This window comes from Ochrobactrum sp. PL_is483, from assembly GCF_055816855.1.
The window spans coordinates 732,618-788,474 of the sequence record NZ_JBVPGS010000040.1; the positions used below are offsets into that span (position 1 = coordinate 732,618).

General features: G+C 58.2%; 53 protein-coding genes, 1 tRNA gene and 1 pseudogene (2 of these 55 running past the window's edge). 29 read left to right on the forward strand and 26 right to left on the reverse strand.

Annotation, left to right across the window (positions count from 1 at the left end; genetic code table 11):
- Window positions 1–634, forward strand: partial view of a tripartite tricarboxylate transporter permease gene (locus AC0TNJ_RS21800; RefSeq protein WP_122001976.1) — the final stretch only. It extends 911 nt beyond the left edge of the window; the window shows 634 of its 1,545 coding nt (coding positions 912–1,545); its start codon lies beyond the left edge, outside the window; its stop codon occupies window positions 632–634.
- A gap of 203 nt (window positions 635–837) precedes the next feature.
- Here AC0TNJ_RS21800 and AC0TNJ_RS21805 read toward each other — a convergent pair whose 3' ends face one another.
- Window positions 838–996: a hypothetical protein gene (locus AC0TNJ_RS21805; protein ID WP_162997333.1), complete on the reverse strand. Its 159-nt coding sequence runs from the start codon at window positions 994–996 to the stop codon at window positions 838–840.
- Window positions 997–1,188: 192 nt separating this feature from the next.
- On the opposite strand from AC0TNJ_RS21805, the gene AC0TNJ_RS21810 reads away from it, so the two are divergent.
- Both AC0TNJ_RS21810 and AC0TNJ_RS21815 read left to right on the forward strand, forming a co-directional pair.
- On the forward strand, window positions 1,189–1,428 hold the full coding sequence (locus tag AC0TNJ_RS21810; RefSeq protein ID WP_122001978.1) for an HP1242/YdcH family protein: 240 nt from the start codon (window positions 1,189–1,191) through the stop codon (window positions 1,426–1,428).
- A gap of 216 nt (window positions 1,429–1,644) precedes the next feature.
- Complete coding sequence (locus AC0TNJ_RS21815; protein ID WP_473772369.1) at window positions 1,645–2,820, forward strand: alpha/beta hydrolase family protein; 1,176 nt, start codon at window positions 1,645–1,647, stop codon at window positions 2,818–2,820.
- Between the two features lie 95 nt (window positions 2,821–2,915).
- On the opposite strand, the gene AC0TNJ_RS21820 is transcribed toward AC0TNJ_RS21815, so the two are convergent.
- The 4 genes from AC0TNJ_RS21820 to AC0TNJ_RS21835 form a co-directional block, all read right to left on the reverse strand.
- Window positions 2,916–3,431: an MgtC/SapB family protein gene (locus AC0TNJ_RS21820; protein ID WP_473772370.1), complete on the reverse strand. Its 516-nt coding sequence runs from the start codon at window positions 3,429–3,431 to the stop codon at window positions 2,916–2,918.
- A gap of 579 nt (window positions 3,432–4,010) precedes the next feature.
- Entirely contained in the window at window positions 4,011–7,061 is a 3,051-nt protein-coding gene (locus AC0TNJ_RS21825) for an autotransporter domain-containing protein (RefSeq protein ID WP_473772371.1), read from the reverse strand.
- Window positions 7,062–7,195: 134 nt separating this feature from the next.
- Window positions 7,196–7,546, reverse strand: a complete 351-nt coding sequence (locus AC0TNJ_RS21830) for a hypothetical protein (protein WP_473772372.1) — start codon at window positions 7,544–7,546, stop codon at window positions 7,196–7,198.
- Between the two features lie 269 nt (window positions 7,547–7,815).
- Window positions 7,816–7,892, reverse strand: a tRNA-His gene (locus AC0TNJ_RS21835).
- Window positions 7,893–8,244: 352 nt separating this feature from the next.
- Here AC0TNJ_RS21835 and pdhS point away from each other — a divergent pair.
- The 3 genes and pseudogenes from pdhS to AC0TNJ_RS21850 all read left to right on the forward strand — a co-directional run.
- Window positions 8,245–11,370, forward strand: coding sequence for a cell-division control histidine kinase PdhS (gene pdhS / locus AC0TNJ_RS21840; protein ID WP_473772373.1), 3,126 nt, complete (start codon window positions 8,245–8,247; stop codon window positions 11,368–11,370).
- Between the two features lie 445 nt (window positions 11,371–11,815).
- Window positions 11,816–13,762 (forward strand): AsmA family protein, encoded by a 1,947-nt coding sequence (locus AC0TNJ_RS21845; RefSeq protein ID WP_473772374.1) that lies wholly within the window; start codon window positions 11,816–11,818, stop codon window positions 13,760–13,762.
- Window positions 13,763–14,085: 323 nt separating this feature from the next.
- Window positions 14,086–14,808 (forward strand): annotated as a pseudogene (locus tag AC0TNJ_RS21850) (acyltransferase family protein); the annotation flags it as partial.
- 215 nt (window positions 14,809–15,023) lie between these two features.
- On the opposite strand, the gene AC0TNJ_RS21855 reads toward AC0TNJ_RS21850, so the two are convergent.
- The 5 genes from AC0TNJ_RS21855 to AC0TNJ_RS21875 form a co-directional block, all read right to left on the reverse strand.
- Entirely contained in the window at window positions 15,024–15,845 is an 822-nt protein-coding gene (locus AC0TNJ_RS21855) for an ABC transporter permease (RefSeq protein ID WP_151660882.1), read from the reverse strand.
- 3 nt (window positions 15,846–15,848) lie between these two features.
- Window positions 15,849–16,760 (reverse strand): ABC transporter permease subunit, encoded by a 912-nt coding sequence (locus AC0TNJ_RS21860; protein WP_473772375.1) that lies wholly within the window; start codon window positions 16,758–16,760, stop codon window positions 15,849–15,851.
- 13 nt (window positions 16,761–16,773) lie between these two features.
- Window positions 16,774–17,919: an ABC transporter ATP-binding protein gene (locus tag AC0TNJ_RS21865; protein WP_473768342.1), complete on the reverse strand. Its 1,146-nt coding sequence runs from the start codon at window positions 17,917–17,919 to the stop codon at window positions 16,774–16,776.
- Between the two features lie 137 nt (window positions 17,920–18,056).
- A complete protein-coding gene (locus tag AC0TNJ_RS21870; RefSeq protein ID WP_473772376.1) occupies window positions 18,057–19,160 on the reverse strand; it encodes a polyamine ABC transporter substrate-binding protein in 1,104 nt (367 codons plus the stop codon).
- 195 nt (window positions 19,161–19,355) lie between these two features.
- Window positions 19,356–20,768, reverse strand: a complete 1,413-nt coding sequence (locus tag AC0TNJ_RS21875) for a helix-turn-helix domain-containing protein (protein ID WP_473772377.1) — start codon at window positions 20,766–20,768, stop codon at window positions 19,356–19,358.
- A 235-nt stretch (window positions 20,769–21,003) separates the two neighbouring features.
- Between AC0TNJ_RS21875 and aceA the strand changes: the two genes are divergently transcribed.
- From aceA to AC0TNJ_RS21910, 7 genes are all read left to right on the forward strand, one after another.
- Window positions 21,004–22,293 (forward strand): isocitrate lyase, encoded by a 1,290-nt coding sequence (aceA, locus tag AC0TNJ_RS21880; protein ID WP_473772378.1) that lies wholly within the window; start codon window positions 21,004–21,006, stop codon window positions 22,291–22,293.
- Window positions 22,294–22,324: 31 nt separating this feature from the next.
- On the forward strand, window positions 22,325–22,564 hold the full coding sequence (locus tag AC0TNJ_RS21885; protein WP_100650836.1) for an SMc00767 family acetate metabolism repressor: 240 nt from the start codon (window positions 22,325–22,327) through the stop codon (window positions 22,562–22,564).
- Window positions 22,561–22,689, forward strand: a complete 129-nt coding sequence (locus tag AC0TNJ_RS21890; RefSeq protein WP_473772379.1) for a hypothetical protein — start codon at window positions 22,561–22,563, stop codon at window positions 22,687–22,689. Before AC0TNJ_RS21885 ends, AC0TNJ_RS21890 begins: the two co-directional genes overlap by 4 nt.
- A 393-nt stretch (window positions 22,690–23,082) precedes the next feature.
- Entirely contained in the window at window positions 23,083–23,499 is a 417-nt protein-coding gene (locus tag AC0TNJ_RS21895; RefSeq protein ID WP_473772380.1) for a DUF2267 domain-containing protein, read from the forward strand.
- A 132-nt stretch (window positions 23,500–23,631) separates the two neighbouring features.
- A complete protein-coding gene (locus AC0TNJ_RS21900; RefSeq protein ID WP_122001996.1) occupies window positions 23,632–25,062 on the forward strand; it encodes a glutamine synthetase family protein in 1,431 nt (476 codons plus the stop codon).
- A gap of 62 nt (window positions 25,063–25,124) precedes the next feature.
- Window positions 25,125–25,487 (forward strand): four helix bundle protein, encoded by a 363-nt coding sequence (locus AC0TNJ_RS21905; protein WP_473772433.1) that lies wholly within the window; start codon window positions 25,125–25,127, stop codon window positions 25,485–25,487.
- Window positions 25,488–25,537: 50 nt separating this feature from the next.
- The gene (locus AC0TNJ_RS21910) at window positions 25,538–26,824 is read left to right on the forward strand and encodes an NAD(P)/FAD-dependent oxidoreductase (protein ID WP_473772381.1); all 1,287 of its coding nucleotides are present in this window, start codon (window positions 25,538–25,540) and stop codon (window positions 26,822–26,824) included.
- A 76-nt stretch (window positions 26,825–26,900) separates the two neighbouring features.
- On the opposite strand, the gene AC0TNJ_RS21915 is transcribed toward AC0TNJ_RS21910, so the two are convergent.
- Window positions 26,901–27,722, reverse strand: coding sequence for a Hint domain-containing protein (locus tag AC0TNJ_RS21915; protein ID WP_473772382.1), 822 nt, complete (start codon window positions 27,720–27,722; stop codon window positions 26,901–26,903).
- 369 nt (window positions 27,723–28,091) lie between these two features.
- Between AC0TNJ_RS21915 and dmeF the strand changes: the two genes are divergently transcribed.
- From dmeF to AC0TNJ_RS21930, 3 genes are all read left to right on the forward strand, one after another.
- A complete protein-coding gene (gene dmeF, locus AC0TNJ_RS21920) occupies window positions 28,092–29,033 on the forward strand; it encodes a CDF family Co(II)/Ni(II) efflux transporter DmeF (protein ID WP_473772383.1) in 942 nt (313 codons plus the stop codon).
- Window positions 29,034–29,056: 23 nt separating this feature from the next.
- Window positions 29,057–29,332: a metal/formaldehyde-sensitive transcriptional repressor gene (locus AC0TNJ_RS21925; protein ID WP_021587391.1), complete on the forward strand. Its 276-nt coding sequence runs from the start codon at window positions 29,057–29,059 to the stop codon at window positions 29,330–29,332.
- Window positions 29,333–29,521: 189 nt separating this feature from the next.
- Window positions 29,522–30,340 (forward strand): prephenate dehydrogenase/arogenate dehydrogenase family protein, encoded by an 819-nt coding sequence (locus tag AC0TNJ_RS21930; protein ID WP_473772384.1) that lies wholly within the window; start codon window positions 29,522–29,524, stop codon window positions 30,338–30,340.
- Here the strand turns inward: AC0TNJ_RS21930 and AC0TNJ_RS21935 are convergent.
- Window positions 30,312–30,770, reverse strand: coding sequence for an Lrp/AsnC family transcriptional regulator (locus tag AC0TNJ_RS21935; RefSeq protein WP_006473061.1), 459 nt, complete (start codon window positions 30,768–30,770; stop codon window positions 30,312–30,314). The genes AC0TNJ_RS21930 and AC0TNJ_RS21935 overlap by 29 nt on opposite strands.
- 270 nt (window positions 30,771–31,040) lie before the next feature.
- Here AC0TNJ_RS21935 and AC0TNJ_RS21940 point away from each other — a divergent pair, with 270 nt between their 5' ends.
- The 3 genes from AC0TNJ_RS21940 (at window position 31,041) to AC0TNJ_RS21950 (ending at window position 32,952) form a co-directional block, all read left to right on the forward strand.
- Window positions 31,041–31,781: an AzlC family ABC transporter permease gene (locus tag AC0TNJ_RS21940; RefSeq protein ID WP_122002002.1), complete on the forward strand. Its 741-nt coding sequence runs from the start codon at window positions 31,041–31,043 to the stop codon at window positions 31,779–31,781.
- The gene (locus AC0TNJ_RS21945; RefSeq protein ID WP_010659133.1) at window positions 31,778–32,077 is read left to right on the forward strand and encodes an AzlD family protein; all 300 of its coding nucleotides are present in this window, start codon (window positions 31,778–31,780) and stop codon (window positions 32,075–32,077) included. Before AC0TNJ_RS21940 ends, AC0TNJ_RS21945 begins: the two co-directional genes overlap by 4 nt.
- Before the next feature lie 221 nt (window positions 32,078–32,298).
- Window positions 32,299–32,952 carry a heme-binding beta-barrel domain-containing protein gene (locus tag AC0TNJ_RS21950; RefSeq protein WP_122002003.1) on the forward strand — a complete coding sequence of 218 codons (654 nt, stop codon included), beginning with the start codon at window positions 32,299–32,301 and terminating at the stop codon, window positions 32,950–32,952.
- A gap of 145 nt (window positions 32,953–33,097) precedes the next feature.
- Here the strand turns inward: AC0TNJ_RS21950 and AC0TNJ_RS21955 are convergent, their stop codons facing one another.
- From AC0TNJ_RS21955 to gcvA, 3 genes are all read right to left on the reverse strand, one after another.
- Entirely contained in the window at window positions 33,098–33,958 is an 861-nt protein-coding gene (locus AC0TNJ_RS21955; RefSeq protein WP_473772385.1) for a sigma-70 family RNA polymerase sigma factor, read from the reverse strand.
- On the reverse strand, window positions 33,958–34,428 hold the full coding sequence (locus tag AC0TNJ_RS21960; protein WP_473772386.1) for a carboxymuconolactone decarboxylase family protein: 471 nt from the start codon (window positions 34,426–34,428) through the stop codon (window positions 33,958–33,960). The genes AC0TNJ_RS21955 and AC0TNJ_RS21960 overlap by 1 nt, the downstream gene beginning before the upstream one ends.
- Window positions 34,429–34,546: 118 nt before the next feature.
- Complete coding sequence (gene gcvA, locus AC0TNJ_RS21965) at window positions 34,547–35,434, reverse strand: transcriptional regulator GcvA (protein WP_122002005.1); 888 nt, start codon at window positions 35,432–35,434, stop codon at window positions 34,547–34,549.
- 130 nt (window positions 35,435–35,564) lie between these two features.
- On the opposite strand from gcvA, the gene AC0TNJ_RS21970 reads away from it, so the two are divergent.
- The gene (locus AC0TNJ_RS21970; protein ID WP_473772387.1) at window positions 35,565–35,783 is read left to right on the forward strand and encodes a hypothetical protein; all 219 of its coding nucleotides are present in this window, start codon (window positions 35,565–35,567) and stop codon (window positions 35,781–35,783) included.
- A 5-nt stretch (window positions 35,784–35,788) separates the two neighbouring features.
- Here AC0TNJ_RS21970 and AC0TNJ_RS21975 read toward each other — a convergent pair whose 3' ends face one another.
- Window positions 35,789–36,454, reverse strand: a complete 666-nt coding sequence (locus AC0TNJ_RS21975) for a GntR family transcriptional regulator (RefSeq protein WP_473772388.1) — start codon at window positions 36,452–36,454, stop codon at window positions 35,789–35,791.
- Window positions 36,455–36,572: 118 nt separating this feature from the next.
- Between AC0TNJ_RS21975 and AC0TNJ_RS21980 the strand changes: the two genes are divergently transcribed.
- Window positions 36,573–37,829 carry a multidrug efflux MFS transporter gene (locus AC0TNJ_RS21980; RefSeq protein WP_473772389.1) on the forward strand — a complete coding sequence of 419 codons (1,257 nt, stop codon included), beginning with the start codon at window positions 36,573–36,575 and terminating at the stop codon, window positions 37,827–37,829.
- A 44-nt stretch (window positions 37,830–37,873) separates the two neighbouring features.
- Window positions 37,874–38,524: an HD domain-containing protein gene (locus AC0TNJ_RS21985; protein WP_473772390.1), complete on the forward strand. Its 651-nt coding sequence runs from the start codon at window positions 37,874–37,876 to the stop codon at window positions 38,522–38,524.
- Window positions 38,525–38,786: 262 nt separating this feature from the next.
- On the opposite strand, the gene AC0TNJ_RS21990 is transcribed toward AC0TNJ_RS21985, so the two are convergent.
- Window positions 38,787–39,536, reverse strand: coding sequence for an SDR family oxidoreductase (locus AC0TNJ_RS21990; protein WP_473772391.1), 750 nt, complete (start codon window positions 39,534–39,536; stop codon window positions 38,787–38,789).
- Between the two features lie 267 nt (window positions 39,537–39,803).
- Between AC0TNJ_RS21990 and zwf the strand changes: the two genes are divergently transcribed.
- The 3 genes from zwf (at window position 39,804) to edd (ending at window position 43,924) form a co-directional block, all read left to right on the forward strand.
- Window positions 39,804–41,279: a glucose-6-phosphate dehydrogenase gene (gene zwf / locus AC0TNJ_RS21995; protein ID WP_122002011.1), complete on the forward strand. Its 1,476-nt coding sequence runs from the start codon at window positions 39,804–39,806 to the stop codon at window positions 41,277–41,279.
- Between the two features lie 23 nt (window positions 41,280–41,302).
- The gene (pgl, locus tag AC0TNJ_RS22000) at window positions 41,303–42,001 is read left to right on the forward strand and encodes a 6-phosphogluconolactonase (protein WP_122002012.1); all 699 of its coding nucleotides are present in this window, start codon (window positions 41,303–41,305) and stop codon (window positions 41,999–42,001) included.
- 99 nt (window positions 42,002–42,100) lie between these two features.
- On the forward strand, window positions 42,101–43,924 hold the full coding sequence (gene edd, locus AC0TNJ_RS22005; protein WP_473772392.1) for a phosphogluconate dehydratase: 1,824 nt from the start codon (window positions 42,101–42,103) through the stop codon (window positions 43,922–43,924).
- A 103-nt stretch (window positions 43,925–44,027) separates the two neighbouring features.
- Here edd and folD read toward each other — a convergent pair whose 3' ends face one another.
- Together folD and AC0TNJ_RS22015 are read right to left on the reverse strand one after the other, a co-directional pair.
- Window positions 44,028–44,927, reverse strand: a complete 900-nt coding sequence (folD, locus tag AC0TNJ_RS22010) for a bifunctional methylenetetrahydrofolate dehydrogenase/methenyltetrahydrofolate cyclohydrolase FolD (RefSeq protein ID WP_122002014.1) — start codon at window positions 44,925–44,927, stop codon at window positions 44,028–44,030.
- A gap of 148 nt (window positions 44,928–45,075) precedes the next feature.
- A complete protein-coding gene (locus tag AC0TNJ_RS22015) occupies window positions 45,076–46,749 on the reverse strand; it encodes a Wzz/FepE/Etk N-terminal domain-containing protein (RefSeq protein WP_473772393.1) in 1,674 nt (557 codons plus the stop codon).
- A gap of 117 nt (window positions 46,750–46,866) precedes the next feature.
- Between AC0TNJ_RS22015 and AC0TNJ_RS22020 the strand changes: the two genes are divergently transcribed.
- A complete protein-coding gene (locus tag AC0TNJ_RS22020) occupies window positions 46,867–47,463 on the forward strand; it encodes an HD domain-containing protein (RefSeq protein WP_473768323.1) in 597 nt (198 codons plus the stop codon).
- Window positions 47,464–47,600: 137 nt separating this feature from the next.
- On the opposite strand, the gene AC0TNJ_RS22025 is transcribed toward AC0TNJ_RS22020, so the two are convergent.
- Window positions 47,601–48,203: a hypothetical protein gene (locus tag AC0TNJ_RS22025; RefSeq protein WP_122002017.1), complete on the reverse strand. Its 603-nt coding sequence runs from the start codon at window positions 48,201–48,203 to the stop codon at window positions 47,601–47,603.
- 167 nt (window positions 48,204–48,370) lie between these two features.
- Here AC0TNJ_RS22025 and proC point away from each other — a divergent pair, with 167 nt between their 5' ends.
- A complete protein-coding gene (gene proC, locus AC0TNJ_RS22030) occupies window positions 48,371–49,186 on the forward strand; it encodes a pyrroline-5-carboxylate reductase (RefSeq protein WP_473772434.1) in 816 nt (271 codons plus the stop codon).
- Here proC and AC0TNJ_RS22035 read toward each other — a convergent pair.
- The 5 genes from AC0TNJ_RS22035 to AC0TNJ_RS22055 are packed head-to-tail and all read right to left on the reverse strand — an operon-like array spanning window position 49,183 to window position 54,130.
- Complete coding sequence (locus AC0TNJ_RS22035; RefSeq protein WP_473772394.1) at window positions 49,183–49,926, reverse strand: ATP-binding cassette domain-containing protein; 744 nt, start codon at window positions 49,924–49,926, stop codon at window positions 49,183–49,185. The genes proC and AC0TNJ_RS22035 overlap by 4 nt on opposite strands.
- Entirely contained in the window at window positions 49,919–50,674 is a 756-nt protein-coding gene (locus AC0TNJ_RS22040; RefSeq protein ID WP_473772395.1) for an ABC transporter ATP-binding protein, read from the reverse strand. The genes AC0TNJ_RS22035 and AC0TNJ_RS22040 overlap by 8 nt, the downstream gene beginning before the upstream one ends.
- Entirely contained in the window at window positions 50,671–51,501 is an 831-nt protein-coding gene (locus AC0TNJ_RS22045; protein WP_473772396.1) for an ABC transporter permease, read from the reverse strand. The genes AC0TNJ_RS22040 and AC0TNJ_RS22045 overlap by 4 nt, the downstream gene beginning before the upstream one ends.
- Complete coding sequence (locus tag AC0TNJ_RS22050) at window positions 51,498–52,499, reverse strand: ABC transporter permease (RefSeq protein WP_473772397.1); 1,002 nt, start codon at window positions 52,497–52,499, stop codon at window positions 51,498–51,500. Before AC0TNJ_RS22050 ends, AC0TNJ_RS22045 begins: the two co-directional genes overlap by 4 nt.
- Window positions 52,500–52,516: 17 nt before the next feature.
- The gene (locus tag AC0TNJ_RS22055) at window positions 52,517–54,130 is read right to left on the reverse strand and encodes an ABC transporter substrate-binding protein (protein ID WP_473772398.1); all 1,614 of its coding nucleotides are present in this window, start codon (window positions 54,128–54,130) and stop codon (window positions 52,517–52,519) included.
- 499 nt (window positions 54,131–54,629) lie between these two features.
- Here AC0TNJ_RS22055 and AC0TNJ_RS22060 point away from each other — a divergent pair, with 499 nt between their 5' ends.
- A complete protein-coding gene (locus AC0TNJ_RS22060) occupies window positions 54,630–54,974 on the forward strand; it encodes a BRA0787 family protein (protein ID WP_473772399.1) in 345 nt (114 codons plus the stop codon).
- 69 nt (window positions 54,975–55,043) lie between these two features.
- On the opposite strand, the gene AC0TNJ_RS22065 is transcribed toward AC0TNJ_RS22060, so the two are convergent.
- Complete coding sequence (locus AC0TNJ_RS22065) at window positions 55,044–55,466, reverse strand: tellurite resistance TerB family protein (RefSeq protein ID WP_006470576.1); 423 nt, start codon at window positions 55,464–55,466, stop codon at window positions 55,044–55,046.
- A 200-nt stretch (window positions 55,467–55,666) separates the two neighbouring features.
- On the opposite strand from AC0TNJ_RS22065, the gene AC0TNJ_RS22070 reads away from it, so the two are divergent.
- On the forward strand, window positions 55,667–55,857 hold the 5' end (the start) of the coding sequence (locus AC0TNJ_RS22070) for a lysine--tRNA ligase (RefSeq protein ID WP_473768318.1). 1,465 nt of this gene lie beyond the right edge of the window; the window shows 191 of its 1,656 coding nt (coding positions 1–191); the start codon lies at window positions 55,667–55,669; the stop codon falls past the right edge of the window.

Here is a 55,857-nt window from a genome sequence, read left to right on the forward strand (position 1 = left end):
GGAAGCGGCCAATAACGCCTCGGCAGCCGGAACCCTCGTGCCGCTTCTGACGCTCGGCCTGCCTACCACTGCGACGGCGGCAATCATGCTTGCCGGTTTCCAGCAGTTCGGCCTGCAACCCGGCCCTCTTCTCTTCGTGACCAATGCCACGCTGGTGTGGGGCCTGGTGGCAAGCCTTCTCGTCGCCAACCTGATGCTGCTGGTTCTCAACCTGCCGCTGATCGGCCTGTGGGTGAAGATGCTCACGATCCCGCGGCACTGGCTCTATGCAGGCATTCTGGTTTTCGCCACTCTTGGAACCATCGGCGCGAATGCCTCCACCTCGATGCTGTTCGGCCTGCCGGTGTCGTTCGAGCTTGGCCTGCTTCTGGCATTCGGCGTGCTGGGCTATGTGCTGCGGCGCTTCTCATATCCCATCGCGCCGGTGGTGGTTGGCCTCATCCTCGGACCGATGGCCGAGAAAAGCCTGCGTCAGGCGTTGCAGATCAGCCAGGGCAACCCGATGGCTCTGGTGCATTCCTGGGTATCGATTGTGCTGATCGCCCTGGCGATTGCCGCCGTCGTCGTGCCGATGATCATGCGCCAGCGCGGCAAGGGCGAATTGCTGAGCCAGATGGCGACGGATGAGGACTAGAGCATTTTCGAGCCAAAAGTGCGGAGCGCCTACGCGGAGAAATCAGTCTGATTTCTGATCCCGCTTCGATGCGTAGGATAATGGGACGAAACAAATAGTTGGAGCGGTTCCAATGATTCCGTTTTAACCGGAACCGCTCTAAACGACAAAAGCCCGGCATTGCCGGGCTTTTTACTCATATACACATACGCTTACTTGATTGCTCAACCCTGAATACGACGGAACTGATCGACGTCGATGCCAAGCGTCTCAAGGTCCTGGGCAGCAGGCTTCTGACCGGCGCGCACGGCAGCAGAAACGCGAACGGCACTACCCAATTGCGCGAACGCACGACCGAAACGATTATTGAAACGGGTAAACATTTTTCTCTCCATCACGGACACTTCCTTGGTCCGCACCCATGAAATGGTGATGGGTCCTGTGACTGAGAAGACCGGCCTTTGCATGCCAGCCATGCAGTTTCGGCATGCTCCTTTCCGCGCAACTTGATTGCGATCAATGCTGTTCGCACGCGGGCTTGCGAAGCTCCCCTCAACCAAGGAAGGAGCCACGGAATGTCGAATACCCCCCACACGCTTGGAGAAGAGTTTCCCGGCCAGCTCGATGCCATTCATGCCTTGAAGGCGAAGGATGCGCATTTTGCCCGCATTCTGGAAGAGTATGATTCCGTCAATGACCGCATCCACCGCGCGGAAACGAAAATAGCGCCGGTGAGCCAGGAAGAGGAAACGAACCTGCGCAAACAGCGCCTCGCCTTGAAGGATAGCATCGCCGAGGCACTTGCCGCGGCTTGATCTTCTATCCCCTCCCACAAGGTTGGGACATAAACGAATGGCGAGAAAAAGCGGCTCCGAAATTATCGGGGTCGCTTTATTATTTTATCACGAATACAGCAATTGCCTAAGAAAAGATAAGCTGCTACCAAATCAAAAAAACAATACTAAACAATATATTAGCAAATGGGAAAGTATCAAGTGAAGACCAGATATGCTGTATTTATTGCATCCGCAATGGCATTTTCATATTGTAATTTAGCTGCGGCGCAAAAACTGGAAGGTTTCGATCTCTCGCTGGCGAAAGTGTCGCCATTTCCTGTAACGGCGTTTTATGAAACGCCGGAAAATTTCTCCTCTTTGCCGGTTGGCAGCATTATTCGTCAGGAACCGATCGAAGCTCCGGCTGGCGCATCGGCCTGGCGTGTGCTCTACGTTTCGGAACGCTGGGATGGAACGCACGTTCCGGCAAGCGGCCTGGTCATTGCGCCGAAGCAGACGGACAGCACCACGCCTCATCCGGTCGTGTCCTGGCTGCATGGCACCACCGGGGTGGCGCGCGGCTGCGCTCCCTCGCTTGCGCCAAATCCGGTTCAGGAATTTGTGCAACGCGGCGAGTATGTCATCGATATCGGCATTCCATATCTTCAGGACTGGCTTGCAAAGGGATATGCGATCGTCGCGCCGGACTATGCCGGGCTTGGTTCCGACGCTGTTCACCGTTATCTCGCGGGCGTGGATTCGGCGCGTGACGTCCATAATCTGCTGCGTGCGGCGCGTTCCATCAGCGAAGCGAATATCGGCAAGGACGTCTCACTGGTCGGCTGGTCCCAGGGTGGGGCTGCCGCGCTGTTCGCGGGCGAAATCGCCACAACTTACGCACCCGAGAATAAAATTCGCTCGCTCGTAGCCCTGGCTCCCGCTTCGACTATTCTGAGGCCGGACGCCGCGATAAATGCCTTCTTCAAGGCCAAGGTGCCCTACACGCTGCTTGTCGGGCAAAGCTACATCGACGCCTACAATCTCGACAAAACTCTTTTTACCGCCGAAGGCCAGAAACTTCTCAAGGCCGCGCAGTCAACCTGCGTGGTGGGTGTTCTGGGCGCACTGGCGCAAAGCAAAGACCCTGCGGTCACCGATAATATTACGGATCATAAGGACTGGGTCGAAGCCCTGAAACGCAACAATGCCGGTTCCGCAAAAATCGACGCGCCTGTTTCGATTTTCCAGGGGCTCGACGACACCATCGTTCCGCCGAGCGATACGCAGGATTATGCTGATCGGGTCAAGGCATTGGGAATGGACGTTTCCATCACGTGGGTTGCACATGCCGGTCATCGTGATCTTTTCGGTAGGAAAAAAGACGAGATCGTCGAGAAAGTGGTTGAAGGCTTCAAAGCCACAAGCAACTGAACGCGAAATTCTGTGAAGTTGAACCAGTTCGGGATCATTCGACATGGAATGATCCCGTTTCCATTGTAATGCCGTCCCACCGCCGCGGCGGCGGCTCAGGAGGACTGGTCCTCGTTTTTGTGCTCAACCTTGCTGTTGTCCGGGCCGACCGCGCCTTCCATCTTACCCACCACGATCAGGACCGTAACGGCAATAAGCGTCGCCAGCAGCGCGATGTGCCAGAGGCCGAGACCACTGGCGAGCCCTACCGATGCGGCAAGCCACATGCCCGCCCCGGTGGTGATGCCGGTTATTTTTCCGCGCGCAACGATGATGAAACCAGCCGCCAGGAAGGCGACGCCGCTGGTGATCGCCTCCACAAGCCGCGAAGGATCCATCCGGATATTCTGATCGTTGAAGACCGGCACATTGACCAGTTCCAGCGACACAATTGTGAAGGTGGCTGAAGCGAGACAGACCAGCATATGGGTCTTCAACCCGGCAGGCCGCCTGCGCCATTCCCGTTCGAGACCAATGATGGAGCCGAGCAGCGTCGCCAGCAGCATCCGCGCCAGAACCACCGGCAAACTGATTACATTGTCGTGCGTGAATTCAGCCCAGAATTGTTCCATGCTTCATAACGGCAACCATGATTTTTGGTTCCACCGTAAGACAAATGTAGCAAATACTCTAAAATTCTATCGCCATTACACAAAACAAACATAACTCATATACACTATTGTAATATATAATTTATTCACCTCAAAATATACCAAGACATTGATCGCCAGATTTCTGTATGTATATCTCCGTATGACTTCAATATCCACCAAGAAGTAATTAAAATGAAATGGAAAATACCGGTTACTGTTTATATTAATGATACATTTTACAGTATATTCGATACTCATGAGGCAGAGAAATTCTTCTCGGCATCGAAACCTCTTCCTCACTCACTGCATACGCTTCTCTTCACAATGAACGACACGCGAAATGAAGAAACTACTCCCGAATATCGCTGAACGACAGACGGGTTGGAACCTGCTGCAAACCCACAATCTCGTGTGAGGTAAAATGCACTGCCGTTGAGGCTCTTGGCCTTACTGTTCTTCCCGCTATGGCCCTATTGCATCGAAGCGCCCCGAACAAAAAGCGGAGCCGAAACCCCGCTTTCTAGCCGTCAGCACCCGCCGCTAGCCTACTGCCAAGAACTAGAACTTAGCACCGACCCGCAGCGCAAAAGCATGGTCTCTCGCGCTAGATTCGCCAAAGCTGGTTTGGTATTCAATACCGGTGGACCATGCATTCTTAAAAGTGAAATCCAGAGACAGACCGACGTTTCCGCTATCACTGCTTTCGCCTTCGATCTCTAGCGCATAAGGAAGCCCGCCAAGTGCACTGTAACCCATTGCGGTCCGGCTCGCCCCCTGGAAATCATGCGCATATTCTGCCCGCACACCCGGCGTCAGACGGCCCCATGTGTAGTCGATGGAATAATTGGCGCGTAAACCGAGCACACCAGTCACTGTGTCAACGGTTTGGTCGCCATAGGTGAGCCGGTAAATACTGCCGCCCTCTTCGGCATAGCCATCAAGCCAGGAGCGCGACATTTCCAGCCGGCCATAAGGTGAGACAAGCCATGTTTCCTGACGAAATTCGTAAGCTGCCGTCAGCGACCCGAACAGTTGACTGCCGTTGCGTTTTCCATCGGTCAAACTGCCGTCTGTCGTGATGAAACGGGTAGAGTCAAAATCCAGAACGCTGCCGCCCATCAACGCGTCAATAAAGAAATTGTCGATAGGTTTGAAGCTGCCATAGACAGCGGCACTATAAGCATTGGCCCGGCTTTCCGTACCATTGTCGCCGATGTCTGTTCGATCCCGTCCATAGCCGACACCGAAACCGGCCACCAGCCGTTCCGAAAGCCGATAGTCGATACCGCCGCTCACACCGACAAGCGTAAAGTCCAGATCGAGTTTGCCGCTATCACGCTCACCAAAATTGACGAAGCCGCTGCTCCAAAAAGCGAATGGTCCAGTATCAGGGTCAAAAACTGGTGCGGGCTCTTCCTGCCCCTCCAGGCCAATCGCCTTGCCCGGAAAAGCTTTGCGCTTTTCGGGGGCATAACCGAGAGCCGCATCGGGCGTTGCAAACGCGGACGGAGACGGGTCAGACGATGCCGAGTTGAACGCCTTCCCGCCGAGCCTCACGCCTAAACTGGACTTTCTCCGGTCACCTTCATCGTGCAATTGCTCAAGTCGATTTTGAAAATTCCGCGTTTGAACTTGCGCAAAGCGTCTTGCGGCGCTTGTTTGAGCATTCAACAGGCCAATCACTTCAGGATCAAGCGTCGGGTCGGGAAAGGCCAGCGCTGCACGTCTGACAACAACCGTGTATGTGCGGTGGGCTCCGCTGGGCGCGGTCACAACAATAGACACCGTGTTCGAACCAATCGCCAGCCCTATAGGATTGCTTGAAGTTCCCGACGCAACGCTGCCACCGGCAACGGTTACCCGCGCCGCCGGTTCTGAAGCCAGGGGGGTTAGGGATATGCTCTCGATCGTGTTTTCGACGTCCACAGAATAGTTGAGCGTCTCTTTATCAAACGATGGGTCTAGTGACCCGACGCTCGGAGCCAGACTAGCAAGTGTTGCATCCGCCGAAGCGGTTCGCGTGACAATTACCGTATAGCTACGTGTCGTTCCATTTTGCGCAGTGACGACAACTGTCAGAACCGCATTGCCGACACCCAATTGGAATTTCCTGCTTGCGCTACCTGACGTAACCGCTGCTCCGTTGACCGTAATGGTTGCTGTCGGATCAGCAGAAGTGGGCGTCAACTGCAAAGTCGATGTTTCGGTCGGAACCGATAACCTAAAAGTCGTTGCGCTTGGTGAAAACGCCGGATTCAGGCTCCCAGCGCTCGGAACAAGGCCCGCCAGATCGGCATTGCCGGACTGAGCGCGGATGACATTCACTGTATAGCTCTTCGTGGTGGCCCCATCCTGCGCGGTTACAATCGCGGTGACCGTGTTGCTCCCCACCACCAATGGAATTGCCGCACTGGACGTTCCATTGGTCGTTGGAGACCCGTTGACAACAACTGTTGCGTTGACATCCGCAAGCGATGGTATGAACGAAATGTTCTCGACATCGCTTGCGACATTCACCGTGTATGAGCTCGTGTTTGGAGCAAAGACAGGCTCTAAAACGCCTGCGCTGGGGATGAGGTTCTGCAAGTCTGCGTTTGGAGTAGGATTAAGTGTAAGGTTCAGTGCGTTGGAACTGAGGTTCCCATTTCCTGCCAGATTAGTGGCAGATCCAGCTCGTATCCGTACTACGGATACGCCAAACCCTGACATTGTAACGACAAAAGTATAGGTAGTATTGTCGACGGTAGCCAGCGAGTGGGCTGCAGCGCCGACGGTTCCGATGTTAGTGAATTCAATATCAGCTAACGTGAAGCCCGTCACTGGCTCGGAAAATCTGGCCGTGACTGTTTTCACCGTCTCGTAAGGTGTTGAGGAAGTTGAAATTGCAACCGAGGGGCTTGCAGTATTGACCAATATTCCAGAGGTCGCGCCAACGTTATTGAGAGTTAACGCCGCTGAATCACTCGTGCTGTTAGTGATAGACCCGCCGTTGGTCGTCATTGCGCCAATGGCAATCCCGTTCAAATCCATGTCACCGGGCTGAACAGTATAGGAAAACGTGAGGGTGTATGTACCACTACCGTTCACATATGCTGCTGGCTTGGCGTCAGAGCCGACAATAACCGACAACAAAGGTGTACCGGTGACAAATACGGGTTGATCGAAATTCACCGAAAAACTCAGCGTTGAGCCGACGGTGTAATAGCCACTAGCCGGAACAGCAACTGACGATACTTTCGGCACGGCTGCCGAAATCGTGAAATGAACCGGGCTTTCGGAGTACTCATGCGGAGCGTTGACATCCGTGGCCCGGAAGTAAAAAATATCGTTTCCGGTAAATTCTGCAGCAGGTGTATAAGTAAAAATTCCGTCGGGGTTAAGCGTAACAGTTCCATTGGCGGGAACGGTCACCAAACGGAACCAAGCCGTAGCCCCTGCGGCCGTCAATTTTCCGGAAATTGAATTATTCTTTGAACCACTGAAGTATTGCGGTGAAGTCACTGGAGCGGCATTGGCGGTTACTAGGGAGAAAAGCACACCCAGTATTCCAAGAAAGGAAATCAGACACCGACGCCATTTAAAAATGCCAGCTTCACAAATTGCCCCCATTGCCCTTACTTCCCCCTCTTCGCCCTAGCGAATAGCTATTTTTTTATTCTCACTAAATTAGATTTGCGACAAGAGGGTTACCGGTTGCAAAGAAATAAAAAGTATAGGGAACAGCGGATTTCCCTAAACCGCCCTCACAAACGTTGTCGTCTTTCGCTGTATCGGATCACCGCACCTTTCGGCAGTAACCCGACCAGCTTGCGCGGCAGGATCACGCCGTAATTCAAAGTGCCTTCCGGCCTGAATTTCGGATCAGCCGGTGCCCGTCGGTTGCGACAGCAACCAATCCTCCATCGATGACATGCAGATAGCGCGTCCTCAGGCATCGCAAGCAGCAGATCGGCCGACACATAGGATATGCCGATAGCGTCGGCTCGCTTAATGGCAGCATCGTAAAAGGCCCGAGCCTTATCGCCGTCAGCCCCAGCCTTCAACATGGCCCACAATGCTTGATCCGCCGACTCGTACTCATTGCGCTTTGTCACCGCTCGAGCGAGATCGTTTGTTTTTAGGCTTATGCGGATTGTGGGAGCGCGGCGAACGTACTGATAAACGACGTCACGATCTTTTAAACAACGATGAGGATCTGATTTAAAGCGATACCCAGCCATGACGGGAGGGGAGCACGCTTTGTATCGCATTTTGTTGCACAGCATGTAGCACAAAACGGTACATCAAGGATCAAACCGGCAGGCTAAACACCCGACAGCCGATTGACATTATTTAACAATTTTAAACTGTTGGCTGAAAGCAATGGTACGGTCGGTTGGAGTTGAACCAACGACCTCAGGAGCCACAATCCTGCGCTCTAACCAACTGAGCTACGACCGCGTACCTTTGTGTCGGCTGCGTGACGCTCTGGCGTCGCCGACAGGGGGTCACATACGGAGAATCGATCCATATTGCAAGTGATTATAACGCTCTTTTTTGAGAAATTCCCAATTGCGGGTTTCTATATCAAATCCTGCTCATAAAGGTCACGGGCTGGTAACCATTTCAGATGACCGGCTGTGCATAACCCGGATATTGGCTTGGGCCTGTAAAATTGCCTTTCCCGCATTAACTAATGAAACAGAAAATGCGGCCCATACCCAATGGCAATGTGGACCCGCGCCCAGAAGAGGCTTATTAACAGGACGTTAACAAGCACTGCGGGCGGTCGAAAGAACAGGTAAGGACTGGTATGTCAGGATCATACCCCTTCATCGATATTGCCGCGCTGGATTCTATCCGCGAAGGCTTTGCAAAGGGCGATGCGCAGCTCGTGCTGACGCACGATCTTTTGACGGTGCTTTGGGTCAACGGCCCCGGCGCGAAGCTTTTCGGCTTCGACCGCGTGGAAGACATGATCGGCGGCGGGCTTGATCTGCCCGTGGCCACACGCCGGCAGATCGCCTCGTCAAATGCCGATACCGATGGCGAAGCCCGCACTGTTTCCGTTCGCCTCGGCGGCGGTTTGCGTTCCGACCTCACCCGGTTCAGCATTTCGCGCATCACGCTTCCCGATGGCGTATCCGGGCTGCTGTTGACCGCCAATGGCACGGATGCAAAGGCCGAAACCGTGATTTCCGGCCTCAGCGACGACAGCACCCATATTGCCCTGATCGACGCGCACAACAGAGTGATCGCCGCAAGCCCACATTTTTCCGCGCTCGACATTTCCTCCGCCACGCTGGAAGACCTTATCATCGAGGCCGGGGATGCGCCTGACCGTATCGTCAAGCGCCGCATCCGTACCGGAAAGCACTCCGCACCTGGAGCGATCGCACGGCTCACCGATACGCCGCCCATGCATCTTCTTTGCATCGTCGGCGATGCCCCCGCCGCAGCCCAGCCGGCCCCGGATGCGCTGCCGGGCAAGGCCGAGGAAATTCTGGAAGAGATGCTTCCCGAGCCTGCCGAGCCCGTGACGGCCGAAGCGGTTGTGGAAGAAGTTTCGACGGAACAGCCCAAGCCCACGGGGTTCGTGTTCGACCAGGACGGGCCGCTGGCGCGTTTCATCTGGAAAGTGGGTCCGGACGGCACGTTCAGCGAAGTGTCGCCAGACCTTGCCGCAACGATCGGGCCCAATGCAGCCGATGTCGTTGGACGGCGGTTCGCCGATGTCGCGAATGTCTTCGGCTTCGACCCGGACGGCAGCATCGCGGCCCTGCTCGACAAGCGCGATACGTGGTCGGGAAAACGGTTGATGTGGCCAGTCGAAGGAACGGACCTGCGCGTGCCGGTCGAGCTCGCCGCCCTGCCCGTCTATTCCCGCGACCGGGAATTCACCGGTTTCCGTGGCTTCGGCGTCGTGCGCCCGGCTGAAGCCGAGCAAGACCCGGAAAAAATCGGGCTGGTGCTCGCGGGCGGCATTCCGCAGCCGCGCAAGCCCGTCAGCGAGACTGTTGAAACGGCGGCGCCTGTCGAAGACGACGATGTTCTGGCGCTCTCCGAAGAAGTCGCCAATGACGATAGCCCTGTCGCAACGCAGCCCCAACCGCCGCTCGATATCGCGCCGACACCGGGACGCCGCGAATCCGACAAGGTCATCAGCCTGTTGAACGCCTGCGCACAGGAAAAAGTGGCAGCGGATCAGGCAAGAATGCTGAAGGACCGGGAGCGCGAAGAGCGCCCGGAAGGCGGGCTGACCAAAACCGAGCGCAATGCATTTCGCGAGATCGCCGACCGTCTGCGCAAGCAGGGGCTTGCAAGTTCACGTGCCGAAAGCGAAGCGAGCGCGATAGCGGAAGAGGCTGTTGCCGAAGCCCCGAAGCCGGTCGAGCCTGCCGTGGAAGAAGCGGCACTTCCGGCCCCCACGGCAATCCCTGCCGATGAAACCGCCCTGCTGGCCAACCTGCCGGTGCCGGTCATCATTCATTCGGGCGACCATATTCACTATGTCAATCAGGCTCTGCTTGATCTCACCGGCTATGAATCGCTTGACGATATTCGCGATGCTGGCGGCGTCGATGTGCTGTTCAACAGCGAAAGCGACGACGGCGAAACGCGACAGGGCATGGTGCTGCGCCGCGCCGATGGCAGCGAAGGACCGGTCGATGCGCATCTCAATGCCATTGCCTGGCGCGACGGTCGCGCGCTCATGCTGAGCCTGATGCCGGTCTCCGCAGCACCGGCCCCGGTCGAAGCGCCGGTCGCCATCGATGCGGATGACGAAAAGCAAGCACTGGTGGATCATGTCGAGGAACTGAAAACCATTCTCGACACGGCGACGGACGGTGTTGTCCTCATCGACCCTGAAGGCCGTATCCGTTCCATGAACCATTCGGCCTCGGCGCTGTTCGGCTATGAACATGACGAGACGGAAGGCAAGTTTTTCTCGATGCTGTTTGCCATCGAAAGCCAGCGCGCCGCCATGGACTATCTGCACGGACTTTCCGGCAATGGGGTGCTGAGTGTCCTCAATGATGGGCGGGAAGTGATTGGCCGGGAAGCCAAGGGCGGATTCATTCCGCTGTTCATGACGATCGGCAAACTGCCGCATACGCGTGGTTTCTGTGCCGTCCTGCGCGACATCACGCAATGGAAGCGCACCGAGGAAGAGCTGACCAATGCGCGCAAGGAAGCTGAACGCGCATCGAGCCAGAAGACCGAATTTCTGGCGCGCATCAGCCACGAAATCCGCACGCCGCTCAATGCCATCATCGGCTTTTCCGAACTGATGGCCGACGAGAAGTTCGGGCCCATCGGCAATGATCGCTACCGGGATTACCTGCGCGACATCAACCGTTCCGGCAATCATGTGCTGGCACTCGTCAACGACCTGCTCGACATTTCGAAGATCGAAGCGGGCGGGCTGGACATGCAGTTCGAAGCGGTGTCGCTCAACGATGCGATTGCCGAAGCGATCGCGCTGATGCAGCCGCAGGCCAATCGCGAGCGTGTCATCATCCGTTCCAGCTTCCAGTCCAACCTGCCCGACATCGTCGCCGATACGCGTTCGATCAAGCAGGTTGCGCTGAACCTTCTGTCCAACGCGGTGCGCTTCACCGCGCCGGGCGGACAGGTGATCGTGTCGACAAGCTATGAAATGAACGGCGATGTCGTGATGCGGGTGCGCGATACCGGCATCGGCATGACCAAATCCGAGGTTGAGCAGGCGCTGAAGCCGTTCCGGCAGGTCAACGCGCTGGAGCGCCGCAAGGCGGAAAGCGCAAGAGACTGGCGCAGCGAAGGCACCGGCTTGGGCCTGCCGCTGACCAAAGCCATGGTGGAAGCCAACCGCGCGCAATTCGCCATCGATTCCACTCCGGGACAAGGAACTGTGGTGGAGATCGCCTTCCCGCCCACCCGCGTTCTGGCTGATTGATCCGCATTCCCAACGATCAAAAAACCTCCCCTTCGCGGGAGGTTTTTTTATGAGCTTGCGTGAGCCAAAAAAAAGCGCCGGACGAACCGGCGCTATCAGAATCTCAGAGACAAAAAGACACAAAAGCAATTCGCAAGGGAGCACCGGAAACGGCAGCTCGATCATCACTCAGGTGTTGCATCCCTTATCGCGTGAAGCCGGTTAACGATGCCTTAAATTCCCGGTTCAGAATTTACGCATCGGTAGCAACTGTAAAATCAGGGTTAATTTCCGTGCGACAATTGATTAACCATTCGGCGTTTCCCGCCCGTTTCACTCGGCGAAGCAAACCAAAGCGAACTCTATCTCTTTGTTTTCGCCGCATTTATGCAGCATCCCATTTTTCCATTTGACTGAAAAATACTCTAGTTTACACCGTAACCTTGTTTCACTGATTGGATGGTTGATGCGCTGGCCCCGATTTATGCGCCTCATAATTGCGCTCGTCATTCTCTGCGCTGCGGCTGTAGCAACCTTGCTGGCCGTGGTGCCTTTCATCGTCTCCACCGATGCCATCCGCGTCCGGGTGGCGCAGGAAATCAGCGCCTGGACCGGCTATAGTGTTGAACTCAGGCAAGCGCCTCGCCTGAAAGTTTTTCCTGTTCTGCGCGCCTCCCTGAACGGCGTGACGCTTAGCAAGCTCACCGATCAGGGACAGAAGCCGCTCATGAGCGCAGACCGCATCGATGTGGAACTTTCGCCGCTCGACGCCATCATGGGGCACATCTCGTTTTCCGAAACGCAGATTGTCCGTCCGCACGTCAACCTCGACGGGCCAGTTTCGAATTTTTCGCAGCTCCTCGACGCCATCGCCAATTCCAACGGGCGGCTTGGCACGGCGATCCGCGCGCAGCGCGCATTGCAGCAAAGCGGTTCCGGCGATAATGCGCAGGCCGCACAACAGGCATCGCAGCCCTTTGGCCGCGTCGTGGTGCGCGATGGAACGATTGCGTTCAACCGTCCGGGCAGCGAGCCGGAAGTTACCAGCGACGAGCAGATAACCAATGTCAACGCCACATTGGAATGGCCGCGCACATCGAGCGCGGCAACGCTGAAAGGCAGCGCCAGATGGCGTGACGAGACGTCCCAATTCAGCCTGACGGCCGCGCAGGCCTTGCCGCTTCTGGCGGGCGGCACATCGGATGTGACCGCGAGCCTGACCGCCAATCCGTTGAGCATCACGTTTCAGGGCAAGGCGAATATTTCCAAGGATCGCTTTTTCGAAGGCGCCCTGACCGCCAAAACCCCGTCGCTCAGCGGCGCTGTGCGTTGGCTTAGCCTCCCGCCTGTTGCTGGCAGTGCCGAAATCGGCGCGTTTTCGCTGGAATCCACCATCACCGCGACACCGAAACGGCTGAAATTCGCGGATGTGGAAATGACTGCCAATGACAGCCCGGCCAAGGGCGTGATCGAAATCGGTCTGGAGCAGGCGCAACCGGCGGTGACCGGCACGCTGGCTTTCGACCGGCTGGACCTGCGGCGCCTGTTTTCAGCCTTCATTCCGCTCCCCGACAGCGCCGCTCGTTCGCCGAGCGAGCGTGACAATGCCGACCGGGAACTGGTCGACACGAGTTTCATCGACCGCGCCGAAGTCGATCTGCGGCTTTCCGCGCAGAACGCCACGGCGGGGCCGGTCAATATGACAGGCGTAGCCGCCGCCGTGCAGATACGCGGTGGCCGCGCCATTTTCGACATCGGCGACGCCAAGGCCTTCAACGGGATCATGCAGGCCAATGTGCAGATTGTACGCGATCTGAAAAGTGCGAGCGGCGAGTTGCGCTTCAACGCCAGCGATATCGACAGTTCGCAGTTCTTTGCGGCCTTGGGCTTCGACAAGCCCTTCATCACCGGCAAGGGCAATGTTTCCCTGTCCATGAAAGGCCCGGCCAATCGCTGGTCCGGCCTTCTGACAAACGCGCAGGGCAATGTCTCCATCCAGCTCAACAACGGTCAGATGCAAGGTTTTGCCGTACAGGATTTTCTTGCCAAAGCGCAGAGCCAGCGTTTTTTCGCTCTCGAGCGGAAAGACAATGTCGCGCTTGCCTTCAATCGGCTGGATGTGAAGGCAAATCTGTCCGATGGCGTGGCCACGCTTGAAAATGCAAAGCTCGACACGTCCGACGGCACGCTGACGCTGGCAGGCATCGTGCCTTTCGTGGATCGCAGTCTGGCGCTGAGCGGCGAGGTCGTCTTCCCGAACGGCCAGCCACAACAGCAGCAGGAAAGCGGCACCGATGGCCAGAACGGCCAGCCGCCTGCAGAAGCCCCACCCGCAAAGCCGCCGCTCAACTTCTTCGTCGGCGGCTCGTGGGACAGGCCCTTCATCTCACCATCCTCAGGAACGGGGCAATAGTCCGGCTTCCTCGCAATGCAGGGGCGCCCTACGCCTTTCGGCGATGGACGCCATCCGAAGGCCCGAATTGACCGAAGGGCGCAGGGTCCGCAAAGTTGGCTCCCTCACAGGAGCAAGGGAACCGCGGTCGTGCCGATACACACCCAGCCGGGACGCTATCCCGAACTCGATGCGTTACGCGGACTGGCAGCGACCGTCGTTTTGATGCGGCATTTCTTGAACGTATGGCCCTATGACGCCATGGGGCCATATTTTTCATTCTGCTGCGATCGCCGTTGCGGTTCTTTTTTGCCGCTCATGAAGCAGTCCTGCTCTTTTTCCTGTTGAGTGGCTTCGTTCTCACGCTGCCTTTCTTGCACCACGCGCCATCCTATCCAGCCTATCTTATCCGGCGCACCTGCCGCATATACCTGCCCTATCTCGTTGCGCTTTCGCTCGCACTTGCCGGCGCCCTGTTTCTGAACGGGCCGATCCCGGAACTGAGCAACTGGTTCAATCTCACATGGACCACGCCGGTGACGCCGCAAACGATTGCGCAACATCTGTTGTTCATCGGCGCCTACCCCAATGGCGAAGTGAATACGGCTTTCTGGTCTCTGGTTTACGAGATGCGGATATCGATCATATTTCCGTTGCTCTTCGCTCTCACCATCGCTTTGCGGCCGAGAGCGGCGATTGTGGTGGCTTTCGGGCTTTCCATTCTCGCAAATGGTCTTCGGTCCGATCCCTATACGGGCGGCTGGTGGATTACCGTGCATTTTGCGAGCTTCTTCCTGCTGGGCAGCCTGATGGCGCAGAACCTGCCTACCATTCAGGGCTTCTACCGGCAGCTCTCAAACCGGATGGCGATCGCGATCAATGTCCTGGCTCTGCTGCTTGTCACCTATGGAGCCGGGCCGCCCATGCTGAAAAGCTGGCTTGGAGACCTGACGGACTGGGCCACGATCACAGGGCTGGTGTGGATCATGGTGCTTGCGGTTTCCAGCGATACGCTGCGTCGCTTCCTGCTGCTGCCCCTGCCGCAATTTCTTGGCCGCATTTCCTACAGCCTCTATCTCGTCCATGCGACCGTGCTTTTTGCGCTCGTGCACCTGCTTTACGGGCATGGCGCTGATCGCGCTGCTGCCGACCTATATGATCCTGAGCGTCGGCATCGCCACGCTGATGCATCGCTATGTCGAGTTGCCAACCATGGCGCGGGGCAAGCTTCTGGCGGCGCGGTTTGCCTACTGACCGGAAATGGCCAGCAGGCAAATCCCCTTTACCCGAGGCGGAATGCCGCCTGCTCATCGCGGCGGCGCTGCACTTCGCGGCGCTTGTTGACGATGGATGCGACGATGACGCCGGTGGTGACCAGCGCGATCAGGATCGTACAGATCGCGTTGATTTCCGGTGTTACACCCCGCCGCATCTGGCTGTAGATTTTCATCGGCAAGGTGCTTGCGCTCGGGCCGGAGGCGAAGCTTGCGATCACCAGATCGTCGAGCGAAAGCGTGAAAGCCAGCATCCAGCCGGAAACCACGGCGGGAAGGATCACCGGCAACGTCACCTTCATGAAAGTCGTGACCGGCGGCGCGCCAAGGTCCATGGCCGCCTCCTCCAGCGAGCGGTCGAAGCTCACCAGACGCGACTGCACGACGACTGCCACGAAACACATGGCAAAGGTGATATGGGCAAGGACAATCGTCCAGAAGCCTCGGTCGAAATTCATCGCCACGAACAACAGCAGCAGCGAAAGGCCTGTGATGACATCGGGCATGACCAGCGGCGCATAGACCATGCCCGAAAACAGGATGCGTCCGCGAAAACGCGTATAGCGCGTCAGCGCCAGCGCGGCGAGCGTGCCGAGCACGGTTGCGATGGTCGCTGAAAGAAACGCGATGCGCAGCGTTATCCATGCTGCCGCCATCAGCGATTCATTATCCAGAAGCCCCCGATACCATTTGGTGGAAAAGCCGGCCCAGACAGTCACCAATTGCGATTCATTAAACGAAAAGATCACAAGGATAACGATCGGCAGATACAGGAATGCAAAGCCGAGCACGACAGACGCAATATTGAAACGCGACCAATTGCTATTCATGGTCTATTTCCCCTTTTCCTGCGCACGTGCCTGAACTTGCTGGAATATGACGATCGGAATGATCAGGATGACCAGAAGGACGACGGCCACCGCAGACGCCACGGCCCAGTCACGGTTGGAGAAGAATTCGTTCCAGATCGTCTTGCCGATCATGAGCGTTTCCGACCCACCTAGCACATCCGGGATCACAAATTCGCCGATGGCAGGAATGAACACCAGGAAGCAGCCCGCCAGCACACCCGCCAGCGACAGCGGGAAGGTAATTTTCCAGAAGGCGGAAAATGGTGTGCAGCCCAGATCCTGCGCCGCCTCGATCAGCGAATAGTCCATCTTTTCCAGCGACGAATAGATCGGCAACACCATGAAAGGCAGATAGGAGTAGACGATACCGATAAAGACAGCCGTATCCGTATTCAGGATAGTGAGCGGCGCATCGATAATATTCAGCCACATCAAAAACTGGTTGAGCAGTCCTTCCGGCTTCAAAATGCCGATCCACGCATAGACGCGGATCAGGAACGATGTCCAGAACGGCAGGATCACCATCATCAAAAGCGTCGGGCGGATCGTCGTCGGCGCACGCGCAATGCCGTAGGCCATCGGATAGGCCACCAGCAATGTCAGGAAGGTTGAAATCGCCGCGATGCGGACACTCGACAGATAGGCCTTGTAATAGAGCGGATCATCGAGCAGCCAGAGATAATTGTCGAAGGACAGCTGTTTGATCTTCGCCCAGTTCGCGGCAAACCCCTCAGCGATCCCAAAGGTTGGAACATAAGGCGGGATCGACATCGCGACCTGCGACAGCGAAATCTTGAAGACGATGAAGAACGGGACGAGGAAGAATACCAGCAGCCAGAGATACGGCACTGCGATGACAAGGCGGCTGGCGATGGAAGCAATCAGCTTCTGCATGGTCTTGCCCTCCTCAGGCCGTCAGCACCAGACCGGCATCGGTATCGAACGAAACCCAGACACGCTCGTCATAGGTGAGCGGGTTTTCCGTCTTGCGCACGGCGTTGAGGCTGGCGGCCTTGATGGTGCGGCCATTGTCGAGCCGCACATGAAACACCGTCATGTCGCCGAAATAGGCGATATCCCAAAGCTCGCCTTCCACCGCATTGACTGACGCGTCCTCCGGCTTTTCGCGGGTGATGCGTGTCTTTTCCGGGCGCACCGCATACCAGACCTTCTGGCCGGGCGTCAGCTCTTCGCGGGTCTCGGTCTGAATGTGGAAGCCGAATTTTTCCGTAGCTATCTCGGCCTCGCCATTGACGGCTTTCACGACTTCGCCTTCGATGATGTTCACATTGCCGATGAAGTCGGCCACGAATTTGGAGCGCGGCGCCTCATAGACCTCGGCTGGCGTCGCCACCTGCTTGATGCGTCCCTTGTCCATCACCGCGATACGGTCGGACATGGTCATGGCTTCTTCCTGATCGTGGGTGACGACCATGAAGGTCATGCCGAGCTTGACCTGCAAATCCATCAGCTCGAACTGGGTTTCCTCGCGCAGCTTCTTGTCCAGCGCGCCAAGCGGTTCGTCCAGCAGCAGCACCTTCGGGCGCTTGGCGACAGAGCGGGCAAGCGCCACGCGCTGGCGCTGGCCGCCGGAAAGCTGATGCGGCTTGCGCTTGCCATATTGCTCAAGCTTCACGAGCTTCAGCATTTCGGCCACGCGCGCATCGATTTCCGATTTCGCCATGCCGTCCTGTTTCAGACCGAAGGCGATATTCTTCTCCACCGTCATATGCGGAAACAGCGCATATGACTGGAACATCATGTTGACCGGGCGCTTGTAGGGCGGGATTCCGCGCATGTCCTGACCGTCGAGCGTGATCCGACCCGATGTCGGCTCCTCGAAGCCCGCCAGCATGCGCATCAGCGTGGTCTTGCCGCAACCCGAAGCGCCAAGCAGCGCGAAGAACTCGCGATTGAAAACATTCAGCGACAGATCATCGACGGCGGTGAAGTCGCCGAAAATCTTCGTCACGTTTTCAAATGAAATGAAGGGCTTGGCCGCCGGGTCATTCCAAGGCGCAAACTTGCGGCGAAAACTGCCAAAAGATTCCATTCCGTTCCCCTATAAGCCTGCCGGAACCTGACCGCAGGCCGAAGCCCGCATGCATATGCTGTTACAAGATAGAAAGCGGCTCCCTGATGAACAGTGAGCCGCTCTTTACGATTTCACCGGGCCTACCCCAGCGGGCGTTATTGACCCGTGACGATCTTGGTCCAGGCGCGGGTCACCACGCGCTGGGTCTTGGTGTCATAAGGCTTCGGCACGAAGAGTTTCTTCATGACTTCCTCGGTCGGATAGATTTCCGGATCGTCAAGGATTTCCTTTTCGATGAACTCCTGCGAAGCCTTGTTGCCATTGGCATAGAACACATAGTTCGAAGCCTTGGCGGCCACTTCCGGGCGCATCATGTAGTTCATGAATTCAAGCGCTTCCGGCACATGCTTGGCGTCTGCCGGGATCGCCATCTGGTCGAACCACATCAGCGCGCCTTCCTTCGGGATCGAATAGCCGATCTCGACGCCCTGCTTTGCCTTTTCGGCACGGTCGCGGGCCTGGAAGATATCACCCGAATAGCCGACAGCCATGCAGATATCGCCATTGGCCAGTGCGTTGATATATTCCGACGAGTGGAACTTGCGAATATTCGGGCGGATCTTCAGATAGAGGTCCTGCGCCTTCTGCAAGTCGTCAGGCGATGGGGAATTCGGGTCGAGACCCAGATAGTTCAATGCCGGGCGCAGCATTTCGCTGGCGGAATCGAGCAGGTAGATGCCGCAATCCTTCAACTTGGCCGACTGTTCCGGATCGAAAAGAACGGCCCATGAATCGATGGTGTCGGTGCCGAGCGCTTCCTTGATCTTGGCCTTGTTGTAGCCGATGCCGGTCGTGCCCCACATGTAGTTCACGGAATATTCGTTGCCCGGATCGTAGGTTGCCGCGCGGGTCGAAATTTCGTCCCACATGTTCTTGAGGTTCGGCAGCTTGTCCTTGTCGAGCTTCAGGAACACGCCTGCCGGAATCTGGCGGCCAAGAAATTCGCCCGACGGCACCACGAGGTCATAGCCGCTGCCGCCAGCCAGAAGCTTCGTTTCCAGAATTTCGTTGGAGTCGTAAACGTCGTAGACGACCTTGATCCCGGTTTCCTTGGTGAAGTCCTTGAGGATGGTGTCGTCGATATAATCCGACCAGTTATAGATATTGACCACCCGCTCCTGCGCGCCAGCGGAAAATGCGGCAGCCGCGACCAGACCCGTTGCGACAGTCGTTGCCAGAAGGAAGGATTTGATCCCCATCATTTGCTCCAATCTGCACAATAAATTCCGGTGCAGGTTCAAGGTGGATATACCGTTTCTTTATTGCACTTTTTTAGATTGCACAGCATTCGTCAACAGGGTCGTGACGGGACGAACATAAAAATTGCTTCTCGGAAGCTCCCGAGGAGCGATGGACCACGCCATGTGCAGGCCAGAAACCGAAATATCGCGCCCCTACTGGAAATCGAAGGCCGACAACCCCGCCACCATCTCGTCCAGCCCGAGCGGGCGCGTCAACGGCGGTTCGGCGCGGGTGATGCAGCCTTGCCGTTCACATAGGCGACAGGCCGGGCCGGTTTCGGTATTGCCCGCCTTAGACAGTGGGGCGCCGTAAACCGTGTCAGCCCCCGCCTCCAGCGCGCAGCCAAGCAGCAGCGCCGTGCGGCGCGGACGCTCGCTGAACGCACCCTGTGGCCCTTCCAGCGTGCGAGCGATGGTGAGGAAAGCCGACCCATCCGGCAATTCCACCGGCTCGACCAGCACCTGACCGGCCTGCGCAAAAGCCGCATAAACCGGCAGTTTCGGGCATTGCCCGCCGAAACGAACCGGAAAGCCTTCCGCACCTGCAACACGCAGCCGGTTGCCCGCATGGTCGATTTCCATCACGAAGAAGGGCAGCGCGCTTGCGCCCTGCCGCTGCAAGGTCGTGAGCCGGTTTGCCGCCTGCTGGAAAGAAACACCGAAACGCGTGCGCAGCACATCGACATCGTAACGCGCCCGCACCGCCGCATCACGAAACTGGCGATAGGGCATCATCAACGCCTGCGCCGCATAGCGCGCCAGTTCGAACCGGGCGATGCGCTTCGCCTCACCTGATGACAGTTTCAGCCCTTCCGTTTCCGCGCCAATCACCACCTGCATGCGGACAAGCGCTGCCTCCATGGCCATTTCCTGCAACTGATCGAAAGGCGACAGGCGCTCGGAAATGAAAAGCCGCTGCGAATGCCGGTCATAGCGCCTGCGCCAGTTCGGCATGGTTGCGACCGGCAGCGAACGAACTGTGATGCCATGCTCGCGGCGCAGCCAGTCCTTCAACGCACTCGCCAAATCGCCGTCCGGCTTGAGCAGAGCGAAAAAGCTCTCAGCTTCTTCCTCGATGCGCGGATAATGGTTAGGCCGCCGCGCCATCACATCGCGCACTTCATCGAGCGGCAGTCGTGTGGCGGAGAGTTCCGCCCCGCTTCCCTCATGCGAGAGCAATTGCGACAGGTCGGACAGGCGCTGCTGCTGTTCGCGATAGGCGCGGTAAAGCTTCATGATGCCGACGGCGGCATTGGGCGCCGCCTCGCCGATTTCGACCAGTTCCTGATCGCCCGGCAGTTCGCCGGTCAGAAGCGGGTCGGAAAACACTTCCTTCAGCCCCGTGATCGTGGAGCCGCTTTCGGCCTGAAGGCTGTCGAGGTCGAGCTTGTAGACACTGGCAAGCTTCAGCAGAAGCTGCACCGTCAAGGGTCGCTGGTTGCGCTCGATCAGGTTCAGATAGGATGGCGAGATGCCGAGCGCCTCAGCCATGGCCGTCTGGGTCAAAGCGCGTTCGTTACGGATGCGCCTGATGCGCGGCCCGGCAAATATCTTGCGTTCGCTCAACTCCACTCTCCCGATCTTTACAATTCATGACAAAATAGCGGGAAATTCCAACATTGACAAGATTTACAATTTTACAGCGCCGAACAGTCAAAACCTAGACAGCGTTACCTCAATTATTCTGCGGTTTTGTTAGTTTTTCTGGCGACCATCCAATGGAGATTGTAAATCTGGTCACAGAAAGAGCGCAGACAAATTGCTCTTCCCGAACCAGTTCAAAGTGTGAGGAGACACCGAAATGACAGATTTTTACAGCCTTATTCCTTCGGCACCAAAGGGCCGCTTCGACGGCATCCAGCGTGCGCATACAGCCGAAGATGTAAAAAGGCTGCGCGGTTCGGTGGACATCAAGTATTCGCTGGCTGAAATGGGCGCGAACCGCCTCTGGAAGCTGATCCATGAGGAAGATTTCGTCAATGCGCTCGGCGCGCTTTCCGGCAATCAGGCCATGCAGATGGTCCGCGCCGGCTTGAAGGCGATCTACCTCTCCGGCTGGCAGGTTGCGGCGGATGCGAACACGGCATCGGCCATGTATCCGGACCAGTCGCTCTATCCGGCCAATGCCGCCCCGGAGCTGGCCAAGCGCATCAACAGAACCTTGCAGCGCGCCGACCAGATCGAAACCGCCGAAGGCAAGGGGCTTTCGGTCGACACCTGGTTTGCCCCCATCGTTGCCGATGCGGAAGCAGGCTTTGGCGGGCCGCTCAACGCATTCGAAATCATGAAGGCCTTCATCGAGGCGGGCGCCGCCGGTGTTCACTATGAAGACCAGCTCGCTTCGGAAAAGAAGTGCGGCCATCTTGGCGGCAAGGTCCTGATCCCGACTGCGGCGCATATCCGCAACCTCAATGCGGCGCGCCTGGCAGCCGACATCATGGGCACGCCGACGCTGATCATCGCCCGCACCGATGCCGAAGCCGCCAAGCTTCTGACCTCGGATATCGACGAGCGCGACCAGCTCTTCGTCGATTACGATGCGGGCCGCACGGCGGAAGGCTTCTATCAGGTGAAGAACGGCATCGAGCCGTGCATCGCCCGCGCGATTGCCTATGCGCCCTATTGCGATCTGATCTGGATGGAAACATCCAAGCCCGATCTCGAACAGGCCCGCCGCTTCGCGGAAGCCGTGCACAAGGCGCATCCGGGCAAGAAGCTCGCTTATAACTGCTCGCCGTCGTTCAACTGGAAGAAGAACCTCGACGACGCGACGATTGCCAAGTTCCAGCGCGAGTTGGGCGCGATGGGCTACAAGTTCCAGTTCATCACGCTGGCCGGTTTCCACCAGCTCAACTACGGCATGTTCGAACTGGCGCGCGGTTACAAGGATCGGCAGATGGCAGCCTATTCCGAGCTGCAAGAGGCGGAATTTGCAGCCGAAGCCAACGGCTACACCGCGACCAAGCATCAGCGCGAAGTCGGCACCGGCTATTTCGATGCCGTGTCGCTCGCAATCACCGGCGGCCAGTCTTCGACCACCGCCATGAAGGAATCGACTGAAACAGCACAGTTCAGACCGGCTGCAGAATAACAGCCCGGCGACAAATAGAAGGAACAGTCCCATGAATTCGCCAGCACGCGTCAAGGAAAGAGCAGAAGAACAATCGTCAAGCATGACCACGGATCAGCAGACCGTTATCCGTATGCTCGCCAACGATCTGCATCGCCTCAACTACACCGTCATGAAGGCGGTCGAGGCAGGCGTCTCCGTGGAACTGGTCCGCTCGGCCCGGCATCATGGCGGCGACGGCAACTGGGGCGATCTCTTGATCCCCGTCATCGTCACCAACCAGCAATCATGATGCCTTCGACCATCGCCGTCGCCGTCATGTTCTTTCTTGTTGTGTGCCTTCGGCAACACGGGAACGGCGACGGCAACTGGGGCGATCTCTTGATCCCCGTCATCGTCACCAACCAGCAATCATGATGCTCTCAACCATCGCCGTCGCCGCCATGCTCGCACACTTCGGTTTTTGGCAGCGACAGAATGTCCGAACCTGCAATTGTCCGCAAAATTCGATGAAACGGACTTGATATACCACTCGCTTTATGGTCGGATTTCCTCAACTGACCTCCCCGGCTGGCCCCGCCAGTCGGGGTTTTTTTAGCCCTGGCGCAGGCTTCGGGCTGGCAGCGCCGCCGCCGCTGGCCTCGCATGCAATTCTTGACGGAAAATTCATCCAATCCTGACAAAGCCGCGCTTTGAGCATTGACGCGGGATGGTCCATCGTGATCCTGCCCGATGCCCCGGAAGGACCGCATTCTTTCCGGGGGCATCGGTAAAGCTGCCCTTGCGGGGCGAGAAACACGAGACCAATTCATGTCAATTCAACCACTCATCGACGGCATTGCCGCCAAGATCAACATCGATCCGCAGCTTGCGGAAAAGCTCGCTGGCTCGGTATTTTCCGTGCTGCAGCACAGCGCGCCTGAAATCGGCAGCAAGATTTTCGCGCTCCTGCCGGATGCGCAGCAGCTCGCCAGCGCCCACGACGTGCTTGCCAACAGCACGGGCGGCATCATGGGCGCGCTGTCAGGCCTGATGGATAATGTGGCTGGCGAAAAGATGAGCGCATTGTTGAAAGCCGCGGCCACGCTTCGTTCCAGCGGCCTTTCCAGTGACCAGATCACCGAGGCCGGCGGACAGGTGATCAACTACGTGCGCGATCATGACCCGAAGCTGATCGATCAGCTGGTCGCCAACGTGCCCGCGCTCAAGGGCCATTTCGGTCTCTGACGCATCTATTTCTGGTTTGTGTGCGCTTTCTGCGATGGCGCACACAAAAGCTTGGCCAACCCATTTGTCCCATTTGTCATTGACGACGGTCACAGCTATCATGCCGTTATCGAAATCATTTTCTGGTGATGGATGTCTGCTGATACGACGGAAAAGAAGGTTACGCGCGCCCCGCGTCGCCGTACGCCTGCCTATGTCAAATCGCTTCGCGGTGTGAAGAACTGGAAACAGGCGACCGAATGGCTTGCCTGGCGCGACATCGAAGACATCGAATGCATTACCCCCGATCAGGCGGGGGTTGCCCGCGGCAAGATGATGCCGTCGAAGAAATTCACCTCCAATACCTCGCTGGCATTGCCTTCCGCCGTCTTCATGACGACGATTTCCGGCGATTATCCGGAGGACGGCCACGGGTTCCACTACCCGGAAGACGACGGCGACCTGAGACTGCTGCCCGATCTCTCCACCCTGTCGGCGGTTCCCTGGGAATCCGACCCGACGGCGCAGGTGATCTGCGATCTGGTTTATCAGGACGGGCGTGCGGTCGAGTTCACCCCGCGCAATGTGCTGCGCAATGTGGTTGCCGCTTACAACAAGCGGGGGCTGAAACCGGTCGTCGCACCGGAAATCGAATTTTATCTGGTGCGCAAGAACCCCGACCCCGATTACCCTCTGACGCCCCCGGTGGGACGTTCGGGCCGCGCCATTGGCGGCGGTCAGGGCTATTCGATCGCCGGCGTCAACGAATTCGACGAACTGATCGACGATATCTACCATTTCTCAGAAGGTCAGGGCCTTGAGATCGACACGCTGATCCATGAGGAAGGCGCGGGCCAGCTTGAAATCAACCTGCGCCACGGCGACCCGGTTGAACTGGCCGATCAGGTGTTCATGTTCAAGCGCACGATCCGCGAGGCGGCGCTGAAACATGATATGTATGCCACTTTCATGGCGAAGCCCATTCAGGGTCAGCCGGGATCGGCGATGCATATTCACCAGTCCATCGTGGACAAGAAGACCGGGCGCAACATCTTCACCAATGAGGATGGCGGCGAAAGCGAAGCTTTCCGCAACTTCATCGGCGGCATGCAGCGCCATGTGCCGAATGCGCTCGTCATGTTCGCCCCTTACGTCAACTCCTACCGCCGCCTGACGCCGGACGCTTCCGCGCCCGTCAACGTCAAATGGGGCTATGACAACCGCACGACTGCATTCCGCGTGCCGCGCTCCGACCCCAATGCGCGCCGCGTGGAAAACCGCATCCCCTCTTCCGATGCCAACCCCTACCTTGCCCTTGCTGCTTCGCTTGCCTGCGGACTGATCGGCCTTGTGAACAAGATCGAGGCGGAACAGCCCGCGACCACCAGCGTCAATACCAAAGAGGTCGACCTCCCCCGCGGCCTGATCGACGCTGTGGAGCTGTTCGAACAGGATACCGAGTTGCGCAACCTGTTCGGCAGTTCCTTCATGACGACCTATGCCGCCATCAAACGCGCCGAGTTCGAAACCTTCATGGAAGTCATCAGCCCGTGGGAACGCGAGTTTTTGTTGCTGAATGTTTAAGGGAGTAAGGGAGTAAGGGAGTAAGGGAGTAAGGGAGTAAGCAGATATGCGGGGGCGTGGCTGTGGCAATCAATTCTTATCGCGATATACTTGTGTGGCAGCAAGCAATGGAGCTCGTGACGGCTATATACAAATCGACTGAAACCTGGCCGAAAGAAGAGGTGTATGGCCTTACCAGCCAGGTTCGGCGTGCTGCCGTTTCTATTCCGGCCAATATCGCGGAAGGATATGGCCGCGACACGCGCGGTTCCTACCAGCAGTTTCTGCGTATCGCTCAAGGTTCCTTGAAAGAAATGGAAACTCACTTACTCATTGCTGAAAGGTTGGGCTTCATCAGAAGCGAAAAAATGGAACCCATAATGGCAAAGAGTGAAAGCGTCGGAAAACTGTTACGACTTTTGATCCGCAAACTATCGGAAACCTGACCTACTCCCCTATTCCCCTACTCCCCTACTCCCTTAAAACGGAATCGCCAATGCCCTACCAGTCCCCAATCTCGCCCGGCTATTCCTGGTACGAGGCGACCGTTCCGGATCGCCCGCAATATCCCGAGATGGATGGGTCGCGGCAGGCTGATGTCGTCGTCATCGGCGGCGGATATACGGGGCTGTCAGCGGCCTATCATCTGGCAAGGCTGGGCGCAGATGTGGTTCTGATCGACGGCGCACGGTTCGGTGATGGCGCATCGGGGCGCAATGGCGGGCAGTTCGGCACCGGCCAGCGCACATGGGCCGAGGAGCTGGAAGCCGAATATGGCTTCGAGCGCGCCAAGGCGCTGTTCGACGTGGCGGAAGAAGCCAAGGCTCACCTGCTCGCTTTTGCGGACGAGCACAGGATCGACATGGAATATGTGCCCGGCCAGATTTCGGTCGTGCACAAGCCGCGCTATCTGAAATCCTATGAGCGTCACGTCGAGCTGATGGCAAGTCGCTTCAACTATCCGCACCTGCGCCTGCTCGATCGTGAGGAAACGGCGCGCCTGCTCGGTTCGCAGCGCTATCATGGCGGCGTCCGTGATGCAGGGACCGGCCACATTCATCCGCTGAAACTGCTCATCGGAACGGCTAAAGCCGCCCATGCAGCGGGGGCGAAGCTGTTTGAAGACACAAGAGCCACCAAAATCAGCACAGCAAGCGGGCGGGTCGAGGTCGAAACCAATCGCGGAACCATCGTCGCGAAAAACGCCTTCATCGCCGTCAATGCTTATGGTGGGCTATTGGAACCGGTCGGCGCATCGCATGTCATGCCGATCCGCTCCTTCATCGGCGCAACGGTGCCGCTGGGCGACGATAGCCCGGTTATTCCGGGCGGTGAATCCGTCGACGATTCCCGCTTCGTGGTGCGCTATTTCCGCCGCTCGAAGGACGGCAGGCTGCTGTTCGGCGGGCGCGAAGCCTATACCGCCGACAATCCGCGCGACATCAGCACGCATATCCGCCGCCAGATCGCCGAAATTTACCCGGCGCTGGACAAGGTTGAGATCACCCATGCATGGGGCGGTTCGGTTGGCATCACCATGCCGCGCCAGCCTTTTGTGCGCGAGGTCATGCCCGGCGTCATTTCGGCGGGCGGCTATTCCGGTCATGGGGTGATGCTGGCCAACTACATGGGCAAGCTCTATGCGGAAACCCTTGCAGGCAATCGCGACAGGCTGAAACTGTTCGAGGAACTGCGCATTCCCGCCTTCCCCGGTGGTCGCACCTTCCGCTCGCCGCTCCTGTTCCTTGCCCTGTCATGGTATGCATTGATGGACAGGATTTAGGTCGGCTTTCTTTCATGAAAAAGGCGAGGTGCAATCTGCACCCCGCCATTCTTATCATCGTCCGGTGCTTCATGTTCTACGCTACGCTTGCACCTGCCTTCGCGGCCAGACGCTGATAGGTTTCCTCAACCACGTCCCGCACGGGAAGAATGCCGCTCATGCACAACAGCGCATGCATGTGCTGGCGGGCGCCTTCATAGCCCATCAGCGGCGCATAGGGCTGCATGATGATATTGGCTTCTTCCGGGTATAGTTCCTGATACTCGGCAAAATTGGTGAAGCTCTTGTAGCTGTCGCCGCGCATCAGATAAGTCTCCACGGCAGTCCCTTCCGCCAGCACGGCATCGTGACCGTCGAGAACGATGTTGTAATAGTCGATCGGCTTGTCCATCGACACGCGCGCTATGCTCTGGCCGTTGACCAGATCCTTCACGCGGATCAGCACGCCATCGATGAGCAGCGCATGGTTGGGCGAAAGATAAAGGTCGCGATGCGGGGTTTTACCGTCGATGGCATGGCGCTTGACGCGGATCGGCATCACGCTCTCGCTCCATTCTGCGCCGCCCTTTCTGTGGCTCTGCCAGCCGACCCATTTGACCGGGCGGGCATCGCCCCGAACCGTGGTCACGAGATCGCCAACTGACAATGCCTCTACCGCCACCGGGCCGGTGGGTGTTTCGATGAGCGTTCCTTTCAGAAGGCAGTTGGCGCCCGTGCCGCCTCCTCCGCCGTGACCACCATGCCACCATTTCGTGCCCAGCGCCTGCGACGGCCGCGACGACACCGTTGCAGCAAACACGCCAAGCGCCGCAATCCTCGCGGCAGCGGCGGCTGTGAGACCCAGAAAATGCCGTCGCGCACGATTGCGCGGCGAATGCGGGTTCTTTTCCGAAGACATGTATCCCTCCGCTCTTCTCGTTACGGCACCGGCCTGAAAATCAGCGTGGATTTCTAGCAAAGCACGATGCACAGCTTCCAACCCTGAAGCGTCGTTCCGCGTTGCCCGGACCAGTGGCGCTTCGATGCTTTGCCCCAAGTTGATGTTCCCGATCTTAGCTGATCCCGCCCCCGAATAGATTCCGGCAATCAGGCCATCGGGCTTCTCGAAAAGGCGCACGGCTTTACTCCCAAAGGTGTAACTTTCATCAATCCGGCGGATAGGCCCGCATGCAACAGCGCCGGCCAAAGTCAGCGCCGCGCCTGAGAATGTGATTTGTCAGCCCTCGTAAAATAGTATACCCCCCTATTCTAACTGAAAGGATATTTCATGGGCGCGCATCACCATCCGGACCACCCGGGGCATCAGCTTTCGTCCCGGCACGAGCATGTTTTTCTGGGCGAGAACCACCAGCGCAACGAAAAGCGAACCTGGATGGTAATCGCCATCACGGTGACGATGATGATAATCGAGATCACCGCCGGAAACCTTTACGGCTCCATGGCTCTGACCGCCGATGGCTGGCATATGTCCACCCACGCCGCGGCAATGCTGATTGCAGCGCTGGCCTATCTCTATGCGCGCAGGCACGCGCATAATTCGCGGTTTACCTTCGGCACCGGCAAGCTCGGCGATCTAGCAGGTTTTGCCAGCGCGATTGTTCTGGCGCTGATCGCCCTCCTGATCGGCTGGGAAAGCTTCTGGCGCTTCAGCGCGCCGGTCAGCATCGATTTTCACGAGGCCATTCTGGTCGCCGTCATCGGTTTGATTGTCAATCTGGTCTGTGCCTGGCTTCTCAGGGACGATCATTCGCACCATCACGACCACCACCACCATGATCACAGCCATGACCAGAACCTGCGCGCAGCCTATATGCATGTGCTCGCCGATGCGCTGACATCGGTGCTTGCCATTACAGCGCTTCTGCTGGGCAGTCTTTACGGCTGGCTCTGGCTTGACCCGGCGATAGGCATCGTCGGCGCCTTGGTGATCGCAAACTGGTCATGGGGCCTGATAAAGGACACGGGCTCCACCCTGCTCGACTATCTGCCGGAAGACGAGGATCTGCCGCAGGAGATCGCCGAAATCATCACCCGCGAGGGCGGCGAAATTGCCGACCTGCATGTCTGGCAGCTTGGGCCGGGCCATCACGGCGCCATCGTTTCGATCATCGCGGAACAGCCACAAGCGCCGTCCTATTACCGGAACAAGCTTGCAGCCATCCATGATTTGTCGCATGTGACGGTGGAGGTGGAACCGCGAACCGCCTGACCGTCCAGATTTCAGGAGCATCCATGACCCACACGATCCGCGAAAAGCAGAAGCTCATCAACCGCGTGCGCCGGATTCGCGGCCAGCTTGAGGGCGTGGAACGGATGCTCGAAGACGAGAAGGGCTGCGCCGAGGTCATGCAGGTGATTGCCGGCGTTCGCGGCGCGGTCAACGGGCTGATGGCGGAAGTGATCGAAGACCATATCCTGATGCATGTGGCCGATGGCGCCCTTCCGCAGAAGGAGCGCGACGAAGGCGCGGGCGAGCTTGTCGATGTGGTTCGCGCCTATCTGAAATAGACGGTGTTGACATCCGTTCAAGGCAGGAATAGCTAGACGGCATGAACAAAGCACTCATCAGCACCCGGTCTTATTACGCCCCGCTCACATAGCGGCGGGTTTGCTTTGTCATAGTTCAACCGCTGCATTGCCAGCGGTTGAGTTTCAAGGACAGCGCCTCTGGCCATGCGGCCCTTAAGAGGTCAGTCCATGTCTCGCGACAACAATCAGCATACGAAAATTGGTATTATCGGCTTTGGTGCGTTCGGGCAGCTTATCGCCCGCTATCTGAACCCGTATTTCCAGTTCTATGCCTATGATCCTGCCGCGAACCTTGAACAGACGGCGCTGATACACGGCGTTGCTCCGGCCTCTCTGGAACAGGCCGCCCGGTGCGATATCGTTATTCTGGCAACGCCGGTCGCAATGCTTGAGCGGGTGGTGGAGGCGATTGCGCCGCATGTGCGCCCCGGCGCGCTTGTTCTCGATGTCGGTTCGGTGAAGGTCGGGCCTGCCGATATCATGCGGCGCGGCCTGCCCGCGCATGTCGATATTGTCGCCACCCACCCGCTTTTCGGCCCGCAAAGTGTGCGCGACGGCATTGCCGGGCTCAAAATCGCCGTCTGCCCAGTGCGCGGCACGCGATTCCATCGGGTTGCAGCCTTCCTGAAGAAGCACCTTTCCCTCAATGTCATCGTGACAACGCCGGAAGACCATGACCGCGAGGCGGCGATGGCTCAGGGCCTGACGCATCTCATCGCCAGGGTTCTGGTGCAGATGGAGCCGCTCCCCACCCGCATGACGACAAAAAGCTTCGATCTTCTGATGCAGGCGGTCGACATGGTCCGCCACGATGCGCCAGAAGTGTTTCAGGCCATCGAGCACGCCAATCCCTATGCTTCGAAGATGCGAAGACGCTTCTTCGCGCTGGCAGATCAGGTCAATGAAGAACTGGCGCAGCTCGATCTGGTCATTACGAAAAACCCGGCCGCAGAGGAGGTTACAGAGGCATTTCGGAAGTCTGCTTGACCGTCTGGCTCGGCACGTCGGTCTTCAGGTTCTGAACACCCTTTATGCGGCTCAGATATTCCGACTGGAAGCGGCGGTAATCCTCGATATCCGCCGCAACCACCCGGATCATCGCATCGTAGTCGCCGAGCATGAAATAGCATTCAAGCACCTGCGGCAGCTTCAATATTTCCTTGGCGAAGGTCTGAAGCGTTTCCTCGTCCTGCTGGTCCAGCCGGATGCGGGTGAAGAAGGTCAGCCCCTTGCCGACCTTGGCCGGGTTCAGCACCGCGACATAACGGTCGATCACGCCCGCCTCCTCCAGCAGCTTCACCCGCCGCAGGCATGGCGAAGGCGAAAGGCCGACCTCGCGTGCGAGATCGTTATTGGCGATGCGGCCGTCGCGTTGCAGTACGCGCAGAATCCGTTTGTCGATCTCATCCAGCTTCATTAGCGCTCGATTCCATTTATGCCAATCTTGTTGGCATTCTCTGCCAAATATTGATGCATGAGGGCATAATTCGCAACCAAATTGCTGACGGAATTGATTATAGTTGCGCAACTCTCAAGAGACTTGGAGCGGTTCCGGTTAAAACGGAGTCGCCGGAACGGCTCTAACCTTTTGTTTTTATCGCATTATCCAACGCAAAACCGCTTCGCACTTTTGCTGGAAATGCTCTGGAAAGGGGCAGCCCGTTAAGGGCCAGCCAACAGGAATTTTATGGATATTTCACAGGCCTATGTGCCTCAAAAAAGCAGATCCGGGCGCGGATCGGAATTCCGCCGCGGGGCCGCAGCCGGCCTGCCGGTTCTGCTTGGCATCATTCCCTATGCGCTGGTGCTGGGCGCGCAGGCAGCTCAAAAAGGCCTCAGCATCGTGGAAGTGCCGCTGATGACCGGGCTGAACTTCGCAGGCGGATCGGAATTCGCGGCCATCCAGCTCTGGACCTCGCCGCCGCATGTCCTGCTGATCGTCGCGATCACCTTTCTCGTCAACAGCCGCCATCTGCTGATGGGCGCGGCTCTGGCACCGTTCATCCGCCACCTGCCCAAGCGCAAGGCTTTCGCGAGCCTTTTTCTGATGTGCGATGAAAGCTGGGCGCTCGGTCTTGCCGATGCGAAACGCCGCCAGTCGAAAGGCGTCAATCCGGCGATGAGCCTCACCTTCTATGCCGGGGTGGCCATACCGTTCTACCTCGCATGGGTGGTCTTCACCACGCTTGGCGCGGCCTTCGGCCCGATGATGGGAGACCTGCGGCCTTACGGTTTCGACATGGCGTTTCCGGCTGTGTTTCTGGTACTGCTGGCGGGCATGTGGAAAGGTTTTGCGGCAGCGCGCCCGTGGCTGGTCAGCCTTGTGGTGGCGGCGCTCACCTATCTCACTGTTCCCGGCGCCTGGTATGTCGCCGCCGGTGCCTTGTCCGGCCTCGTTGCAGCCTATCTGCTGGCAGGTGAAGAATGATTGATCCGTTAGCCGTTCTCACCATCGTTCTGATGGCAAGCGTCACCTATCTCACCCGCATCGGCGGCTATGTGCTGCTGCGCAACCGCACGCTGAGCAAACGCGCGACGGCGGTGATGGAAGCAGCACCGGGTTGTGTCCTGATCTCGGTCATCGCGCCCGATTTCGTGTCCGACAAGCCAGCCGACCTCATCGCGCTTGCAATCACGATCTTCGCTGCAACGCGCTTTTCCATGCTGCCGACCGTGCTGATCGGCATCGGCGCGGCCGGGGCTTGCCGCTACCTGATCGGCTGAGCCGAAGGCGCCGTGCGTCTTTTGAAATGGGTGTGAAAACCAGACGTTGGAGCGCCGATCTGTTCAATCAGATCGGCGCTCCTATGTTCACGAAATAGTCAATTTCTGTTCAATTGACTATTTTTTTAGAATAAATCTAAGCTGAACTGCGCCGTACATAGCAGACCCGATATTTATATAGTTACGGAAATTATTTAAATCGGCGCATATTTGAGGAAACTATGCTTAGATTCAAAGTTGCTTTGTTAGCTCTATCTTTTTCAGCATTGACTCTTCCATCATACGCTAAAGATACGCCCGCCTCCCAAACAAACAGCACAATAGTAAACGGCCTGGATTTTGGCCCATTGGCAAAACTCATCGGCACGTGGAAAACGGAAGAAACTGGCGGCACTGACGTAGCCCCCGGCCAGGCACAATCTGCCGTAGGCAAAGGCGGCCTTGCGGTGGAGCCATATTACGAAGTTTATACATTTGAGCCCGCTGCCGACGCGAAAAATGCAAGCGATCAGGCTCTGACCGCCATTTATTACAAACAGGAAGTATTTCGCAAAAGAGATAACGCCAAGTTTCATGATCAAAGGGGATACATGATCTATGACAAAAAGAATGATGTTGTATACAATTCTTTTTGCATCCCAAGAGGCGTTTGCATCGTTGCTGAAGGAAAAGCTGGCGATGTGATGAAACTTGAAACAAAAAATCAGGGAATTGCCGAATCTGACTATATGTTGGAGAACGACAATACCTTGAAATTCTCCATAGACATGGATTTCTCCAAAGACAAACTTAAATACAGCCAAACAACCAACTTGCAGGTGTATGGAAAGCCTTTCGATCACAAGGATACAAGCACACTCAAGAAGGTAAGCTGAGGATTGAAACGCTCCGGCTTGCCTTTAAGATTGCGCGCGACACCGCAATCTGGAGTGCCGATCCAATTCATCGGATCGGCACTCCAACCTGTCTTTGTTCAAGCTGAGCCTGATCGTTTCCCGCTTCACTCGGGTCAGATTATGCTCAGTGCAGATGCTTCAGCTTGTCGGGATTGCGGACGACATAAATCCCGGCAATCTTGCCATCTTTCATATCGAGAGCCGTCGTCTGAATTTCTCCATCGGCTTCGCGCGTGATGAAGCCGGGCAAGCCATTGATGAAAACGATGCGCAGCAGCGTCGACTGGTTGCCACGGAAATAGCCCGCCAGTTTCTCGTGGATTTCCATCACCTCGCTGAAGCCGAAAGCAGGCTTCGGGAAGGCCGGGCGCTTGCCGCCGCCATCGGCATGCATGTGCACATCTGCGGCGAGCATGGTGCCGAGCAGCTTCATGTCGCCGCTGCGCGACGCCGTGAAAAAAGCCTGCGCCAGCTCAAGCCCGCGTTGCCTGTCGACCTGAAAGCGCGGACGCTCCTCGCGCACATGTTTTCGCGCGCGTGCCGCAAGCTGGCGGCAGGCGACCGCATCCCGCTGGATAGTCCTTGCTATCTCGTCGAAATCCAGCCCGAAGACATCGTGCAGCAGGAATGCGGCGCGTTCCAGCGGCGACAGGCGCTCCAGCGCCAGCATGAGCGGCAGGGTGACGTCGTCATCCGCTTCCTCTTCGACGATCGGGTCGGGAATCCATGGCCCGAAATAGGTTTCGCGCTGGTTGCGCCCGGATTTCAGAAAATCGAGGCACAGGCGGGTAACGACGCGGCGCAAAAAGGCTTCCGGCTCGCGCACCGCGCTGCGGTCGGCGTTCATCCATCGGATGAACGCTTCCTGCACCATATCCTCCGCGTCGGCGACCGAACCCAGCATGCGATAGGCAACGCGGATCAGTTTCGGGCGCAGCGGATCGAAGCTTTCGGCTGCATCGCCTTGCGGAGATATGTCGGCCATCATGCAGCTGCCTTTGCTACGGGCTGCTTGGTTTCCGGGTCGAACCAGAGGTCGAGGCCGACCGCAATGCGGTTCCATCCATTGATGATGTTGATCATCAATGTAAGGTTCACCTGCTCCTCCTCGGTAAACTGTGCCCGCATGGCGGCGCGCGCTTCTTCCAGATCGTGACCGTGCGACAGGCGGGTCAGCGCATCCACCCATCCCAGAGCCGCACGTTCACGCTCAGAATAGCACGGCGCTTCGCGCCAGGCCGACAGCAGATAGATGCGCTGCTCGGTCTCGCCGAGGGAACGCGCTTCCACCGTATGCATATTGATGCAATTGGCGCAGGCATTGATTTGCGATGAGCGGATTTTGACAAGCTCGATCAGGCTCGCCTCAAGGCTGGATGCAATGGTCATCGAGGCGTTCAGCCAGGATTTCATCGTGGCAGGCGCGGCATTGAGCGGGTTGAGCAGAGGGGTCATCGTATCGTTCCTTTCGGTTCAAGAGGTTCGACAGACATGACGAGACAGAATTGCCCAATGTGACATGCGGTGGAAAAAATTTTGAGTGTGCCGAAAAATCGAATGCGCTACTTCAGCGCTATTCGCAGTCGAGTTCGCTCAATATCCATTCCCTGAATGCGCGAATCTTTGGCGTGTTGCGGCGGGACCGGGGATAGACCAGCCAATAGGCGCGGCCATCGTCGCAAAGAATGTCAAAGGGCTGGATGAGCTGCCCGGTGGCGATTTCTATTTGATGGAAAGCGGGCGTGAGGATGCCGACGCCCTGCCCCGCAACCGTTGCCCGCCCTTCAATATGCTGGGCGCCCAGGCGGTTCTGCAGGTTGCCCTGCAATTGCGGGTTTTCAATCCCCGCCGCCTTGAACCAGATCTTCCACCACGGGTCGCTCGCATCGATTATCTTGAGCCGCAACAGGTCGGCAGGCTCCTTTACCCCGCCAATGGTCGCAGCCAGAGCCGGGCTCAGCATGGGCGTGAAACTCGCCTTGATGAGCTGATGCGCTTCCAGACCAGGCCATTTGCCGAAACCGCTCCTGATCGCGATGTCGACATTGGTCGTCGCGAAATCGATCACACTGTCGGACGTATCGAGCCGGACCGCAAGCGACGGATGCCGCATCTGGAAAGAGCCAAGCCGGTGCGCCAGCCAGTTCGCGGCAAATGTGCCCAGAACGCTGATCGACAACGTGCCCTCCGCGTCTTCACGCAGGCTGGCGAAGGCATTGCGCATCGTCTCGAATGCTTCCGTAATCGCGGGCGCAAGCTGCTTGCCAAGTTCGGTCAGTTCCACCTGTCGCGGCTTGCGCAGGAAAAGCGGCGCGCCGACGCGCTCCTCCAATATCTTGATCTGATAGCTGACTGCGGCCTGCGTCATGCCCAGTTCCGCCGCGGCGCGGGTGAAACTTGCATGGCGGGCGGCGGATTCAAAAACGCGAATGGCCGATAAAGGGGGAAGCGCTGCGGTCATGATACATAAGTCCTCCTTATGCACACTAATTGATGTTCAATTGGAAAACAAAGGCTTTCGGGCGCATATCTACGGGCACAGATTAACGGGCCGCTGCCTCCCACAGCCGCTTCATCCGACAGGTAAGACCATGAAGAACCTCAATTCTGCCACCGCCCCGGCACCCACTATCTGCCATGAGGCTGACAGCGGCTGGAGCGCGCTGTTCTCCCGCCTGTTTTCACGCAAGCGCACCCATATCGTCATCACCGAGCATTCGCCGGAATATCTCCTGCGCGATATCGGTATAGGCGATGGGCGCACGCAATATTATTCGCGGGACGGCCATAAGCTGCCCGAATGGCGGTGACTGCGTCAGCCGCTGATGACGGCAAAGCCCCGCGCCTTGAGGCCGCGCCGGTCCTCGTGCAGATTGCTGACGAGGCGGCTGCGGCTACCGTCCAGATGAGCGCTCATCAGACGCGTCGCCTTGTCGGCGTCCCCTTCGCGCACCGCCTCGAGAATGGCGCGGTGTTCCGCCCATGCGCGGGCAAGCGCCGCCTCGTCGCGCACCTCCAGCCAGCGCGCCCGTGAGAGGCGCTGCATGGCGTCGCGCACGCCACGGCTGAGAAACTCATTGCCGGAAAGCCGCGCCAGTTCGATATGAAAATCCATGCCGATACGGTGCCATTCCTCGCGTGAAGTGTCGGCATCGCAACTGTCCAGCATGGCTGCAATAGGCTCCACGTGGCTGCGATCTTCCAACGCGCAGGTGAGCTTCAAAGCGGCGATTTCCAGCGCCTCGCGGTAGACGCCGATCTGCTCGATTTCACCAAGATTGATGGGCGAAACCGTCCAGCCGCGCCCTTCGCGGCAGATCAGCCCTTCCGCCTCAAGCCGCAGGAGCGCCGCCCGGATCGGCGTGCGCGAGGCGTCAAACTGCGCCTCGATCCAGCGCTCGGTCAAACGCTCGCCCGGCCCCAGTTCCAGCCCGAGGATCATGTCGCGAAGCTGCGTTTCAACCTGCCTCATCTGTGACATTGGCGACCATTCTCCGTTTTAAATCTGCACCCCGATTGACAAGCGGCGTCAACAGGCGCACTCATGCATACCAATTTGGTATCCCAAAACGGCATACATTGCAACCGCGAGACATGACATGAGCACCGCCCAAGCCGCCGCCGGAAATGAAACGACCCAGCAAAGCAATGAAACGGTCCAGGAAAGCCACGAACGCTACTGGAAGCAGAACCTTTTGATCTGCCTCATCGGATCGTTCACGACGCTCATTGCCATGTCGCTGCTTCTGCCTTTCCTGCCGCTTTATGTGGAGCAGCTTGGCGTCGCCGATCACGCGGCCATCGTGCAGTGGTCGGGCATCGCCTATGGCGCGACCTTTCTGGCAGCAGCCTTCGTCGCGCCGCTGTGGGGCAAGCTCGGTGATCGTTACGGGCGCAAGCTCATGCTGATCCGCGCCAGCCTCGGCATGGCCATCGCCATGTCGCTGATCGGCATGGTAACGAGCGTGTGGCAGTTGGTGGCGCTGCGCCTGTTTGTCGGCATTGCGGGCGGCTACTCGTCCGGATCGATGATCCTCGTCGCCACGCAGACGCCGAAGGACAAGACCGGCTGGGCGCTGGGCGCGCTTTCGGCGGGTATCATGGCGGGCAATCTGGCAGGCCCGCTGCTCGGCGGCGCCTTGCCGCCGCTGATAGGCATCCGCGCGACCTTCTGGCTGGCAGGCGGGGTGATCTTTCTCACCTTTCTGGCCACGACTTTCCTCATTCGCGAAGAGCGCAAGCCGCCAAAGCCGACGCAGGAACAGAAGGCGGAATCCATCTGGAGCGCAATTCCCAACCGGAAACCGGTCATCGCCATGCTGGTGACGGGCATGCTGCTGCTTTTCGCCAATATGTCGATAGAGCCGATCATCACCGTTTACGTAATCCAGTTGATGGACGACCAGACGAAAGTGACGCTGATTTCCGGCGTGGTGATGGCTGCGGCAGCGCTCGGCAGCATCCTGTCATCCTCGCGATTGGGCCGCCTTGCCGACCGCATCGGCCATACGCGCGTCATCATCGGGGCGCTTTCGGTTTCCGCGCTGCTTTTGATCCCGCAGGCTTTCGTGACGGAAGCCTGGCAACTGATCGGCCTGCGCTTTCTGATGGGGCTGGCGCTGGGCGGGCTTCTGCCCTGCATCAGCAGCGTCATAAGGCACAACGTTCCCGACCGTGTGGCGGGCGGCGTGCTTGGGCTTTCCGTCTCGGCCCAATATATCGGACAGGTTGCCGGGCCAGTTGCAGGCGGCTTCGTCGGCGGCCACTTCGGCATGCGTTCCGTGTTCCTCGGCACATGCCTGATCATGGCGCTCGGCGCAATTTATAACTGGACCGTCCTGCGCAAGAACCCGTAGTTTCCGTCATCGTCCGAATCCCCCGACACAATGGCGGAACCAGCATGACAGCCCATATTTTCGCGCCTTTCGAAATGCTTGCGGAAAGGCTTTTGCCCCATGCGCTTGAACACGGCGAGGATGGATCGCATGACCTTTCCCACCTTGCCCGCGTTTGGAAAAACGCAGCCGCAATCCAGCGTCAGGAAGGCGGCGATGCCGAAGTGCTGTGCGCCGCCGCCCTGTTGCACGATTGCGTGAGCGTGGAGAAAAACTCGCCTGACAGAAATCGCGCTTCGCGACTGGCGGCGGAAAAGGCAACAACCTTGCTGCAGAACCTTGGCTGGGATGAAGTCCGCGTCGGCCTTGCCGCCCACGCCATTGAGGCGCACAGTTTTTCGGCCAATATCGAGCCCGTCACGGTGGAAGCGAAGATATTGCAGGACGCCGACCGGCTGGATGCCATCGGCGTCATTGGCGCGGCACGCTGTTTCTACATTGCGGGCCGCATGGGCAGCGCGCTTTACGACTGGCGCGACCCCCATGCCGAAAACCGTCCGCTGGACGACAAGCGCTTCGCGCTCGACCATTTCCGCACCAAGCTGTTCGGCCTCGCCTCCGGTTTCAGGACGGAAACCGGAAGGCGCATGGCCACTGAGAGGCACAGGCGGCTGGAAGCCATATTTGATGACTTCCTGGCCGAAGCCGATGGCTAGGGTCAGGACCTGTTAATTTGATGGAAATGGCACCTGAAATGACAAGAGCTGCCAGGAGAGCCGCGAAGGACGGGGTGGTTCCCCCGGCCGAGCGGTTCGACGCAGCAGATCGCCAGTCATTTCGGTGTCCAGAGGATGTGGTCCATCCGCCCGGCTACTTTGTCGAAAAGTCTCGAAAATGAACCACATTTCCTTCGCCTTTTCTCCTCGTATCCAAACGGATGGCCTCACACCATTTTCACCAAATTAACAGGTCCTGACCCTAGATAGAGTAACCGCCATCGACATTAAGCGCCGTCCCCGTCACCATGGAGGCGGCGTCGGAGGCCAGCCAGAGCGCGGCTTCCGCCACATCGTCGGGCGTTGAAAAACGGTCGAGCGGAATGGTGCGTTTCAGCGCTGCGCGGGCTTCCGGCGTATCCTCTTCCAGAAACAGCTTCAATGCCTCTCCGTCGCTTTCGGCGGGGCAAATGCAGTTGACGCGGATGTTCTTCTCCGCCAGTTCCAGCGCCATCGCCTTGGTCGCGCTGATGATCCATCCCTTGGAGGCGCTGTACCAGACAAGCCCCTTGCGCGGACGCAGTGCGGTTGCCGAAGCCGTATTGATGATGACGCCGCCACCCTGATGCTCCATGATCGGCACAACGATCTGGCTGGAATAATAAAGCGCCTTCATATTCACGGCGGCGATCAGATCGAAACTGTCCTCCGTCACTTCCGTCAACGGCATGTTGCGATGCGTGAAACCGGCATTGTTGACCATGATGTCGATGCGGCCGAACGCCTCGAAGGCCGTGCGCGCCACGCGCTCCATGTCGTCCTTGCGCGATACATCGGCCTGAACGGAAAGGCCGCTCCTGCCGATATCGGCCAGCTCGTCCTCGACGCGCTTCACATTCACATCTGCGAGAACGACCTTGGCGCCTTCGGCCGCAAACCGGCGCGCCATGCCTGAACCGAAGCCGGAACCGGCGCCGGTGATGATCGCGACCTTGTCTTGCAGCCTTTTCATGTCATTCTCCTTTGGCATAACCAAGATACCGTCCAACCTGGCCAAATCACTTGAATCCAGATTGTTTGTTCCAATATGGCCTTAAGATGAACATGTCATGTGTGCACAAGCCGTTAATCCGTCAATTATCGCAGGGCGCGTTCAATTTCGCGGGAATGCGGCATTGCGACTGTTGAATTTAAATCGATTAGATAATAGACAAGGGCAGCGTGAAAATCGCATGCTGCTCACAGGCAGACTGATTTGCGCAAGAAGAGAGAGCGATAGATGACCAGCCAGACAATTCCGGTAGAGCCCTTCGACTGCATCGTGTTCGGCGGTTCCGGCGATCTTGCCGAGCGCAAGCTCATCCCGGCGCTGTATCAGCGTCAGCGTGCAGGCCAGCTCACCGACCCGACACGTATCATCGGCGCATCGCGCAGCGCCATGACGGATGACGAATACCGCCAGTTCGCACGCAATGCCATCCATGAGCATGTGAAGGCCGAGGAAGTCGACGAGAAGGAAGTCGACAGCTTTCTCGCCCGCCTCAGCTATGTGGCTGTCGATGCCAAATCCGAAGAAGGCTGGGATACGCTCAAGACCCTGATCGGCAAGAAGCCGGAAAAGATTCGCGCCTTCTATCTCGCCGTCAGCCCTACGCTTTTCGGCGACATCGCCACGCGCCTGAAGGCACATGGCCTCATCACCCGCGACACGCGCATCATCGTGGAAAAGCCGATTGGCCGCGATCTGGAATCCGCCATGGCGCTCAACGATACGCTGGGCAGCGTTTTCCGCGAGGACCAGATTTTCCGCATCGACCATTATCTGGGCAAGGAAACCGTGCAGAACCTGATGGCGCTGCGCTTTGCCAATGCGCTTTATGAGCCGCTGTGGAACTCCGCCCATATCGACCATGTGCAGATCACCGTCGCCGAAGCCGTCGGCCTGGAAGGGCGCGCAGGCTATTACGACAAGGCGGGCGCGCTGCGCGATATGGTGCAGAACCATATTCTCCAGCTTCTCTGCCTCGTTGCGATGGAGCCGCCTGCATCGATTGAAGCCGACGCCGTCCATGACGAAAAGGTCAAGGTTTTGCGCTCCTTGAAGCCGATCACCAATCTCAATGTCGAGGACGTGACGGTGCGCGGCCAGTATCGCGCCGGAGCTTCGGCAGGCGGTCCGGTGCGCGGCTATCTGGAAGATCTGGAGAGCGACACCAGCAATACCGAAACCTTCGTGGCGCTGAAGGCCGAAATCGCCAACTGGCGCTGGGCTGGCGTGCCGTTCTATCTGCGCACCGGCAAGCGGCTTGCCACGCGCGTTTCGGAAATCGTCGTCACCTTCAAGCCGATCCCGCATTCCATCTTCGGTGAAAGCGCTGGCAAGGTGATAGCCAATCAGCTTGTCATCCGCCTCCAGCCGGATGAAGGCGTGAAGCAGTGGCTGATGATCAAGGATCCGGGTCCGGGCGGCATGCGCCTGCGCCACGTGCCGCTGGACATGAGCTTTGCCGAATCCTTCAGCGAGCGCAATCCGGATGCCTATGAACGCCTCATCATGGATGTCGTTCGCGGCAACCAGACCCTGTTCATGCGCCGCGACGAAGTGGAAGCCGCATGGCGCTGGGTCGATCCGATCCTTCAGGGATGGGATTTGAACAGCCAGCCCGTTCAGGGCTACACAGCAGGAACGTGGGGTCCCTCGTCCTCCATCGCGCTTATCGAGCGTGACGGGCGCACATGGCACGAGAGCCTCTGATTTCTGTCTTGGAAGGGAATGGAATGAGCATCGAACGGCACGATTTCACCAGCGGAACAGAACTGGCGCAAGCGCTCTCCGAAGCCATTGCGAACAAGCTGAATGCCGCCATCGCTGAACGGGGACAGGCAACGCTCGCCGTCTCCGGCGGCACCACGCCGCTCAAGCTGTTCGAGGTGCTTTCCCGCAAGATGATCGACTGGAACCTCGTCACGATCACCCTCGTGGACGAGCGTTTCGTGCCCGCTGAAAACGAGCGCTCCAACGAAAAGCTGGTGCGCGAGCATCTTTTGCGCGACCATGCAGGTGTGGCCCGGTTTGTCGGCCTCTACAATCCGGCGGCGACGGTTGAAACGGCGGCGCTTGCCGCCGCCAGCCGCATCGATGCGCTGCGCCAGCCTTTTGATGTGGTGGTGCTGGGCATGGGCAATGACGGTCATACCGCATCCTTCTTTCCCGATGCCGACCGGCTCGATCAGGCGATCGATCCGGCAACGCGCGCGCTCGTGCTGCCGATCCATGCCGAGAGCGCCGGTGAAAAGCGCCTGACGCTGACCCTGCCGCTCATCGCGGAAGCCGACATGCTGGTGCTGCACATCGAAGGCGCTGCCAAGCAGGCAACGCTGGAAAAGGCGCTTTCCGGCGACGACGAGAATGAAATGCCGGTACGAGCTGTCTTCCATCATGCCCGCACCCCCGTCCAGCTCTACTGGACAAGCTGAAGCGTATCCCGAAAAACGTGAAACGATTTCGGACAAGATGCGCGTGAAAACAAAGAGATAGAGCATTTCCAACAGGCCAGATTGGCACAGGTGATACCCATGCCCATGCAGTCCGCACATAAACGCATACAGGAAATCACCGCGCGCATTCGCGAACGCTCCAAGCCGACCAGAGAGGCCTATCTTGGCCGTGTGCGTGAAGCTGCTTTGAAAAAGCCGAACCGCACGGTTCTGGCCTGCGCCAATCTCGCCCATGGCTTTGCCGCCTGCGGACCGCATGACAAGGCAGCGCTGATCGGCGACGAGATTCCAAATCTCGGCATCATCACCGCCTATAATGACATGCTGTCGGCGCATCAGCCATTCGAAACCTTTCCGCAGCTCATCAAGCAGGCGGCGCGCGAAGCGGGCGGCGTGGCGCAGGTTGCAGGCGGCGTGCCCGCCATGTGCGATGGCGTGACGCAAGGTTTTGCCGGCATGGAACTGTCGCTGTTCTCCCGCGAAGTCATCGCGATGGCGACCGCTGTCGGCCTGTCGCACGATATGTTCGATGCCGCCGTCTATCTCGGCGTCTGCGACAAGATCGTGCCGGGCCTCATCATCGGTGCCTTGACCTTCGGCCACCTGCCCGCCGTCTTCGTGCCTGCCGGTCCGATGACCAGCGGTCTGCCGAACGACGAGAAAGCCAAGACCCGCCAGCTGTATGCGGAAGGCAAGGTCGGGCGCGCCGAACTGCTGGAGTCAGAATCGAAATCCTATCACGGTCCCGGCACCTGCACTTTCTACGGCACGGCCAATTCCAACCAGATGCTGATGGAAATCATGGGCCTGCATCTGCCGGGCGCATCCTTCATCAATCCGGGCACGCCGCTGCGCGATGCCCTGACCCGCGAGGCCGCCAAGCGCGCGCTGGCCATCACCGCCTGCGGCAATGAATATACGCCGGTCGGCGAAATGCTGGACGAGCGTTCCTTCGTCAATGGCGTCATCGGCCTCAATGCGACCGGCGGCTCGACCAACCATACCATCCATCTGATCGCCATGGCGGCTGCCGCCGGTATCAAGCTGACATGGCATGATATTTCGGAGATTTCGGATGTGGTGCCGCTTCTGGCGCGTGTCTATCCAAACGGCCTTGCCGATGTGAACCATTTTCATGCTGCTGGCGGCATGGGTTTCCTGATCCGCGAGCTTCTCGATGGCGGCATTTTGCATGAGGATGTGCGCACTGTATGGGGCGAAGGCCTGCGGCCTTATGCCATTGAACCGAAGCTCGGCGCCGACGGCAATGTCGTGCGCGAGCCGGTTCCGGAAAAAAGCGGCGACGACAAGGTTCTGGCCAAGATTCATGCGCCGTTCCAGCCGACCGGCGGCATCAAGGTTCTGACCGGCAATATCGGCAATGCGATCATCAAGGTTTCCGCTGTGAAGCCGGAGCGTCAGGTCATTGAAGCACCCGCCAAGGTGTTCAACGATCAGGCGGAAATGCAGGCCGCGTTCAAGGCTGGCGAGCTGACCGGCGATTTCATCGCCGTGGTCCGCTATCAGGGTCCGAAAGCCAATGGCATGCCGGAACTGCACAAGCTGATGACCGTCCTCGGCATCTTGCAGGATCGCGGCCAGCGCGTTGCCCTTGTCACTGACGGCCGTCTGTCGGGGGCATCTGGCAAGGTGCCTTCCGCCATCCATGTCACGCCGGAAGCGCTCGATGGCGGTGTCATCGGGAAAATCCGCGATGGCGATGTTATCCGCCTCGATGCCGTCAATGGTACGCTGGAGGTTTTGGCCAATATCGCCCTGCTGAACGATCGCGGCGAGGATCGCCCCGATCTTTCCGGCAATGAACATGGCATGGGACGCGAATTGTTCCGCGCCTTCCGCCAGATCGCCGGACGGGCCGACGAAGGCGCTTCGGTGTTCTGAAAACGCCCGAATAAAATTAAGGCAAAACAGTGATTCACACTGTTTTGCCCTTCAAACCATCAAAAACGGAATGAAACTGCGCAAAAAGCGCAGCTCAATTGTGTCAAAAAACTGGCTTTTTCACGCCAGCAGTGCGGCAAGCCGAGGTGAGCGTGTTTGCCATGAGCATGGCAATGGTCATCGGACCGACGCCGCCTGGGACCGGCGTGATCGCTCCGGCGACCTTTTCGGCTTCCGCGAAATCGACATCGCCAACCAGCCGTGTCTTGCCTTCGCCCCGTTCCGGCGCCGGAATGCGATTGATGCCGACATCGATTACCGTTGCGCCCGGCTTGACCCAATCACCCTTGACCATTTGCGGACGCCCGACCGCTGCCACCAGAATGTCAGCCGTGCGGGCAATTGCGGGCAGGTCCTTCGTGCGGCTGTGTGCAACTGTCACTGTTGCATTGGCGGCGAGCAGAAGATTGAACATCGGCTTCCCGACAATGTTGGAACGCCCGATCACCACGGCATTCAGCCCGGAAAGATCGCGGCCATGAACGCGCTCGATCATGATCATCGCGCCTGCTGGCGTGCAGGGAACGAAAGCCGTTTCGACCTCGCCGGTGCCAAGCTTTCCGACATTGATGAAATGGAAGCCGTCGACATCCTTGTCGGGAGAAATGGTCTGGATCACCCGGCCTGCATCAATGTGCTTGGGCAGCGGCAACTGCACCAGAATGCCGTGGATGGCGGGATCGTTGTTCAGGCCCTCGATCAGGTCGAGAAGTTCCCGCTCCGACGCCGTTTCCGGCAGATCATGCTGAACGGAGTGAAAGCCGCATTCCTTGGCCTTGCGGCTCTTGGAAGCGACATAGACCTGGCTTGCCGGGTCTTCGCCGACAATCACCACTGCAATGCCGGGCACGATGCCGGTTGCGGCCACGAGCTTTTCGGTTTCGGTCTTCACCGTGGAAACCACATCCTCGGCGAGCTTCTTGCCATCAATCAATTGGGCCATAGCGAGCGCTCCGTTCTTTCGTGATCGTCAGGGAGATACACGACATATTTTCCGCACACATGCCCATAAGCGTCATGACGCCCGATGACAATCGGCGAATGCGCGACAATGCAGGATTTTATAGCAGGATTTTATGAAATTTCAGATGTTAGAGCCGCGAGGCGCGGGACGAACGCACCTCATCAATGGCACGACCGATGGCCGAATTTTCCCGCGGTCGGCTGGCGCCTTCATTCTCGGCTTCCCAGCGCGCATTGGCTTCGCGGATCACGGCGGCAAGACGGGTCTCGCCATAGGTTTCAAGAACGTCTTCCGGCTCGGCTTCCGTCTTTGACGACGACCGGGGCTCGCGACCGGCCAGCGCCATGGAAAGGAGGCCAAGCAGGAAGCCGCCCCCAAATCCAACAGCGATGATCCATTGCGGCGGGAGACTGCGCGGGTTCGGTTCAGCAATGGCAGGCGCAACAATCCGCACTGTCGCCGCCGAGCCGGTCGAGGCAGGTTCACCCCGCGCCGCGCGCATCTGCAAATCTTCAAACAGCGCCTGCTTTGTCGCGGCATCGCGCTCAAGCATTTGCAGGCGGGCCTTGTCTTCATCCGTCGCGGGCGCCGAGCCGAAACCAGCAATGGCGGCGGCGGCTTTCTGTTCGCGTTCGACTGCATTCTTAAGATCGGCCTGCAAGCGGCTGCGCTGGCTGGAAATCTCCTTATCGATCTCCGCCTCAATCTGCTTTGTTTCAGCCCCCTGCCCTGCGGCGCGATAGCGCTCCACCAGCGCGCCGAGTGGCCCGGAACGCATGCTTTCCGGCACGCCTTCGCGGACAAGACTTCCGGCGTTGGCTCCATTCAGGCTGTTGGCCTCCGCGGCGATCCGCTCCGTCTCGGCCTTGCTGTAGGCGAACTCGCGTTGAAGCGCTGCCTTGTTGTCGTCGTTGCCAAAATCGCGGCTGACACGAAAGGCAGTTGCCGCCTGTCGCGCCGCTTCGGCATCCGCCTCCAGACTTTGCAGGCGCGCCGGAAGATCGCCTTCAGCCGCGCTCAATGGAGAGCCGCCTTGCAGATGATCGCGAAACGCCTGCGCAACCGCATTGGCCAGAAGCGCCGCCGTTTCCGGCCTGTCTGCCGTGGCCTCGACATTCACCGTGCCGCTGTCGAGCGCCTGTGTGAAATCAAGACGCTGGCGCAGTAAATCGACACCAGACGGTTTTGACGCTGGCGTTTGCAAATCCTCGGGCAGTAACCTGTTCAGGCGAGCGCGCAATTCCTCCTGAAAGGAAGGTCGGCCCAGATCCTCCGCGCGCGTTATGCGCGCCATCTGCGCGGCACGTTCCAGAACGGCATTGGAGGCAATTTCACTGCGCCGTTCCGGCGGGAAAACCTGCATGGAAGCCGTCGCTGCATATTGAGGCGGCACGAGAAAGGCATATGTCGTTGCGATAATTCCGCCCAAGAGCGTAAAGCCTGCCAGAAGCCCCCAGCGCCGCCTGCGGCGCGGTAATTTCACCGGCTCGTTTTCAGGCTTCGCGGAAGCTTCCGGCGCAGATTGCGCGCTCGCCGCCGCACCGTCGAGATTGGCCTGCAATGCCTCACGCACGGCATACATGCGGCCTTGCATATCGGCCTTCCGATCAATCGAGCCATCATGCCCGGCATCCAACAATTCCTGCTTGCGGCGAAGCAGTTCCTCGCGGCGCCTTTGGTGTTCGCGCTCTTCATCGTTCTGGAAAACGCGGGACGAGGGAACCGGCTCAAGAAATTCCGGCGCATAGGCCAGCAGCGGGCGGGCAGCCGCACGTCTCGCCTTTCTGTCCCTTTCCACCATCGTTCCGTCCCGCTTGCACCGTGGCTATTGATCCAGATTAATATTCATTATGGCAAATAAACCGTTAAAATTGCAATTATATGTGTTGATTCATGTAGATAAATCAGGAGGCCAAGTATGAGCGCCGAAACGGAATACGCCATCGATCCAGACCGGCTGAATGGCATCATCCGATTTATCCAGAATGCAGAACGGCTGAAAAGCACATTACGTTCCGGTCACACCTCCCAGGGCCGACCGGAAAGTACGGCCGAACATAGCTGGCGGCTGTGCCTGCTGGTATCGCTGTTCGACCGGGAACTCGGCGATTGCGACCGGCTGAAACTCATCAAGATGTGTATCGTCCACGATCTGGGCGAGGCGATTTCCGGCGACGTACCTGCTATCCATCAATCTGCCGATGACGGACGCGCCGCGCGCGAAAGAGCCGATCTCCTGACCCTGTGTGCGCCGCTGCCGGATGATCTGCGCAACGAAATCATGGAGCTTTGGGCGGACTATAACGAAGGCAACTCACCGGAAGCGATATTCGCCAAGGGCTTCGACAAGCTTGAAACCATGCTGCAGCACAATATCGGGCTCAATCCGCCGGATTTCGACTATGCTTTCAATCTTGGCTATGGCGTCAGGCAGACCGCCCGCCACCCGCTGCTGCGCCAGTTCCGCGACATCGTGGATGCCGAAACCCGGCGCAATGCAGAGCGGCGGTCGTAAAGCGGTTCCGGTAAAAACAGAGCCGTTCTAACTATTTGTTTTATCGCATTATCCAACGCATCGAAGCGGGATAAGAAATCAGTCCAGTGAACTGATTTCCCCGCGTAGACGTTTCACAATTTTGGCTCGAAAATGCTCTAACTCAGGGTCGCGAAGTGGCGCAGGGTGAAAGTGATCTGGTAAACCAGCGCAACGGCTGCAAAAACCGCATGATAGCGCCGGTTGCCCCATAAAACGGCGATCAGGCTGAACAGGATGAAGCAGGCAACCTGAATGGGATATTCGATCCCGTAGACCCGGTAGTGATCGGCGCCTTTCAACAGTGTATCGATGAAGTCCGCCACATAGACCAGTGCCAGAATGCCGAAGAACCACTTGCGCCGGGAAATGAAGTAATCGCGGTAGCCGGTATATTCCTCCATGCTGTCGGGAAAAAGCAGCGTGCAGAGCAGGAAATAGAGGCCGGCATAGAAGATCACAAAAAGATATTTCTCGAAGGTCCAGAGCTGAATGGTTCGCAAGCCGAACTCGAACCACCAGAAATGGATGACCGAAAGCAGGATGAAACCCACCCATGCCAGATGGACCGGATAAATCCTCTGCTTGCCGGGATGCTGGATGAACCGCGCCAACCCCGTCAGAAGGCGGGAAACGCACAGGCCCAGGATCATGCCGATAATGATACGGACATGCCCGAAAGCTTCGGCTGGCGGCACGCCCGTTGTCAAAGCCGCGTCCATTCTTCCCCTCCGAAAATCCAATCAATTCCGGTTCATACTGCGCGATATAGGCTGATGGATCAATGATTTAACCTCAGAAACACGTGGATAGGCCGCATATGCTTGCGCAGTCCGGCGAGGCGGCGCTATACCATGCCCCAACGAACTCCAAGGGTGGAACGATCACTATGCATGACACGGTAATTCTGGTTGGTTGCGGCAATATGGGCTTCGCCATGCTCAAGGGCTGGCTCGATGGCGGTATCCTCAAGGCGAAGGACGTTTACGTCGTGGAGCCGACGGAAGCGCTTCGCGATCGCGCTGCTGGCGCTGGCGTTCATGCCTTTGCCGATGCTGACGCCCTTCCCGGCGATCTGAAGCCGCGCATGGTTCTCGTGGCCGTCAAGCCGCAGGTCATGGCACAGGTTCTGCCTGCCTATAAGCGTTTTGCACCCGCCGCCACTTTCGTCAGCGTCGCAGCAGGTATTCCGGTCGCGCTTTTTGAAAGCCAACTCGGTCAGGACGCAGCCGTGCTGCGCTGCATGCCCAACACGCCCGCCGCCATCGGCAAGGGAATGCTCGTCACCTACAAGAACGCCAATGTGAGCAACGAAGATGAAGCTTTCATCGCCCGCCTGCTTGAAACATCCGGCAAGGTCGCAAGCGTGAACGATGAAGCGCTGATGGATGCCGTGACTGCCGTTTCAGGTTCCGGCCCGGCCTATGTGTTCCACTTCATCGAGGCGCTGACCGAGGCCGGTGTGACCGCCGGTCTGCCGCGTGAAACGGCGGCACTGCTTGCCATGCAGACGGTGATGGGCGCTGGCGCTCTGGCCGATGCCAGCACCGACTCGCCGTCAAAATTGCGCGAACAGGTGACAAGCCCGAACGGCACCACGGCAGCGGCGCTCGACGTGCTGATGGGCGGCGACCGCCTCAAGAAGCTGGTTGCGGAAGCCGTGGAAGCTGCCCGCAAGCGTTCGGTGGAACTGGGCAAGGCTTAAACAAGCAGGCGCGGCACCGCTTCGATGAGCGCTTTTGTGACAGGCGCTTGCGGTGCCGCCAGCAGCTCCTGCGTCGGGCGGCATTCGACAATCTGCCCCCGCTCCATCACCGCGATACGGTCCGCCATTTGTGCCGCAACCGCCAGATCGTGCGTGATGAAGAGATAAGCCGTCCGCTCGGCTTTCTGTATGTCCCGCAACAGGTTGAGAATAGCGCCGCGCACGGTGACATCGAGCGCCGAAACCGCCTCGTCCAGCACGACCAGCGACGGCTTGGTCGCAAGCGCGCGTGCAATCGCCACACGCTGGCGCTGCCCGCCGGAAATCTCATGAACGCCGCGCCGCGTCAGCGCCGGATCGAGGCCAACCGTTTGCAGAAGGCTGGCAATGTCGCGCTTCAGCCTGTGAATGCGCAGCGGCTCGCTCAGGAGATCATGAACGCTCGCACGCGGGTTGAAGGCTGAAAGCGGATCTTGAAACACCATTTGCATGCGCGCCCGTGCTTTGCGAAGTTCGGCACCGTTGAGCGCCAGCCAGTCTCCGCCTTCAAAGCGGATTGCGCCGCTTTGAAGCGGGTGAAGCCGCAAAAGTGCACGGGCCAGCGTGGACTTGCCGCTGCCGGACGGCCCCACCAACGCCAACGTTTCGCCTCGCTCAATCGCGAGGCTGACGCCATCCAGCGCGCGGGCGTCACCATAACGCAGGATGAGATCGTCGGCTTTCAGAAGCGGTTCAGCCATGGGCCGCCTCCAGCACCGGCACGGCGGCGATAAGCGCTTTGGTATATTCCGTTTGCGGGTTCGAGACGATATATCGTGCCGGGCCGAACTCCACCAGCTTTCCCTGACGGAAAACAGCAATGCGGTCGGCCAGCCCCGACGCCAAAGCGATATCGTGGGTGATGAAGATCAGCGTCATTCCATCTGCACGCACCAGTTCGCGCAGGAGCGAGACGATCTCCTTCTGCACGATGGTGTCAAGCGCGCTCGTCGGCTCGTCCGCGATCAGCAGGCGCGGGCTGGCGGCAATGGCGAGCGCAATCGCGATGCGCTGCTTCTGCCCGCCGGAAAACTGATGCGGATAGCGTGCAAAGCTGGCCTCCGGTTGCGGAATATGGACCCGCTGCAAAAGGCTTATTGCTTTGGCTTTTGCCGCCAGCGGGTCGATTTTCGCATGGGCGCGGATGGTCTCGACAAGCTGCGCGCCGACCGTCATCAGCGGATCGAAGCTTGATGCCGGGTCCTGAAACACGAAGCCTATGTCGCGCCCCGGTCGCGGCTTGCCATCCGCCCAATCCAGTTGACCGGACATGCGCGCATTGCCCGGCAGGAGCGATGCCAAGGCCAGCGCCAGCGTGCTTTTGCCCGAACCACTTTCACCAATGATCGCCAGCGTTTCGCCCTGCCCTATATCGAGATTTATACTCTCCAGCGCAGGCTCGCTGCCGTAGGATACGGAGAGTTTTTCAACGTGGACAAGGCTGCTCACGACCGCACCTCGCGCCGCGACAGACTATTCGTCAGCCCTTCGCCCGCCAGATAGACGCCGACAACAGTCGTTGCCAGCGCCAGCCCTGGCAAAATTGAAAGCCATGGGGCGGACCGCAGGACCGTGCGCCCTTCGGCGATCATGCCGCCCCAACTCACGCGGTTGGGATCGCTGAGGCCCAGAAAGGACAAAGCCGCTTCGATCAAAATGGCTGAAGCGACGATGACCGGCGCCAGCGCCAGCACCGGCGGCAGGGCATTGGGCAATATCTGGCGGAAAGCGATTTCCATCGGATGCATGCCGATGACGCGGGCCGAGGCCACATAGTCGCTTTCGCGGATGGAAAGCACCTGTCCGCGCGTGAGGCGCGCCGCCTGCGTCCAGCTTGAAAGCGCAATCGCAGCGATCAGCACCGGCAGCGACGGCCCGGCAATGCTGACCAGAGCCAGCGCCAGCAGGAAGCCCGGAACGGTCTGGAAGGCTTCGGTGATGCGCATCAGCACCTCATCGACGATACCGCCCGCAAAACCGGCCAGCGTTCCGACGATGCTGCCAAGGATGATCGAAGCCAAGGCCGCTGCCAGCCCGACGAGAAGCGAGGTGCGCGCACCATAGAAAATCCCGGCCAGAACATCGCGTCCAAGCCGGTCTGTTCCGAAGATAAAGTCCATATTTTCAAAAGGTTGCAGCAGCGGTGCTGAGACAATGCTTAATGGATCGCCGCGAAAGAGGAGAGGTGCCATAAGTGCTGCGAGCACAAGCAGGGCCAGCAGGATTGTGCCCGTTATACCTTCACCCGTTCTGAAATAACGTTTCGAGTGACTCATGCCCCGCCGCCTCCAGTCGCGATACGCGGATCGAGCCAGAGATAGATCAGGTCAATCAGGAAATTGACCACGATCACCATGACGGCGCTGACCAGAATGACGCCGAGCAGAAGCGGTGTATCACGGCTTGCGACGGCCTCCTGCGCCAGCCGTCCCAGACCCGGCACTGCGAAGACGCTTTCGATCACCACGCTGCCGCCAAGCATGGACGCCGCCTGCAAGCCCAGCACGGTGACGACTGGCAGAAGTGCGTTGCGCGCAACGTGACGCAGGACAATGCGCGGATGCGAAATGCCCCTCGCCCGCAAGGCGCGCACGAAATCCATACGCCAGATATCAGCCATGGCGGCACGCATCACCCGCAGATAAAGCGCCAGATAGATCACCGCCAGCGAGACAACCGGCAGCACCAGATGAACGGCAATGTCGCCAGCCCGCGCCAGCCCATGCTTGCCGGAGGCGATTGTTTCAATGCCGCTCGACGGCAGCCAGCGCAGCCGGATCGAAAACAGGATGACCAGCACAAGTGCCAGCCAGAAACCGGGGATCGCATAAAGGACGAGCGATGCCACGGAAAGGAACCGGTCGCGAAAGCTTCCGGGTTTGGCACCGGCAACGATGCCCAGAAGCGAGCCCACGGCAAAAGACAAGGCTGTCGCCGCCCCCATTAGAAGCAGCGTGTTGGGCAGGCGTTCCAGAATGACGACAAGAATGGGCCGGTTGAAACTGACGGACCAGCCGAGATTACCCTGCGTAAGCGCGGCCAGATAGGCCCCGAGCCGGTGCCAGACCGACTGATCCAGCCCCCAGCGCGCCCGCATTTCTGCAATCGTCGCCGCATCGCCGCCGAATGTCACGGCATAGGCGTCAACGGCATCGCCAGGCGCGCTTTCCAACATGAAAAAGCAGCCGACAATGACAATCAGCAGCACGATTATGCTGCCGACCAATCGTTTGCGGAAAAGGGCCAGAATCTGTTTCACAACGGCAGGATACAATCAATCCGGGAGGTTCGTCACTGTTCCAGCCAGGTATCCGCCCAATTGGAAACAGCCCAGCGCGGATTGTTGGAAACATTCTTCACCCGGTCACCGGCAACCGTGATGAAACCCCATTCCGCGACATTGATGAGCGGCAAATCCGCCTCCACCATCTGCTGGAACTGATGATAGAGCGCCGTGCGCTTTTTCTCATCAATCTCGCGCGCCGCATTGGCGATCAGCGCGTCTAGTTCTCCATTGGCATAGCCGCCCTGATTGGAGAACGGCACGCCTGCCGGTATGCCGCTTTCCACCAGAATTGTCGTCGATATGGCCGGATCGCCGCGATAAACCGTGGGCGCGATGGCCAGATCGAATTCATGGTCGGTATAAACCGCCTTCTGATGCGCGGCGGAGTCATTGTTGACGATGCGCGCATCGATGCCGATGGCGGCAAGCGCCTGCCGCAGATAATCGCCGAACTGCTTGGTTTCGTTGAAATAAGGTGCGGGCAAAAGCCTGAGCGTGAAGCGCGTGCCGTCCTTGCCCCGCTTGTAACCGGCCTCGTCCAGCAGCGCATTGGCCTTCGCCACATCGAACGGATAGGACGGCACATCATCGGTATAGAACTGGCTGTCATAGCGCGGCACGGGACCGGTCGAGGACTTGGCATAGCCGAGGAAAATCGTCTTCACCACGAAATCGCGGTCGATGGCATGGGCAATTGCCTGTCGAACCTTCCGGTCCGCCAGTTCCTTGCGACGATGGTTGATCTCGACAACGAGCTGATAAGTCAGCGCTTCATAGCCCTTGGAGATGACCGTCAGGCCCGGAACTTTCGAGATGCGGTCCAGATCGGCGAGCGGCACGGCAGAAAAGGCGGCCAAGTCGATTTCTTCCGCCTCCAGCGCGCCAGCCGCTGCCGCCCGATCCGGCAGCACGCGATAGACGATCTCGTCCAGATAAGGCTCGCCCTCGCCCCAATAATCGTCATTGCGCGCCAACCGGTAATATTCGCCAGTCTTGTGTTCGGCATATTTGAACGGGCCGGTGCCGACGAGCTTTTCATTGGCCGGATTGGCCATGATGTCAGTGCCCGCAAAGACGTGCTTCGGCAACACAGCGGTCAGCGCCGGCAAGGCATTGCGAATAAGCTGAAAGGGCGTCGGTTCAGAAAAATGGAAGATGGCGGTAAGCTCGTCTGGCGTTTCAACCTTTTCCAGCGCCTTGAACACAACGCGGCCAAGGTTCTGCAGCGGTTTCCAGACTTCCATCGCCGAAAAGGCCACATCCGCCGATGTAAACGGCTTACCGTCATGCCATTTGACGCCATCGCGCAGACGGAACGTCGCGGTCAGCCCGTCGGCGGAGCCTTCCCAGCTCGTGGCAAGCCGCGGTGCGAGACCGTTTTCGCCCTCGAAGGAGGCTTCCGCCAGCGGTTCGATCACCTTGCTTGCGACGAAGAAAACACCGTTGGATGCGACGATGGCCGGATTGAGATTGCGCGGCTCTGAATCGGCGGCCACGACCAGCCGCCCGCCTTTCTGCGCTTGATCTGCCGCTTTCGACCCTCCCGGCCAGACGGCGACAGCAGCCAAGGCGGTCGATCCCGCCAGAAAAGCCCTACGCGACAGAACCAGTTGCGCCATATCTCGTGCCCCGCAATTTATGTCAGTTGTTCGCATTTCTATACCAGTCACCCGGAAATGACAGGATCAAAATCTGTTACGGTGACAATAAATGCCGAAAAACACTTGGCTTTCCGGCATTTGCAACGATCAAGTAAATATAATATTTCAAGGACTGGCTAGCTTATTATTGCAGTAATTCAACCTATGCGTTTGAATTATTTTTCCGACAAAAGCTAAATTAAAGAAAATCCCCTCTTGTCAAACAGGGGTTCCTCCGTAGATCATGGTTAATTATGTGTTGTCGTATTTCGTGAGTTTCAATTTCTGCACGGCACACATGGACCGATGAAGAGCAATTCAGGCTCTTGTTCGAAATGCATTTGTACGCTGCCGGTCCATTCCATCCGGCGACAAATGTCCCTGATTGCTGTTTTACCGCGTATCTTGTTCCGAAAACCTCTCACACTTTTCGGGATGCACTCTAAAACTGAACCACATTGGAAGAGAGGAAACAGAAATGTCCAGTTTGCTGCCCCCGCTTCATGACGGTCACGCACCGATCTATCTGCATCATGCATTTCAGGATGCAGTCGATGCCTATGAGGATTGGACGCTCGAAACGACCGAGCCGTCCGTTGAGGTCAACGGCAAGGTGACACGGATTAGCGTCGTTTTCCGCCGCCTGTGGAACTGCACCGACATGGTGCCGCGCCACACGCTGGAAGCGCTGAAAGATATCGTTCCGACCGGCATCATTCATGCCGAACACTGGAAGGAAACGCCGACATTCGCAGAAGCTGCCCGCATCATGCGTGTCGCTCTGGAAAGGCGCAAGGCACGATTGCTCCCGGTCGTGTGCTGATTTTCCCGAACAAATAGAAACGGGCGGATTTTCCGCCCGTTTTGCATGCCAAGGCTCAGGAAAGCCGTTCTAGACAGCAGGATCGAGCTTGCGAAACCGCACGCGGGCGCTGCGCTCAATGGCGGCAACGGTCAGTTCATCCAGCGTCCAGCGGTCACGCAGCATCTGGAGGAATTCAAGCTCTTCCTGCTCGACATGAAGATCGGCGGCGGCCACTTCGACAGCGAGCGCATAGGCCGTATCGTAGAGGCGTTCCGGCAATGCGTCATGCGCGAGATCGAGGATTTTTTCCAGTCCGTCCTCATCCGCCAGAAGCGCATAGCAATCGCTGGCGAGTTTCGGCAGGCGCTCCTTGTCGAACCCCTGAAAGACCGGCAGGCGGGAAACGACATTGCCAATGGACGACAGCTCCGCATCGGTCATGGTCGTGTCTGCCGCAGAGGTGGTGATCATGATGTAGACAAGCGCATCCTGCGGCGTGATCTTTTTCATCGGGCTACTCCTGTACAACATGATCGGAATCATCATTTCATTGGAATTGACCGGAAAATTAGGAAGCCTCACGCGGTTACGCAAGGAAATTCGGCGCTGACCGTTGACGGCACGGGGTTGCCGCGCCATAGAGCAGGAGCGCGCATTTCGCGCATCGTTTTCAAAGAATAAAGCCCTTCACAGGATATCAGGATAAAATCATGACTTCGCACCGCCTTCCCGAAATCACGCTGACCCCGGAACTGACCGCGGCGGCTGCGGAAGCGAAAGCATGGCCCTTTGAAGAAGCGAAGAAAATCCTCAAGCGCTATGAGAAGACCGGCCTGCCGGATACGGTAATCTTCGAGACCGGCTATGGCCCCTCCGGCCTGCCGCATATCGGCACCTTCGG

What these genes read in the sequence shown, in the direction of transcription:
- AC0TNJ_RS21985 (WP_473772390.1), top strand. Translation starts at nt 37,874, where the DNA reads ATGACAGCCCATATTTTCGCGCCTTTCGAAATGCTTGCGGAAAGGCTT.
- AC0TNJ_RS22020 (WP_473768323.1), top strand. Translation starts at nt 46,867, where the DNA reads ATGAGCGCCGAAACGGAATACGCCATCGATCCAGACCGGCTGAATGGC.
- AC0TNJ_RS21885 (WP_100650836.1), top strand. Translation starts at nt 22,325, where the DNA reads ATGAATTCGCCAGCACGCGTCAAGGAAAGAGCAGAAGAACAATCGTCA.
- AC0TNJ_RS21855 (WP_151660882.1), bottom strand. Translation starts at nt 15,845, where the DNA reads ATGAATAGCAATTGGTCGCGTTTCAATATTGCGTCTGTCGTGCTCGGC.
- AC0TNJ_RS21980 (WP_473772389.1), top strand. Translation starts at nt 36,573, where the DNA reads ATGAGCACCGCCCAAGCCGCCGCCGGAAATGAAACGACCCAGCAAAGC.
- dmeF (WP_473772383.1), top strand. Translation starts at nt 28,092, where the DNA reads ATGGGCGCGCATCACCATCCGGACCACCCGGGGCATCAGCTTTCGTCC.
- AC0TNJ_RS21975 (WP_473772388.1), bottom strand. Translation starts at nt 36,454, where the DNA reads ATGTCACAGATGAGGCAGGTTGAAACGCAGCTTCGCGACATGATCCTC.
- AC0TNJ_RS21960 (WP_473772386.1), bottom strand. Translation starts at nt 34,428, where the DNA reads ATGACCCCTCTGCTCAACCCGCTCAATGCCGCGCCTGCCACGATGAAA.
- AC0TNJ_RS21945 (WP_010659133.1), top strand. Translation starts at nt 31,778, where the DNA reads ATGATTGATCCGTTAGCCGTTCTCACCATCGTTCTGATGGCAAGCGTC.
- AC0TNJ_RS21940 (WP_122002002.1), top strand. Translation starts at nt 31,041, where the DNA reads ATGGATATTTCACAGGCCTATGTGCCTCAAAAAAGCAGATCCGGGCGC.
- AC0TNJ_RS21955 (WP_473772385.1), bottom strand. Translation starts at nt 33,958, where the DNA reads ATGGCCGACATATCTCCGCAAGGCGATGCAGCCGAAAGCTTCGATCCG.
- AC0TNJ_RS21845 (WP_473772374.1), top strand. Translation starts at nt 11,816, where the DNA reads ATGCGCTGGCCCCGATTTATGCGCCTCATAATTGCGCTCGTCATTCTC.
- AC0TNJ_RS21930 (WP_473772384.1), top strand. Translation starts at nt 29,522, where the DNA reads ATGTCTCGCGACAACAATCAGCATACGAAAATTGGTATTATCGGCTTT.
- AC0TNJ_RS21815 (WP_473772369.1), top strand. Translation starts at nt 1,645, where the DNA reads ATGGCATTTTCATATTGTAATTTAGCTGCGGCGCAAAAACTGGAAGGT.
- proC (WP_473772434.1), top strand. Translation starts at nt 48,371, where the DNA reads ATGCATGACACGGTAATTCTGGTTGGTTGCGGCAATATGGGCTTCGCC.
- AC0TNJ_RS21860 (WP_473772375.1), bottom strand. Translation starts at nt 16,760, where the DNA reads ATGCAGAAGCTGATTGCTTCCATCGCCAGCCGCCTTGTCATCGCAGTG.
- folD (WP_122002014.1), bottom strand. Translation starts at nt 44,927, where the DNA reads ATGGCCCAATTGATTGATGGCAAGAAGCTCGCCGAGGATGTGGTTTCC.
- AC0TNJ_RS21970 (WP_473772387.1), top strand. Translation starts at nt 35,565, where the DNA reads ATGAAGAACCTCAATTCTGCCACCGCCCCGGCACCCACTATCTGCCAT.
- AC0TNJ_RS22035 (WP_473772394.1), bottom strand. Translation starts at nt 49,926, where the DNA reads ATGGCTGAACCGCTTCTGAAAGCCGACGATCTCATCCTGCGTTATGGT.
- AC0TNJ_RS21900 (WP_122001996.1), top strand. Translation starts at nt 23,632, where the DNA reads ATGTCTGCTGATACGACGGAAAAGAAGGTTACGCGCGCCCCGCGTCGC.
- AC0TNJ_RS21915 (WP_473772382.1), bottom strand. Translation starts at nt 27,722, where the DNA reads ATGTCTTCGGAAAAGAACCCGCATTCGCCGCGCAATCGTGCGCGACGG.
- AC0TNJ_RS21870 (WP_473772376.1), bottom strand. Translation starts at nt 19,160, where the DNA reads ATGGGGATCAAATCCTTCCTTCTGGCAACGACTGTCGCAACGGGTCTG.
- AC0TNJ_RS21805 (WP_162997333.1), bottom strand. Translation starts at nt 996, where the DNA reads ATGTTTACCCGTTTCAATAATCGTTTCGGTCGTGCGTTCGCGCAATTG.
- AC0TNJ_RS22065 (WP_006470576.1), bottom strand. Translation starts at nt 55,466, where the DNA reads ATGAAAAAGATCACGCCGCAGGATGCGCTTGTCTACATCATGATCACC.
- AC0TNJ_RS21925 (WP_021587391.1), top strand. Translation starts at nt 29,057, where the DNA reads ATGACCCACACGATCCGCGAAAAGCAGAAGCTCATCAACCGCGTGCGC.
- AC0TNJ_RS21935 (WP_006473061.1), bottom strand. Translation starts at nt 30,770, where the DNA reads ATGAAGCTGGATGAGATCGACAAACGGATTCTGCGCGTACTGCAACGC.
- AC0TNJ_RS21820 (WP_473772370.1), bottom strand. Translation starts at nt 3,431, where the DNA reads ATGGAACAATTCTGGGCTGAATTCACGCACGACAATGTAATCAGTTTG.
- AC0TNJ_RS21890 (WP_473772379.1), top strand. Translation starts at nt 22,561, where the DNA reads ATGATGCCTTCGACCATCGCCGTCGCCGTCATGTTCTTTCTTGTTGTG.
- AC0TNJ_RS21810 (WP_122001978.1), top strand. Translation starts at nt 1,189, where the DNA reads ATGTCGAATACCCCCCACACGCTTGGAGAAGAGTTTCCCGGCCAGCTC.
- AC0TNJ_RS21950 (WP_122002003.1), top strand. Translation starts at nt 32,299, where the DNA reads ATGCTTAGATTCAAAGTTGCTTTGTTAGCTCTATCTTTTTCAGCATTG.
- pdhS (WP_473772373.1), top strand. Translation starts at nt 8,245, where the DNA reads ATGTCAGGATCATACCCCTTCATCGATATTGCCGCGCTGGATTCTATC.
- aceA (WP_473772378.1), top strand. Translation starts at nt 21,004, where the DNA reads ATGACAGATTTTTACAGCCTTATTCCTTCGGCACCAAAGGGCCGCTTC.
- AC0TNJ_RS22060 (WP_473772399.1), top strand. Translation starts at nt 54,630, where the DNA reads ATGTCCAGTTTGCTGCCCCCGCTTCATGACGGTCACGCACCGATCTAT.
- AC0TNJ_RS21910 (WP_473772381.1), top strand. Translation starts at nt 25,538, where the DNA reads ATGCCCTACCAGTCCCCAATCTCGCCCGGCTATTCCTGGTACGAGGCG.
- edd (WP_473772392.1), top strand. Translation starts at nt 42,101, where the DNA reads ATGCCCATGCAGTCCGCACATAAACGCATACAGGAAATCACCGCGCGC.
- AC0TNJ_RS22055 (WP_473772398.1), bottom strand. Translation starts at nt 54,130, where the DNA reads ATGGCGCAACTGGTTCTGTCGCGTAGGGCTTTTCTGGCGGGATCGACC.
- AC0TNJ_RS21990 (WP_473772391.1), bottom strand. Translation starts at nt 39,536, where the DNA reads ATGAAAAGGCTGCAAGACAAGGTCGCGATCATCACCGGCGCCGGTTCC.
- AC0TNJ_RS21895 (WP_473772380.1), top strand. Translation starts at nt 23,083, where the DNA reads ATGTCAATTCAACCACTCATCGACGGCATTGCCGCCAAGATCAACATC.
- AC0TNJ_RS21865 (WP_473768342.1), bottom strand. Translation starts at nt 17,919, where the DNA reads ATGGAATCTTTTGGCAGTTTTCGCCGCAAGTTTGCGCCTTGGAATGAC.
- gcvA (WP_122002005.1), bottom strand. Translation starts at nt 35,434, where the DNA reads ATGACCGCAGCGCTTCCCCCTTTATCGGCCATTCGCGTTTTTGAATCC.
- AC0TNJ_RS21825 (WP_473772371.1), bottom strand. Translation starts at nt 7,061, where the DNA reads ATGGGGGCAATTTGTGAAGCTGGCATTTTTAAATGGCGTCGGTGTCTG.
- AC0TNJ_RS22045 (WP_473772396.1), bottom strand. Translation starts at nt 51,501, where the DNA reads ATGAGTCACTCGAAACGTTATTTCAGAACGGGTGAAGGTATAACGGGC.
- AC0TNJ_RS22025 (WP_122002017.1), bottom strand. Translation starts at nt 48,203, where the DNA reads ATGGACGCGGCTTTGACAACGGGCGTGCCGCCAGCCGAAGCTTTCGGG.
- zwf (WP_122002011.1), top strand. Translation starts at nt 39,804, where the DNA reads ATGACCAGCCAGACAATTCCGGTAGAGCCCTTCGACTGCATCGTGTTC.
- pgl (WP_122002012.1), top strand. Translation starts at nt 41,303, where the DNA reads ATGAGCATCGAACGGCACGATTTCACCAGCGGAACAGAACTGGCGCAA.
- AC0TNJ_RS22015 (WP_473772393.1), bottom strand. Translation starts at nt 46,749, where the DNA reads ATGGTGGAAAGGGACAGAAAGGCGAGACGTGCGGCTGCCCGCCCGCTG.